64 protein-coding genes (2 of these 64 only partly in view) are annotated in these 57,671 nt (G+C 40.2%); 10 read left to right on the top strand and 54 right to left on the bottom strand.

The genetic code is table 11. The annotated features are described in order from the left end of the window. On the top strand, nt 1–501 hold the 3' portion of the coding sequence (locus E2626_RS10810; protein ID WP_166786795.1) for a DUF1189 domain-containing protein. The gene continues 285 nt to the left of window position 1, outside the view; only the last 501 of its 786 coding nucleotides appear in the window; its start codon lies beyond the left edge, outside the window; its stop codon occupies nt 499–501. A 97-nt stretch (nt 502–598) separates the two neighbouring features. Next, nucleotides 599–1,699 (top strand): flavodoxin-dependent (E)-4-hydroxy-3-methylbut-2-enyl-diphosphate synthase, encoded by a 1,101-nt coding sequence (gene ispG / locus E2626_RS10805; protein ID WP_208528141.1) that lies wholly within the window; start codon nt 599–601, stop codon nt 1,697–1,699. Nucleotides 1,700–1,733: 34 nt separating this feature from the next. Here the strand turns inward: ispG and E2626_RS10800 are convergent, their stop codons facing one another. Further along, nucleotides 1,734–2,081: a DUF4190 domain-containing protein gene (locus tag E2626_RS10800; protein WP_134381759.1), complete on the bottom strand. Its 348-nt coding sequence runs from the start codon at nt 2,079–2,081 to the stop codon at nt 1,734–1,736. Nucleotides 2,082–2,199: 118 nt separating this feature from the next. Here E2626_RS10800 and E2626_RS10795 point away from each other — a divergent pair, with 118 nt between their 5' ends. Further along, a complete protein-coding gene (locus E2626_RS10795) occupies nt 2,200–2,778 on the top strand; it encodes a 5' nucleotidase, NT5C type (protein WP_134381758.1) in 579 nt (192 codons plus the stop codon). 30 nt (nt 2,779–2,808) lie between these two features. Here E2626_RS10795 and E2626_RS10790 read toward each other — a convergent pair whose 3' ends face one another. From E2626_RS10790 to E2626_RS10780, 3 genes are read right to left on the bottom strand one after another with little or no spacing between them, the layout of a single operon-like run. Further along, on the bottom strand, nt 2,809–3,219 hold the full coding sequence (locus E2626_RS10790; RefSeq protein WP_134381757.1) for a Fur family transcriptional regulator: 411 nt from the start codon (nt 3,217–3,219) through the stop codon (nt 2,809–2,811). Between the two features lie 16 nt (nt 3,220–3,235). Then, the gene (locus E2626_RS10785; protein WP_134381756.1) at nt 3,236–4,075 is read right to left on the bottom strand and encodes a metal ABC transporter permease; all 840 of its coding nucleotides are present in this window, start codon (nt 4,073–4,075) and stop codon (nt 3,236–3,238) included. Continuing rightward, nucleotides 4,076–4,846: a metal ABC transporter ATP-binding protein gene (locus E2626_RS10780; RefSeq protein WP_134381755.1), complete on the bottom strand. Its 771-nt coding sequence runs from the start codon at nt 4,844–4,846 to the stop codon at nt 4,076–4,078. Nucleotides 4,847–5,019: 173 nt separating this feature from the next. Here E2626_RS10780 and E2626_RS10775 point away from each other — a divergent pair, with 173 nt between their 5' ends. Then, a complete protein-coding gene (locus tag E2626_RS10775) occupies nt 5,020–5,250 on the top strand; it encodes a hypothetical protein (protein WP_134381754.1) in 231 nt (76 codons plus the stop codon). A 37-nt stretch (nt 5,251–5,287) separates the two neighbouring features. Here E2626_RS10775 and E2626_RS10770 read toward each other — a convergent pair whose 3' ends face one another. Beyond that, nucleotides 5,288–6,184, bottom strand: a complete 897-nt coding sequence (locus E2626_RS10770; RefSeq protein WP_134381753.1) for a deoxyribonuclease IV — start codon at nt 6,182–6,184, stop codon at nt 5,288–5,290. 15 nt (nt 6,185–6,199) lie between these two features. After that, nucleotides 6,200–7,501: a DEAD/DEAH box helicase gene (locus E2626_RS10765; RefSeq protein ID WP_134381752.1), complete on the bottom strand. Its 1,302-nt coding sequence runs from the start codon at nt 7,499–7,501 to the stop codon at nt 6,200–6,202. Between the two features lie 144 nt (nt 7,502–7,645). Between E2626_RS10765 and vrrA the strand changes: the two genes are divergently transcribed. Both vrrA and E2626_RS10755 read left to right on the top strand, forming a co-directional pair. After that, nucleotides 7,646–7,966, top strand: coding sequence for a VrrA/YqfQ family protein (vrrA, locus tag E2626_RS10760; protein WP_134381751.1), 321 nt, complete (start codon nt 7,646–7,648; stop codon nt 7,964–7,966). Nucleotides 7,967–8,036: 70 nt separating this feature from the next. Continuing rightward, nucleotides 8,037–9,011: a 4-hydroxy-3-methylbut-2-enyl diphosphate reductase gene (locus tag E2626_RS10755; protein ID WP_134381750.1), complete on the top strand. Its 975-nt coding sequence runs from the start codon at nt 8,037–8,039 to the stop codon at nt 9,009–9,011. 26 nt (nt 9,012–9,037) lie between these two features. Here the strand turns inward: E2626_RS10755 and E2626_RS10750 are convergent, their stop codons facing one another. The 10 genes from E2626_RS10750 to ccpN form a co-directional block, all read right to left on the bottom strand. Then, nucleotides 9,038–10,156, bottom strand: a complete 1,119-nt coding sequence (locus E2626_RS10750) for a Nif3-like dinuclear metal center hexameric protein (protein ID WP_134381749.1) — start codon at nt 10,154–10,156, stop codon at nt 9,038–9,040. Beyond that, nucleotides 10,153–10,851, bottom strand: a complete 699-nt coding sequence (locus tag E2626_RS10745; protein ID WP_134381748.1) for a tRNA (adenine(22)-N(1))-methyltransferase — start codon at nt 10,849–10,851, stop codon at nt 10,153–10,155. The genes E2626_RS10750 and E2626_RS10745 overlap by 4 nt, the downstream gene beginning before the upstream one ends. Nucleotides 10,852–11,116: 265 nt before the next feature. Beyond that, nucleotides 11,117–11,590, bottom strand: a complete 474-nt coding sequence (gene cccA / locus E2626_RS10740; RefSeq protein WP_134381747.1) for a cytochrome c550 — start codon at nt 11,588–11,590, stop codon at nt 11,117–11,119. A 158-nt stretch (nt 11,591–11,748) separates the two neighbouring features. Beyond that, nucleotides 11,749–12,891 carry an acyl-CoA dehydrogenase family protein gene (locus tag E2626_RS10735; RefSeq protein ID WP_134381746.1) on the bottom strand — a complete coding sequence of 381 codons (1,143 nt, stop codon included), beginning with the start codon at nt 12,889–12,891 and terminating at the stop codon, nt 11,749–11,751. Nucleotides 12,892–12,978: 87 nt separating this feature from the next. After that, on the bottom strand, nt 12,979–13,524 hold the full coding sequence (locus tag E2626_RS10730) for a hypothetical protein (RefSeq protein WP_134381745.1): 546 nt from the start codon (nt 13,522–13,524) through the stop codon (nt 12,979–12,981). A gap of 89 nt (nt 13,525–13,613) precedes the next feature. Then, nucleotides 13,614–14,744: an RNA polymerase sigma factor RpoD gene (gene rpoD / locus E2626_RS10725; RefSeq protein WP_134381744.1), complete on the bottom strand. Its 1,131-nt coding sequence runs from the start codon at nt 14,742–14,744 to the stop codon at nt 13,614–13,616. 22 nt (nt 14,745–14,766) lie between these two features. Continuing rightward, entirely contained in the window at nt 14,767–16,569 is a 1,803-nt protein-coding gene (gene dnaG / locus E2626_RS10720) for a DNA primase (protein WP_134381743.1), read from the bottom strand. Between the two features lie 48 nt (nt 16,570–16,617). Beyond that, a complete protein-coding gene (locus E2626_RS10715) occupies nt 16,618–17,085 on the bottom strand; it encodes a YaiI/YqxD family protein (protein WP_244094296.1) in 468 nt (155 codons plus the stop codon). 216 nt (nt 17,086–17,301) lie between these two features. Then, nucleotides 17,302–18,111: a pyruvate, water dikinase regulatory protein gene (locus E2626_RS10710; protein ID WP_134381742.1), complete on the bottom strand. Its 810-nt coding sequence runs from the start codon at nt 18,109–18,111 to the stop codon at nt 17,302–17,304. A gap of 12 nt (nt 18,112–18,123) precedes the next feature. Then, entirely contained in the window at nt 18,124–18,762 is a 639-nt protein-coding gene (gene ccpN, locus E2626_RS10705; protein ID WP_134381741.1) for a transcriptional regulator CcpN, read from the bottom strand. Between the two features lie 375 nt (nt 18,763–19,137). Between ccpN and E2626_RS10700 the strand changes: the two genes are divergently transcribed. Next, entirely contained in the window at nt 19,138–20,517 is a 1,380-nt protein-coding gene (locus tag E2626_RS10700; protein WP_134381740.1) for a glycine--tRNA ligase, read from the top strand. A gap of 219 nt (nt 20,518–20,736) precedes the next feature. Here the strand turns inward: E2626_RS10700 and recO are convergent, their stop codons facing one another. The 26 genes from recO to gpr form a co-directional block, all read right to left on the bottom strand. Beyond that, complete coding sequence (gene recO, locus E2626_RS10695) at nt 20,737–21,507, bottom strand: DNA repair protein RecO (RefSeq protein ID WP_134381739.1); 771 nt, start codon at nt 21,505–21,507, stop codon at nt 20,737–20,739. Nucleotides 21,508–21,531: 24 nt separating this feature from the next. Next, nucleotides 21,532–22,437: a GTPase Era gene (gene era, locus E2626_RS10690; RefSeq protein WP_134381738.1), complete on the bottom strand. Its 906-nt coding sequence runs from the start codon at nt 22,435–22,437 to the stop codon at nt 21,532–21,534. Further along, nucleotides 22,427–22,828: a cytidine deaminase gene (locus E2626_RS10685; protein WP_134381737.1), complete on the bottom strand. Its 402-nt coding sequence runs from the start codon at nt 22,826–22,828 to the stop codon at nt 22,427–22,429. Before E2626_RS10685 ends, era begins: the two co-directional genes overlap by 11 nt. Before the next feature lie 403 nt (nt 22,829–23,231). After that, the gene (locus tag E2626_RS10680) at nt 23,232–23,594 is read right to left on the bottom strand and encodes a diacylglycerol kinase family protein (RefSeq protein ID WP_134381736.1); all 363 of its coding nucleotides are present in this window, start codon (nt 23,592–23,594) and stop codon (nt 23,232–23,234) included. Nucleotides 23,595–23,596: 2 nt separating this feature from the next. Continuing rightward, on the bottom strand, nt 23,597–24,073 hold the full coding sequence (ybeY, locus tag E2626_RS10675; protein WP_134381735.1) for an rRNA maturation RNase YbeY: 477 nt from the start codon (nt 24,071–24,073) through the stop codon (nt 23,597–23,599). Further along, on the bottom strand, nt 24,070–26,217 hold the full coding sequence (locus E2626_RS10670) for an HD family phosphohydrolase (protein ID WP_134381734.1): 2,148 nt from the start codon (nt 26,215–26,217) through the stop codon (nt 24,070–24,072). Before E2626_RS10670 ends, ybeY begins: the two co-directional genes overlap by 4 nt. A 147-nt stretch (nt 26,218–26,364) precedes the next feature. Beyond that, nucleotides 26,365–27,330 carry a PhoH family protein gene (locus E2626_RS10665; protein ID WP_134381733.1) on the bottom strand — a complete coding sequence of 322 codons (966 nt, stop codon included), beginning with the start codon at nt 27,328–27,330 and terminating at the stop codon, nt 26,365–26,367. Then, nucleotides 27,327–28,559, bottom strand: coding sequence for a sporulation protein YqfD (locus E2626_RS10660; RefSeq protein ID WP_134381732.1), 1,233 nt, complete (start codon nt 28,557–28,559; stop codon nt 27,327–27,329). The genes E2626_RS10665 and E2626_RS10660 overlap by 4 nt, the downstream gene beginning before the upstream one ends. Then, nucleotides 28,495–28,779 carry a YabP/YqfC family sporulation protein gene (locus E2626_RS10655; protein ID WP_166786794.1) on the bottom strand — a complete coding sequence of 95 codons (285 nt, stop codon included), beginning with the start codon at nt 28,777–28,779 and terminating at the stop codon, nt 28,495–28,497. The genes E2626_RS10660 and E2626_RS10655 overlap by 65 nt, the downstream gene beginning before the upstream one ends. A 52-nt stretch (nt 28,780–28,831) precedes the next feature. Beyond that, on the bottom strand, nt 28,832–29,287 hold the full coding sequence (locus E2626_RS10650) for a hypothetical protein (protein ID WP_134381730.1): 456 nt from the start codon (nt 29,285–29,287) through the stop codon (nt 28,832–28,834). Between the two features lie 18 nt (nt 29,288–29,305). After that, nucleotides 29,306–30,304, bottom strand: coding sequence for a flotillin-like protein FloA (gene floA / locus E2626_RS10645; protein WP_134381729.1), 999 nt, complete (start codon nt 30,302–30,304; stop codon nt 29,306–29,308). Between the two features lie 12 nt (nt 30,305–30,316). Further along, on the bottom strand, nt 30,317–31,639 hold the full coding sequence (locus E2626_RS10640; RefSeq protein WP_134381728.1) for an NfeD family protein: 1,323 nt from the start codon (nt 31,637–31,639) through the stop codon (nt 30,317–30,319). A gap of 190 nt (nt 31,640–31,829) precedes the next feature. Then, nucleotides 31,830–32,276: a GatB/YqeY domain-containing protein gene (locus E2626_RS10635; RefSeq protein ID WP_134381727.1), complete on the bottom strand. Its 447-nt coding sequence runs from the start codon at nt 32,274–32,276 to the stop codon at nt 31,830–31,832. Nucleotides 32,277–32,296: 20 nt separating this feature from the next. Then, complete coding sequence (rpsU, locus tag E2626_RS10630) at nt 32,297–32,470, bottom strand: 30S ribosomal protein S21 (RefSeq protein WP_039809800.1); 174 nt, start codon at nt 32,468–32,470, stop codon at nt 32,297–32,299. 255 nt (nt 32,471–32,725) lie between these two features. Next, nucleotides 32,726–33,394, bottom strand: a complete 669-nt coding sequence (gene deoC / locus E2626_RS10625) for a deoxyribose-phosphate aldolase (protein WP_134381726.1) — start codon at nt 33,392–33,394, stop codon at nt 32,726–32,728. A 99-nt stretch (nt 33,395–33,493) separates the two neighbouring features. Then, a complete protein-coding gene (gene mtaB / locus E2626_RS10620) occupies nt 33,494–34,834 on the bottom strand; it encodes a tRNA (N(6)-L-threonylcarbamoyladenosine(37)-C(2))-methylthiotransferase MtaB (protein WP_134381725.1) in 1,341 nt (446 codons plus the stop codon). A gap of 4 nt (nt 34,835–34,838) precedes the next feature. After that, nucleotides 34,839–35,591, bottom strand: coding sequence for a 16S rRNA (uracil(1498)-N(3))-methyltransferase (locus E2626_RS10615; RefSeq protein ID WP_134381724.1), 753 nt, complete (start codon nt 35,589–35,591; stop codon nt 34,839–34,841). Between the two features lie 6 nt (nt 35,592–35,597). Continuing rightward, on the bottom strand, nt 35,598–36,542 hold the full coding sequence (gene prmA / locus E2626_RS10610; protein WP_134381723.1) for a 50S ribosomal protein L11 methyltransferase: 945 nt from the start codon (nt 36,540–36,542) through the stop codon (nt 35,598–35,600). Nucleotides 36,543–36,608: 66 nt separating this feature from the next. Beyond that, nucleotides 36,609–37,727: a molecular chaperone DnaJ gene (gene dnaJ, locus E2626_RS10605; protein ID WP_134381722.1), complete on the bottom strand. Its 1,119-nt coding sequence runs from the start codon at nt 37,725–37,727 to the stop codon at nt 36,609–36,611. A 116-nt stretch (nt 37,728–37,843) separates the two neighbouring features. Next, entirely contained in the window at nt 37,844–39,670 is a 1,827-nt protein-coding gene (dnaK, locus tag E2626_RS10600; protein ID WP_134381721.1) for a molecular chaperone DnaK, read from the bottom strand. A gap of 25 nt (nt 39,671–39,695) precedes the next feature. Further along, on the bottom strand, nt 39,696–40,226 hold the full coding sequence (gene grpE / locus E2626_RS10595) for a nucleotide exchange factor GrpE (protein ID WP_134381720.1): 531 nt from the start codon (nt 40,224–40,226) through the stop codon (nt 39,696–39,698). Nucleotides 40,227–40,333: 107 nt separating this feature from the next. Further along, nucleotides 40,334–41,374: a heat-inducible transcriptional repressor HrcA gene (gene hrcA / locus E2626_RS10590; RefSeq protein ID WP_134381719.1), complete on the bottom strand. Its 1,041-nt coding sequence runs from the start codon at nt 41,372–41,374 to the stop codon at nt 40,334–40,336. Between the two features lie 92 nt (nt 41,375–41,466). Next, nucleotides 41,467–42,600 carry a radical SAM family heme chaperone HemW gene (hemW, locus tag E2626_RS10585; RefSeq protein ID WP_134381718.1) on the bottom strand — a complete coding sequence of 378 codons (1,134 nt, stop codon included), beginning with the start codon at nt 42,598–42,600 and terminating at the stop codon, nt 41,467–41,469. Nucleotides 42,601–42,681: 81 nt separating this feature from the next. Continuing rightward, entirely contained in the window at nt 42,682–44,511 is a 1,830-nt protein-coding gene (lepA, locus tag E2626_RS10580; protein ID WP_134381717.1) for a translation elongation factor 4, read from the bottom strand. An 82-nt stretch (nt 44,512–44,593) separates the two neighbouring features. Continuing rightward, nucleotides 44,594–45,652 carry a stage II sporulation protein P gene (gene spoIIP / locus E2626_RS10575; RefSeq protein WP_134381716.1) on the bottom strand — a complete coding sequence of 353 codons (1,059 nt, stop codon included), beginning with the start codon at nt 45,650–45,652 and terminating at the stop codon, nt 44,594–44,596. 48 nt (nt 45,653–45,700) lie between these two features. After that, nucleotides 45,701–46,729 carry a GPR endopeptidase gene (gene gpr / locus E2626_RS10570; protein WP_134381715.1) on the bottom strand — a complete coding sequence of 343 codons (1,029 nt, stop codon included), beginning with the start codon at nt 46,727–46,729 and terminating at the stop codon, nt 45,701–45,703. A 238-nt stretch (nt 46,730–46,967) separates the two neighbouring features. Between gpr and rpsT the strand changes: the two genes are divergently transcribed. Beyond that, nucleotides 46,968–47,222: a 30S ribosomal protein S20 gene (gene rpsT, locus E2626_RS10565; protein ID WP_134381714.1), complete on the top strand. Its 255-nt coding sequence runs from the start codon at nt 46,968–46,970 to the stop codon at nt 47,220–47,222. A 41-nt stretch (nt 47,223–47,263) separates the two neighbouring features. Here rpsT and holA read toward each other — a convergent pair whose 3' ends face one another. Further along, entirely contained in the window at nt 47,264–48,289 is a 1,026-nt protein-coding gene (gene holA / locus E2626_RS10560) for a DNA polymerase III subunit delta (RefSeq protein ID WP_244094295.1), read from the bottom strand. Nucleotides 48,290–48,568: 279 nt separating this feature from the next. Here holA and E2626_RS10555 point away from each other — a divergent pair, with 279 nt between their 5' ends. Then, complete coding sequence (locus E2626_RS10555) at nt 48,569–48,703, top strand: YqzM family protein (protein WP_134381713.1); 135 nt, start codon at nt 48,569–48,571, stop codon at nt 48,701–48,703. A 25-nt stretch (nt 48,704–48,728) separates the two neighbouring features. Here the strand turns inward: E2626_RS10555 and E2626_RS10550 are convergent, their stop codons facing one another. The 11 genes from E2626_RS10550 to E2626_RS10500 all read right to left on the bottom strand — a co-directional run bounded on the left by E2626_RS10550 (nt 48,729) and on the right by E2626_RS10500 (nt 57,193). Continuing rightward, nucleotides 48,729–50,984: a DNA internalization-related competence protein ComEC/Rec2 gene (locus E2626_RS10550; protein ID WP_134381712.1), complete on the bottom strand. Its 2,256-nt coding sequence runs from the start codon at nt 50,982–50,984 to the stop codon at nt 48,729–48,731. Further along, nucleotides 50,981–51,463 (bottom strand): ComE operon protein 2, encoded by a 483-nt coding sequence (locus E2626_RS10545; protein WP_134381711.1) that lies wholly within the window; start codon nt 51,461–51,463, stop codon nt 50,981–50,983. The genes E2626_RS10550 and E2626_RS10545 overlap by 4 nt, the downstream gene beginning before the upstream one ends. Before the next feature lie 35 nt (nt 51,464–51,498). Then, nucleotides 51,499–52,089, bottom strand: a complete 591-nt coding sequence (locus tag E2626_RS10540; RefSeq protein WP_134381710.1) for a helix-hairpin-helix domain-containing protein — start codon at nt 52,087–52,089, stop codon at nt 51,499–51,501. Between the two features lie 92 nt (nt 52,090–52,181). Continuing rightward, nucleotides 52,182–52,925, bottom strand: a complete 744-nt coding sequence (locus E2626_RS10535) for a class I SAM-dependent DNA methyltransferase (protein WP_134381709.1) — start codon at nt 52,923–52,925, stop codon at nt 52,182–52,184. Continuing rightward, a complete protein-coding gene (rsfS, locus tag E2626_RS10530; RefSeq protein ID WP_134381708.1) occupies nt 52,925–53,281 on the bottom strand; it encodes a ribosome silencing factor in 357 nt (118 codons plus the stop codon). The genes E2626_RS10535 and rsfS overlap by 1 nt, the downstream gene beginning before the upstream one ends. 15 nt (nt 53,282–53,296) lie before the next feature. Next, a complete protein-coding gene (gene yqeK / locus E2626_RS10525; protein ID WP_134381707.1) occupies nt 53,297–53,851 on the bottom strand; it encodes a bis(5'-nucleosyl)-tetraphosphatase (symmetrical) YqeK in 555 nt (184 codons plus the stop codon). Further along, nucleotides 53,841–54,413, bottom strand: coding sequence for a nicotinate-nucleotide adenylyltransferase (locus E2626_RS10520; RefSeq protein ID WP_134381706.1), 573 nt, complete (start codon nt 54,411–54,413; stop codon nt 53,841–53,843). The genes yqeK and E2626_RS10520 overlap by 11 nt, the downstream gene beginning before the upstream one ends. Next, the gene (gene yhbY / locus E2626_RS10515) at nt 54,413–54,715 is read right to left on the bottom strand and encodes a ribosome assembly RNA-binding protein YhbY (RefSeq protein ID WP_134381705.1); all 303 of its coding nucleotides are present in this window, start codon (nt 54,713–54,715) and stop codon (nt 54,413–54,415) included. The genes E2626_RS10520 and yhbY overlap by 1 nt, the downstream gene beginning before the upstream one ends. A gap of 4 nt (nt 54,716–54,719) precedes the next feature. Continuing rightward, nucleotides 54,720–55,547, bottom strand: a complete 828-nt coding sequence (gene aroE, locus E2626_RS10510) for a shikimate dehydrogenase (protein ID WP_134381704.1) — start codon at nt 55,545–55,547, stop codon at nt 54,720–54,722. A 21-nt stretch (nt 55,548–55,568) separates the two neighbouring features. Further along, complete coding sequence (gene yqeH, locus E2626_RS10505) at nt 55,569–56,675, bottom strand: ribosome biogenesis GTPase YqeH (protein ID WP_134381703.1); 1,107 nt, start codon at nt 56,673–56,675, stop codon at nt 55,569–55,571. After that, on the bottom strand, nt 56,672–57,193 hold the full coding sequence (locus tag E2626_RS10500) for a YqeG family HAD IIIA-type phosphatase (RefSeq protein WP_134381702.1): 522 nt from the start codon (nt 57,191–57,193) through the stop codon (nt 56,672–56,674). Before E2626_RS10500 ends, yqeH begins: the two co-directional genes overlap by 4 nt. 450 nt (nt 57,194–57,643) lie before the next feature. Between E2626_RS10500 and sda the strand changes: the two genes are divergently transcribed. Then, nucleotides 57,644–57,671 carry the start of a sporulation histidine kinase inhibitor Sda gene (sda, locus tag E2626_RS10495; protein WP_134381701.1) on the top strand. Its footprint extends 86 nt past the window's final position, so the window shows 28 of its 114 coding nt (coding positions 1–28); its start codon is at nt 57,644–57,646; the stop codon falls past the right edge of the window.

Here is a 57,671-nt window from a genome sequence, read left to right as displayed (position 1 = left end):
GATGGATCGAATGAAATGACTGCTGATGATTTAGTCAATGATGACGCTGCTGTTGCTTTTTTATCTGACCGTTTGGCGGTATCTACAGCAGGAAGTGTCCAGGAATATCAATATAATACATTTGAAGGTATTAATCTGAGCAGTGAGGGAATTGCATCTCTGCTAAGTTCTCTTGAAGGAGCAAAATACATTATTTATTTCTTTATTCTCTCCTTCATTTTCGTCCTGGTTGCCGGCATGTTATTTGTGAAAGCAACCATTTTCGGCTGGATCGGAACAAAGCTTGCAAAATCTGTTAATAGAAAGCTTACTTATCGCCACTCTTTCAGAATTGCTGCTTACAGTTCTGCACTGCCTGCTGTTTTCTTTCTCATTGCAGATCTGGCAGGATCACTCATCCCATTCGCAATGCTTATTAACTGGTTTGTAACAGGGATGATGCTTTATCTTTCAATAAACGAAATTCCAAAGCCTAAAAAGAAGATAAGTGAACAGTCATAGGTGTTCTATTTCTTGTCAACATGAAATAAACACTGTTAGAATAAAATAGTAGAAAAATATGAGCAATCAATAAAGGAGCGAATGACTGGTGGGAGAAATTACACATCGTTCGAATACGCGCCCTGTAAAAGTCGGGGATTTAACTATAGGTGGAAGCAATGAACTTTTTATTCAAAGTATGACGACAACAAAAACACATGATGTTGAAGCGACAGTCGCAGAAATTCTTCGTCTTGAAGAAGCCGGCTGCCAGGTAGTACGTGTAGCCTGTCCTGATGAAAGAGCTGCTGATGCAATTCCGGAAATAAAAAAACGAATCAATATTCCATTAGTAGTGGATATTCACTTCGACTATAAGCTTGCCTTAAAAGCAATTGAAGGCGGCGCTGACAAAATCAGAATTAACCCAGGTAACATCGGCCGCCGAGAAAAAGTAGAAGCTGTTGTGAAAGCTGCTAAAGCGAAAAACATTCCAATTCGTATAGGCGTAAACGCAGGCAGCCTTGAAAGAAAGATCGTCGAGAAATATGGTTATCCTACAGCAGATGGTATGGTTGAAAGTGCACTTCATCATATCAAGATCCTTGAAGATCTGGACTTTCACGATATTATCGTATCCATGAAAGCATCTGATGTAAGCCTTGCGATTGAAGCTTATGAAAAAGCATCAAAAGCTTTTGATTATCCACTTCATTTAGGTATAACTGAATCAGGTACTTTATTTGCAGGAACTGTTAAAAGTGCAGCAGGCCTTGGCGCAATCCTAAGCAAAGGCATTGGTAATACACTGCGCATTTCATTGAGTGCTGATCCTGTCGAAGAAGTGAAAGTTGCAAGAGAATTGCTGAAATCATTTGGTCTTGCTTCAAATGCAGCTACACTGATTTCATGCCCAACATGCGGAAGAATTGAAATTGATTTGATATCAATTGCAAATGAAGTTGAAGAATACATCTCAACAATCAAAGCACCACTCAAGGTTGCAGTTCTTGGATGTGCAGTCAACGGTCCTGGTGAAGCCCGTGAGGCTGATATTGGTATTGCAGGAGCAAGAGGCGAGGGTCTTCTCTTTATGAAGGGAAAAACTGTACGTAAAGTTCCTGAAGAAACAATGGTTGAAGAGTTAAAAATTGAAATTGATAAACTGGCTGAAGAACATTACAAAAAGCAGGCTGAAGAAGCAGCTTTACAAAATTAACCTAAATCTCCCGGCAAACAGCCGGGAGATTTTTTTAAAATAATGGATAGATTAATACTCCGAGGAGCATCGCAATGAGACCGATCGCAATACCAATGCCTCCTGCTTTTGCTTCTTTTGATCTTCTGGCAAGAAACCCCAGAATAATGGCCGCCGCACCAAAAATAACAGGAGCGGTGAAAAAAGCAAGAATCCCAAGGATAATTGAAGCATAAGCAAGCCAAATGCCCTTATTCGTATTTTTAATGACACCGTCTCTCTTCCGTTCAGTATCTGCATACCACGATGGACTCATCTGTGAGAGTTCATTACCTATCTCTTCATCAAACTGTTGCGCTTCAGGAATTTCTTTATTTTTTTCTTCATTTTTCTCATCATTCAATCACATTCCCTCCTCCACGTTCTTCATTTAGCTTGAGCATAGTCCTTAAATCTATGTATGGAAAAAATGTCTTTCTGTGTTAAGGTAATGATAAAGAATGTAAAAGGAGCAAATAAACATGCGTTTAGGAATTGACATAGATGGAACAGTGACTTGCCCTTCATCATTGATACCTCATATCAATCAGGCTTTTGATAAAGAGCTGAAATTGGATGATATTAAAGAGTATGATCTGACGAAAGCATTGCCTGATATTAGCCCGGAAACTTTTGCACGCTGGTTTCAAGCTTCAGAAGCAGAGATTTATGAAAATTCTCCGCTGAACGAGCAGGCGGATCTTGTATTAAAACATTTACAGCATGATCATGAGCTTTTTTATATCAGTGCCCGCGGATCTGAACATCATCATCTGACAAAAAACTGGTTTGATCAGCACAATATTCATTTTGATCAGATTATTCTAACCGGATCACACAATAAACTTCAGGCAGTCCAGAACCACCAAATTGAGCTTTTTCTTGAAGATAAGCATGATAACGCAGTTGACATACACGAGTCAGCAGATATACCTGTTTTACTATTTGATGCCCCATATAACCGAAAACCGCATCCTGAAGGTGTAATCAGAGTTTTTTCATGGCAAGAGGCAAATTTGTGGATCCAAAAGCTCGAAAAAACCCTTAGTTCGCAAACATAAGCGAACTAAGGGTTTTTTTAATTCCATATTTTATTGGCATGCAGGACATGTACCATAAATCTCAAACTTGTGACCTGAAATGTCATACCCGCTCAAATTTTCATCCAGGGCTGACATTGGACAGGTATGGATTTGTCTTGTTTTACCACAATCAAGACAAATAAAATGATGATGATGGTGTCCACTGTTACAGACGAACCTGAAGTGTTTCTCTCCTGATAGTTCTGTTTCTTCAAGAATGTTCAGCGAGACAAATGTCGATAGGTTTCTGTATATCGTATCAAAGCTTAATCCTTTAAACTCCAGACTCATTTCTTCAAGTACTTCTTTTGCTGTCATGTAGCGGTCATGCTTATCGAACAGTTCCAGCATCATCTTTCTCTTACCCGTTTGTTTAAAGCCCTCTTGCTTCAATAATTCAATTGCTTCCTGAAGGTTCACATCTCTCACCCCATTGTTAATTCTTTACAGCGAACCAATTTCGAAAACCTATAGCTCCGAGCAATATGATAATTGACGAGACAACAATTGTACCACCTGGTGCTAAATCTAAATAGAATGCACTGATCAAACCGACGACAACCGCAATTTCACCAAATAAAACAGACAATCCGATTGTTTGTTTAAAACCTCTTGAGAGCCTCATTGCAGCCGCGACAGGAAGCGTCATTAATGATGACACCAGAAGTATACCGACAATCCTCATTGAAGCTGCTATAACCAGTGCCGTCATGACCATAAAAATCAAGTGTAATACTTTAGTCGACAGACCGGATGCTTTACCAAATTCTTCATCAAATGATAACAGAAAAAGTTCTTTATATAAAAGCGATACAACTAACAATACAATGATTGATATTCCAGTAATTAAATACAGATCACTTCTGCCTACAGCGCTGACGCTGCCAAACAAGTAACTGAATAAATCGGTATTAAAACCATCTGCAAGTGATATAAAAATAACACCCACACCAATTCCACCAGATAAAAGGATTGGAATCGCCAGTTCCTGATAGTGTTTGTAAACAGATCTCAGCCTTTCGATTAATAATGATCCCGCAACCGAAAATCCCATTCCAAGCCACAATGGATTTAATCCGTTAAAAGCCACAACTGTTTTGCTCAGAAATAAGCTGGCTGCAATTCCTGATAAAGTAACATGACTGAGTGCATCAGCAATGAGCGAGAGCCTTCTGACCACTATAAAAGCTCCCAGTAAAGGCGCAATAAGCCCAATTAAAATTCCTGCTGCAAATGCGTTTTGTAAAAATTCATAGTTTAATAATGCCTCTATCATTTAGTGCACCCCGTGACTGTGATCGTGATGGATGGTCTGTACATCATGACCATAAAACGCAGATAACTCATGATCTTTAACCTGTTCAAAGTCAGCTGCGCTTCCATGAAAGTGCAGTGTGTTATTTAAGCAGGCTACATGTGTGATCTTATTTGAGACTGTTCCTGTATCGTGTGTAACCAGAACAAGCGTAATTCCCAGTTCAACATTTAAACGTTCCAGCATATCATAAAATGTCTGAACGTTTTTTGCATCTACCCCTACCGTCGGCTCATCCAGAATCAACACTTCCGGGCGGCTAACGATGGCTCTGGCGATGAAAATCCGCTGCTGCTGTCCTCCTGAGAGTTCACCAATATTTCGATATACAAAATCCTGCATGTCAACAGCTTTAATTGCACTCATAATTTCGTCTTTATATTTTCGTTCCACTCTTTTGAACAAACCTGCTTTCTTTGTCAGTCCACTTGCAACGACTTCATAGACAGTAGCAGGGAATCCCGAATTAAAAGCATTCGCTTTCTGTGATACGTAACCGATTTTTTCCCACTCTTTAAATTTTAACAGAGGTTGTCCAAAAATCTTTACTTCCCCATCTCTCGGCTTAAGCAAACCAAGAATTAATTTAAGCATCGTCGATTTCCCTGATCCATTCGGTCCGACGATTGCAAGAAACGAACCTTTTGGAATAGAAAGGTTGATATCAGATAATACCTGTTCCTTGTCGTAGCGATAATTTACACCTTTTAACTCGATAACATGACGGTCCATCCTGTCACCTCTTTCAAATTAGAATGATTCCGTTTTAACAATTAATTAGTATACACCTGTATATTTGTTCTGTAAACGATTTTAACTTTTTCATCCGCTTAAACTTATCGGTGTTTTCAAACGAATTTTGATTGTATGACAATCCATTAAATATTGTTAATGAAGGAGGACATATGAAAAACCAGTCATTTAATATCGATTACTTATTAACGCTTTCACCCGCAAAAATGCAGTTATACCTTTTAGCAATCGGTGTATCAATGTCTCTTACAGAATGCAGCAAAATCCAACAGATATTGAAGGAAAACCGCACTTGTATTCAATCACTGCTGTCAGAAATGGAACAGGTCATTGGAAGGAAGAGAATAAAAGAACTTTTGTTAAAGGCAGCTTCTTTTCTTTAACCATTAAAAAACGGACTGTCCGGAGACAGTCCGTCTTTTATGCATTTTTTTCAATCTCTTCGATCAATTTTTCATTGAACGATCTGCCTTGTAGCATTTGAATTTCATGTTTGTAAGGCGGCTTTTTATTCTTCTTATCTTCTCCTACATAAGGAGTCTCCAGAATTTTCGGGATTTCAGCAAACACTTCATGATGAACGATACGTTCTATTGCTTCGTAACCAATGTGACCGAAACCAATATTTTCATGACGGTCTTTAGATGCACCTTTTGGGTTTTTACTATCATTGACATGAACGACTTTAATCCGGTCAAGACCTACGATTCTATCGAACTCTTCCAGCACTCCGTCAAAGTCTTTGACGATATCATAGCCTGCATCATGAACGTGGCAGGTATCAAAGCATACTGATAGTCTTTCATTGTGTGTAACACCATCAATAATTTTTGCGATTTCATCGAATGAGCGGCCAATTTCAGTACCTTTTCCAGCCATGGTTTCTAATGCTACCTGGACTGTCTGATCCTTAGTCAGCACTTCATTTAACCCTTCGATGATTCTCTCTATTCCTTTATCCACTCCTGCACCGACATGTGCACCGGGATGCAATACAATTTGTTTTGCACCCAAAGCAGCTGTTCTCTCTGTTTCAGACCTGAGAAAGTTAACGCCTAATTCAAACGTCTCAGGCTTTGTCGTGTTCGCAATATTAATAATATAAGGAGCATGTACCACAATGTCTGTCATGCCATGTTCTTTCATATGAGCCATTCCTGCCTCAATATTCAAATCCTCAATCGGCTTTCTGCGCGTGTTTTGAGGTGCTCCTGTATAAATCATAAATGTGGATGATCCGTATGATACAGCTTCTTCACTAGCACCGAGAAGCATTTTTTTGCCACCCATAGATACGTGTGATCCGATCTTCAACATACTGATTGCCCCCAATTAGCTATTATTTCGTCTGTTTTTTCTGCGTTCTTTCTTTTTAACTTGTTCCATCTTGTAATTCATTTTTTTCTTGTAACCCGGTTTTACCTTTTTAGGCTTACGAATCAGAGACTTTGCTTTTTTATCAATTTCATTTTCGCCTTTAGGACGGCTTGATCGTTTATGACGGTCATTCAGCACTACCCATTCACCAGCTTTGACCTCCTGATGACTGAACTTAATGCCTTTCTTTTCAATCTGTGCAATCGCATCTTCATCTGAAGGTTCATAGATCGTAATGGCGGTGCCAGAGTGTCCTGCACGCGCAGTTCTTCCTACCCGGTGAATGAAGAAGTCCAGGTCCTCAGGAAGTTCAAAGTTAATAATATGGCTTACTCCAGGAATATCAATTCCTCGTGCAGCTAAATCAGTTGCAACAATATACTGATATTCAAGGTCTCTGACTTGTTTCATCATTTTATTTCTCTCGCGAGGAGATAGACCGCCATGTATCCGTCCGGTTTTCAACCCTTTACTAAGAAGAAAGTCTGCAACATCATCAGCCTTTGATTTAGTATTCGTAAATACGATGGCCAGATAAGGATTAATTGCGTTAAGCGTGTCCAAAAGAACATGCTCCCTAGATCTGCTCTTCTGTGGCACTAGTACAAACTCAATATTTTCAGCCTGAATCTGTTTAGGTTCAATATGAGCATATTGAGGGTTTTCCATATACTTCTTCAAAAATGGTTTCAGTTTTTCAGGAATTGTCGCTGAGAACACATAAATCTGAAGATCATCTTTCATTCTTGAAGCAATCTGATCCACATCCTCAAGGAAGCCCATTTCAAGCATGAGATCCGCTTCATCAATGACGATTGCCTGTGCAGTGTAGACCTGCAGTGCCTGTTCTTTGGCGAGATCATTAATTCTGCCAGGTGTTCCTACTACAATCTGAGGCTGCTGCTTAAGCTTTTCAATCGTTCTCTGCTTATCAGTACCGCCTACAAAAACTTTACTTGTCAACGACGTATTCTCAGTCAGTAATTTTACTTCCTGGTGAATCTGTTTCGCCAGCTCTCTTGTTGGAGCAGTGATTACAACCTGGACTTCCAGGCGTTCACTATTTACCTCGTTAATTAGTGGAAGTAAATATGAATGAGTTTTTCCGGTGCCTGTCTGAGACTGTCCGATTGCACTTTGTTTTCGTTGAACCATAGGGATCATTTTTTCCTGAATCGGTGTAGGTGAACGAAAACCTAATTTATCAATAGCATCCATAATAAATGTTTGAAAATTATATTGTTTAAATGATGACATATACGTCACTCCTTCTATTCGCATCAAAACTTAATTATAATTCTTTTCTTAGTAAAAAGCTATGTAAATCTGAACTTCATCCTGAAGACCATCTCCAATTTATCAATTACCGCATATGATAACACTGTACAGGAGGTGTATATCATGTATGGTTATCGTCCGTATTACTTCCCTTATCAGGTTGTAAATACTGCACCCAGATCAACTGCAATTTCCCTGGCTTCACTGCAAAAATGGGCCGGAACCGCTCAACAATTTATTAAAACAGCTAATCAGTATATGCCATATGTTCAGCAATACGGTCCAATGGTTAAAAATTTCCCTGCAATGTGGAGGCTTTATAAAGCATTTAATGAGTTAGAAGATGCTAATACAAAAAAGGAGGATACAAAAGATTCAAGTAACATTCCCCCCAAAAAAGAACCTGTAAGAATAACTGAGTCAATTCCTAAGCTTTATATATAGCTTTTAATTGTTCCTTCTCTTCATCTGCTTTATACTGAACGTATAAAGTCTTACGTGCAGGAGGATTCTGATGAAGACACTAAAAATAACACCGCGCGGCTATTGTTATGGCGTAGTTGATGCAATGGTGATCGCAAGAAATGCTGCAATGGATAAATCGCTGCCCCGTCCTATCTATATTCTGGGCATGATCGTTCATAATAAACATGTAACAGACGCATTTGAGGAAGAAGGTATTATTACGCTCGATGGTGAGAATCGGAAAGACATTCTTGAAAAGGTTCATGAGGGAACAGTCATTTTCACTGCACACGGGGTATCCCCTGAGGTACGTGAAATTGCCCGTCAAAAAGGTTTAATCTCGATAGATGCAACATGTCCTGATGTAACCAGAACCCATGATTTGATACGCCAGAAGAAAGCTGAAGGCTATCATATTGTGTACATTGGTAAAAAAGGACATCCTGAGCCTGAAGGTGCTGTTGGTGTTGCTCCGGACGTTGTGCATCTTGTTGAAAAACCGGGAGATGTCGAAAGCCTGAATATTGATAATGATAAAATTATTGTCACAAACCAAACGACAATGAGCCAGTGGGACGTGGCCGATGTCATGGTTAAAGTAAAGGAAAAATATCCACATACTGAAGAACATAAAGAAATCTGCATGGCTACTCAGGTTCGTCAGGAAGCAGTTGCGGAACAGGCAGGTGAAGCTGATCTGTTAATCGTAGTAGGCGACCCTATGAGTAATAACTCAAACCGGCTGGCACAGGTATCCGAAGAAATTGCCGGCACACCTGCACACCGGGTTGCTGATGTGTCAGAAATTAAGCATGAGTGGCTGTTCGGCTGTGAAACTGTGGCTGTCACTGCCGGTGCCTCAACACCAACTCCAATTGTTAAAGAAGTAATGAATTATGTTAACCAGTTTGATCCGGAAGATCCGGAAACATGGTTAGGCGAAAAAAATGTACCACTTGGAAAAATTCTGCCTAAAATAAAAACACCTACCAAGCCTGAAACGATTTTACCTTATTCTAAATAAAAAAGAGCTGCCTCGGCAGCTCTTTTTTATATGAATCTGAAAGGCTCTGTAGATTGTTCAGATGGCAAAAACTCAATATTCAACCCATCAGCTTCCGCTCTCAAACGCAGCTCACAAGCTAAACCTGACTTCATGATTTCTTCTACATGATGGCCTGGGTCAATGATTGAAATGCCGGCTGCTTCAGCATCCTGGGCAGTGTGGAAATCTACATCTCCTGTAATATATACATCCGCTCCGGCAAATTTCGCCGTTTGATAGTATTTACTGCCCATACCGCCTAAAACAGCAGCTTTTTTTATTTTCTTATCCGGATTTCCTGTTACTCTTAATGCTGGTACGTTCAATTGCTTTTTCACATATTCAGAGAATTCTCCAAGGGTAGTCTGTTCATTTAATTTACCAATACGCCCCAAACCGTATGAATCACCCGGAATCGACTCTTCAAACAGATCATACGCAGGTTCTTCGTAAGGGTGTGATGATTTTAAAGCTTTTAAAACCTGCTTTTCTAGAGAAGCTAAATAGATACTTTCAACTTTGACTTCATTCACTTCTTCCACTTTCCCTTTTTCGCCTATGAATGGCTCTGCCTGATCCCCAGGTAGGAATCTTCCTGTTCCGGTTGTAGTAAATGTACAGGCAGAATAGTCACCAATGTCCCCTGCTCCGGCTGCTGTAATGGCTTCACGCACCTCTGAAGCATGACTCTCGGGGACGAACGCGATTAACTTTTTATAAGTATCCTCATACGTTTGTACAAGAACTTTAGTGTCTTTCAGTCCTAGGGCTTTTGCCAGCATATCGTTGACGCCCCCTCTGGCTACATCAAGGTTCGTATGTGCAGCATATACAGTTATATCATTTTTAATACATTTTTCAATGATTTGTCCGGCATTCGTTTCGAGGTTTATTGACTTTAACGGACGAAAAATAAGCGGATGATGAGCAATAATAAAGTTTGCACCTTTTTCAATTGCTTCCTCCACCACTTCATTCGTAACATCAAGCGTTGTCATGACTTTCGAAACTTTTTGATTTAAAGCACCTGTCTGTAAACCGATTGGGTCACCCTCCATCGCAAGTGATTTAGGAGAAAATTGTTCGAGTAATTGCACAACCTGATGACCGTTTGCCTGTTTCATTTAATCGCCTCCTCAATGATTAGTATTTTTTCTCTTAACTGCTTTTTCTTTTCTTTAAGTGAAGGGCTCTGTTCGGCCATTTCCATCTGTTTCATTATTTTTAATAGCTGGACAAGTTCATGCTCCCACTTTTGTTTAAATACATCGGACTTCTCCTTTAACAAAACCGGGCCTAATAAAAGCTCGAGCTGTGACAACTTTTGAATTTCAGTCGTGCGTTCGGCTAGAATCACTTCATAAATTTTACGATCTTCTTCTAAAATTTTTTCATTCGTTATCTGCCAACCATTATCCTGCAGCCACTGCCTGATTGAAATGGCGCTAATATTCGGTTGAAGAATTAATTTTTGAACGCCTTCTAATCGATCTTTCCCTTTTTCAAGGATTTCACTGATCAGAGGACCTCCCATACCAGCGATCGTCACAGTTGTTACTTCACCAGGCTGAATGACAGTTAACCCATTTCCTTTTCTTACGTCAATATGACGAGTCAGTTTATCTTCTTTCACCTGATTAACAGCTGATTGGTATGGACCTTCAACTACTTCACCTGCAATCGCCTGAGATACTTTGTTGGCTTTCACAAGGTAACATGGGAGATAGGCATGATCTGATCCTATATCTGCAACAGTTTCTCCCGGTTCTACATAATCCGCTACAGCTTTCAACCTTTGAGATAATTGATTGCTATTCATTTTTACACGTCCTTTTTAACGGCATCTCACAAAAAAAGTTTATTTCTTTTTTTAAAAGCTTTGCTAAATTTGGCTATTGGTTTTCACTTCAGGCGAATGTTTTTCGCTGGCGGGCAAAGGAGTCACCACCATATACTCCCAACCACCAGCCATAAAAAAACAACAAAAGCTTTAACAAAGCCATTTATAAAAGGTTGACCCCTTCATGTCGAAAAAGGGGCCAACCGTTGACGGCCGCCCCTTGTTATCTTTAAATATAAGCAGATTAAGCTGCATCCTCTTCAGAAGATTCTTCTTCAGATCCTTCTTCAGCGTCTCCGCCTTCTTCTGACTCTTCTTCAGAACCTTCCTCAGCGCCTTCTTCACCGCCGCCTTCAGCTCCAATTTGTGCTACCCATTCAGCCATTTGATCAGCATTTTCCTCATCAACCTGACCGCCAGGCATTCCGCCCTGACCGTTTACCATGATGTCAGCGATTTCATCAGTTGAAAGTCTTTCTCCAACACCTTCAAGTGCCGGTCCGCTAGCACCTTCATAGTTTTCACCGTGACAGCCGATACAAGTGCTCTGGTAATGTGCTTCAGGATCGAAGTCACCGCCTGATGCTTCTTCACCGCCGCCTTCTTCTTCTCCTGCCATCTCTTCTGAGTCATCAAGACCCTGAACCGACATGAAGAAAACGACACCGAAACCTAATACCATAATTAATAAAAATGGAATAATCGGATTCTTATTCAATAGTTTACCCTCCCTTTTAACAAAAAATATGTAATTATCAACCCTATAATTGCAGGTATGAACAATTCATATTTTACTTTACTTTATGGGAATCGGAAAGACCCAATACTCAACTTTTCCCCTTTTGTCGCATTTTAGACACAAACAATAAAAAAAACTTAATAGGCGCCGATTTCTCTTGAAATCACCATTCTTTGAATTTCGGATGTTCCCTCTCCGATTTCAAGCAGTTTGGCGTCACGAAGATATCTTTCTACATGATACTCTTTCATGTATCCGTAGCCTCCGTGAATTTGAATTGCTTCATCACAAACTTCCATGCATATTTCAGATGCATAAAGTTTTGCCATCGAAGCTTCTTTCGTAAATTTTCTCCCCTGATCTTTTAACCAGGCTGCTTTATAAGTCATATTTCTGGCTAACTCTATTTTCATTGCCATATCTGCAAGTTTGAATTGTGTCGCCTGAAAAGATGAAATGCTTTTACCAAACTGCATTCTTTCTTTTGAGTAACTGAGCGCTCGCTCGTATGCAGCCTGTGCAATTCCAACTGCCATTGCTGCAATTCCGATTCTTCCACCGTCTAATGTCATCAGGAATTGTCTGAAGCCTTCGCCCTTCTTCCCAAGCAGATTTTCTGCTGGAACTGATACTTCATCTAAAACAAGTTCTGTTGTATTTGATGAATGCAGACCCATTTTTTCATAATTATCAATTACCTTGAACCCGTCTGCATCTGTCGGCACAATAATTGCACTGATTTCTTTCTTGCCTTCATTATTTCCTGTCACAGCTGTTAATGCCAGGAATTTAGCATAACTTGCATTCGTAATATAGCTCTTATTTCCACTGATCACATAAGATCCGTTTATTTCTTTAGCTGAAGTCTGAGTGCCCCCAGCGTCTGAACCTGCATTTGGCTCTGTTAGCCCAAAAGAACCAAACGATTCCCCTGAGCAGATTCTTGTTAAGTACTTCTCTTTCTGTTCCTGTGTGCCAAACATATTGATTGGCGCACCTCCAAGAGATATGTGAGCCGAATAAGTAATCCCGGTAGATCCGCATGCTCTGCTTAATTCTTCAGTAACAATGGCAAAGCTGGTCGTATCTCCTCCTGCACCTCCGAATTCTTCCGGAAATGGCAGGCCCATCATCCCCAATGATGACAATTCTTTAAAGATCTCTTTTGGAAATTCTTTATTGCGATCACGATCGAGTGCACCGGGTGCAACCCTATCCTGTGAAAATTCCCTAATCGTCCGCTGGATCATTTGCTGTTCTTGAGTCAAATCAAAATTCATGTTAATCCCCCTTGTTTGAATGCGCTTACATTATCATTATAAAAGAAAAGACTGAAAAGTCACAGTCTTAAATTTTTTCCGCAATATTTAAAACAGTAAAATGAGTAATACAATTGTTCCTAAAATGCCTGAGACGGTAAAATAATGCTGTTTAAACAGGACTCCTGCTATTGTCCAGACGACACACTGAAAACCAATGATGATGTAGAGAATTGTTATATCCCCATTGTAGTAGTAACGCCAAACTTCGATGGACAGGAGAAGTATGACAAAGGCGGCAATAATTCTGCTGAATATTTTGACGGCCGGTGACGCACTGGGCCTGAAGCTGACAATCATGATACCTACACTGATTAATATGGATATGATCGCCTGAATCACTAATGCCAGTTCTCCAAAAACGAGTGCAGTAACGGCTAATAAGCTCCCGGCAAGTGTAAATCCTGCAACAAATATATTTTGTTTATGACTGGTTTCTTTACTAACTTTTTTTTCTTCCATTTCTTTTGATTCTTCATACTCTCCGCTCGTATATAAATTTATTAAGAAATCGCAATAAGCTTCCGGGAGAAGTTTATTTTGTTTCCAGTATTTAATCTCATTTATAATAACTTCTTTTCTCTTTTTATCCATTTCCCAACCTCCATGGCCTTATGTAATTGACTATACTGGATTAGAGAAAGAAAAAAAAGGTAAAAAAAAAGCTGGCAGATGCCAGCTTTTTATTCAAGAAAATCTTTCAGACGTTTACTTCTGCTCGGATGACGCAGTTTTCTTAAAGCCTTAGCCTCAATTTGCCTGATACGTTCTCTCGTTACACCGAACACTTTACCGACTTCCTCGAGCGTGCGGGTACGTCCGTCATCAAGACCAAATCGCAGACGCAATACATTTTCTTCACGGTCAGTCAGTGTATCCAGTACATCTTCTAACTGTTCTTTTAATAACTCATAAGCAGCATGATCAGATGGAGACTGTGCCTCGGAATCTTCAATGAAATCTCCGAGATGAGAATCGTCTTCCTCTCCGATTGGTGTTTCAAGGGAAACCGGTTCCTGTGCTATTTTAAGAATTTCTCTTACTTTTTCAGGAGTCAGATCCATTTCTTCTGAAATTTCTTCAGGGGAAGGCTCTCTTCCTAAATCCTGAAGGAGCTGGCGCTGCACACGAATCAGTTTGTTTATCGTTTCCACCATATGAACCGGGATTCGAATCGTTCGCGCCTGGTCAGCAATCGCACGCGTAATTGCCTGTCTGATCCACCAAGTGGCGTAAGTACTGAATTTAAACCCTTTACTGTGGTCAAACTTTTCAACAGCCTTAATCAGACCCATATTACCTTCCTGAATTAAATCCAGAAACAGCATCCCTCTTCCGACGTAACGCTTAGCGATACTGACTACCAGTCGAAGGTTTGCTTCTGCAAGACGTCTTTTCGCTTCTTCATCGCCTTCTTCAATTCTTGTTGCAAGATTAATTTCTTCCTGCGCAGATAGAAGATCCACCCGGCCAATTTCTTTCAGATACATTCTCACCGGGTCATTAATTTTAACACCTGGAGGAACGCTTAAATCGTTCAAGTCGAATTCTTCTTCAGCTTCTTTACCTAATTCTGTCACAGAAGGATCCGCTTCAGCATTTTCTTTCAATACTTCTACGCCCTGCTCACCGATTTGCTCGTAAAATTCTTCTATTTGTTCTGTATCTAATTCAAACCCTGCCAGTTTTTCAGCAATATCTTCATAGGTAATTTCACCATTTTTTTTCGCTGCTTCTAATAATTGTGCTTTTACTGATTCCAGTGTTGCTGTTTCAGGTTCTGTCTGCTTGGAACGTGTTGACTTCTCAGCCATTGGTCCCCCTCCTTCCAACTTCCTAACGATGTTGCCCTTTTAGAGCTTTCCACAATTGGAAAATTTCCATTCCAAGTGCTGTGGCTGTTTTTATATCATTCATTTGTTCGGCCTGCTTTAGCTCGGCTTCTTTTTGTTTGATCAAAATCAATTGTTTATGCTTATTCAATTCATTAATATAATCTGCTAATTCTGCTTTTGTTACTTCGGCATTTAATTCCAGCATTGTTAATTCTGATGCAGCTGAACGCAAATGCCGATCCGGTAAATATTCAATAAAAGCACCGGGCTCCAGTGATCCGCCTTCTTCCACATATGCAAGAAGATACGTATAAATTGCCTGATAATCATCTGAATGAAAAGACATGTCCGCCATTAGATCCCGGACTGAATAAGCTGTTTCATTTCCGGTCATCATATAGGCAAGCAGATATCTCTCCGCTCTCTGATAAGCCTTTAATATAGATGACTTCTTTTGAGGCTGAACAGATTCCGGAATTACCTGAATCTGTTTTTGCACGGGTGAGTAACTTTTCATTTGTTCTTCAAGAGATGAAAAAGAAACACCCGTATCATCTGACAGCTGTTTTAAATAAAGTTCTTTCTCAACCGCACTGCTTAATTCGGAAATTTCCGGCAATACAGCATTAATATAAGATAATCTTCCATCTTCCGACTGAAGACTTTTCCCGGAACGTAAATACCACATCTTGAATGCCATAAGTGACAATGGCTGCTGAATAATGTCCGTTCTGAACTTCTCAGCTCCAAATTTTTGAATGTAGTCATCAGGATCTTCTCCAGAAGGAAGTTTGGCAACTTTTACAGTCATACCGTTTGAAGCCAATTCCCTGGAAGACTTATAAGCAGCTTCAGTACCTGCATGATCTCCATCGTAGCAGATTACAACAGTATCAGTCAGCCTCTTGATCTGCTGGATGTGTTGCTTTGTCAGAGATGTACCCATAGTTGCAACAGCATTCGATACTGTTTCTGATGCAGCAATCACATCTGCAAAACCTTCAAATAAGACAGCAAATTTTTCTTTTCTGATCGCGCCTCTGGCTCTATGAAAATTAAATAGTAAACTGTTTTTTTGAAATAAAGGTGTTTCAGGGCTGTTAAGATATTTTGGTTCATTTTTCTCAGGTGAAATAATCCGTCCTGAAAAGCCAACTGTCCTGCCTTTCGAATCTTCAATCGGGAACATAACGCGATTTTTGAAACGGTCAAAATATGATCCATCATCTCTTTTAATTAAAAGTCCCGCGTCTTCCATTAACGAAAGATCAAAACCTTTTTTTTCGAGCAGTTTCGCAGCAGTCTCCCAACCGGGCAGCGCCCATCCAACCTTATATTGGTTAAGTTGAGATTCGTTAAACCCGCGATTCAAAAGATATTCCAGCGCATCATGACCCTCTTCTGTATTCATAAGCAAATGATGGAACAGTTTTTCAAGAAGACTGATGCCTTCCAATTGCGATCTTTCATTAAGATTTGCATGACTTGGTTCAATCTCTTCAGAGGTGAATTGAAATGGCACATCTGATTTTTCACCAAGCGATGCTACTGCCTCCTGAAAAGACATCCCGTTGTGATCCATTAAAAAAGTAAAGACATTCCCTCCGGCACCGCAGCCAAAACAGTGAAAAATCTGTTTTTCCGGTGACACTGAAAAAGAGGGCGAGTTTTCTCCATGAAAAGGACAAAGACCAAAGTAATTACGTCCCTGCTTTTTTAACTGTACATATTCACTGATCACATCGACGATATCCGTGTTTAACCTTATTTGGTCTACAACTTCTTCCGGTATTCTTTCTGACACTTATTCACCACCAACTTAACCTGTGATACTGTAATGATTCGTCAAAAATCAATTTTTTCCTGCATTTTTAGTCAAAAACTTTGTGAGCAGTTTTGAAAAAGCGTCCAGGTCATGTGAAGAAGCTTTCTTTGGACCCGAATGAAACCTTCCTTTTTTTCTTTCTTCCTGATACAAATATCTGAATGACAGGCTGGTTTCAATCGTATCTTGATTGTACTCTTTTCCCCGGGGTGAAATTGCATAAACCCCTTTTGCCAGAACGAGAGATGCCAGACCGATATCCTGTGTGATGACTAAATCACCAGGATAGACCCTGTTCATAATATAAAGGTCAGCAGCCTCGCTTCCTTCATCAATAAAAGTCCACAACGACTGGTCGGCATCCGCACTGTAATGGTTATAAGTTGCAATAAATCTGATGTTAACGTGTGATGCATATTCGAGGATTAAATCTTTTATTGCTCCAGGACAAGCATCGGCATCTACAAAAATATTAATTTTTTTCATGTTATTCATAAAGGTACCATTCTGCATTTTTACGCAAAAATCCTTTTTTAGCGTATCTTTTTATCACAATTTTTTATTATAGTACATTTGTGAGATTGCCGCCATTATTTTTTATCATTTATACGGTTGAATATTTTTCCTTTGTATAAACTAGTTACCTGAGAAACGCTGGAGTAATTGGAGAGACACTCAAAAACAGATGCCTTTTAGACATCTGTTTCAGCCTCACACATTCATTAAATCGTTTAAGATCACATTTGCAGTTTCTTCAACTGCTTTATTGGTTACATCAATTACAGGGCAATTCATTCTGCTGATCACATTGTCAAAATGCTTCAATTCTTCTTTAATTCTTTCCATTTTCGCGTACGTTGCATCGTCTTTAAGTCCGAGTGCAATTAATCTTTCTTTTCTAATATGATTTAATTTATCAGAACTGATTTTCAGCCCGTAACACTTGTCAGGACTGACCATGAACAATTCCTCCGGAGGATCTATTTCCGGAACAAGAGGAACGTTTGCAACTTTCAGCCTCTTGTGTGCAAGATACTGTGACAGAGGGGTTTTCGAAGTCCTTGAAACACCAACCAATACAATATCCGCTTTTAAAATTCCTCTGGGATCCCTGCCATCATCGTATTTTACAGCAAATTCGATTGCTTCTATTTTTCTGAAATAATCTTCATCAAGGTCATGGACCATTCCCGGTTCATTAATCGGGGACTCTTCACACACTTCCTGCAATGAAGAAACAATCGGCCCCATTACATCGTGAGCAGTCAGTTTATGTTTTTTGACTTGCTCCTCTATGTAAGATCGTATGTGTGGTTTTACAAGCGTGTAGACAATAATCGCCTGATTTTCTTTGGCGAGCAACACGACTTCATCAACATGTCCTTTGTCTTCTATATAAGGAAACCGTTTAATTGTAATTGCCTTTCTTGACTGACGGAACTGACTGACACTTGCTTTAGCAACAAGTTCAGCAGTTTCACCGACCGAGTCCGATACGACATAAACATTGACTTCGTTCATGACTCCACCATCCTATCCTTCATCCTTTGACAAGCTGACAAATGCTTTAGTAATATTTGTTTTTGTTATTCTGCCTGAAACTTCGAATCCTGTATCTGTTTTTTTTACGACGGGCAGAGAATCAATTTGTTTACTGATTAATTTTGAAGCGACAGAAACTAAAAGGTCATCCGGCTTGCAATAAGTAACGTTCGGCATCCTCGTCATAATAACATTGACAGGGAGGCTCGTTAAATCCTGTTGCCCAATGCTTGCTCTGAGAAGATCTTTACGTGATACAACTCCTGCTAAGTGACCCTGCTGGTCAAGCACGAATAATGTACCAACATCTTCTAAAAACATATGGCAGATCGCATCATAAACTGATACATTGTCCTGAACTGCCACCGGCATGGACTGATAATCCTTTACATGCAGCTTTTTCAGGTTTTCAGTCAATAGCTGTGTGCCTGATTTTCCCGAATAAAAATACCCGACTCTGGGTCTTGCATCCAGAAAACCGGCCATTGTTAAAATTGCTAAATCCGGTCGCAATGTGGCTCGTGTCAAGTGAAGCCTGACTGCAATCTGTTCGCCTGTAATTGGACCATCTGCTTTTACGATCTGCAGAATCTGGGTTTGCCTTTTATTCAATTCGATGTTATTCACCACCCAAAACTCAATAGTGTTATACTGTTTCCCAATATTATATACTAAATGAATGCATCATCATAGTAAATGATTTAAACCTGAAACATGTTTTTATTGTTTATTCAAAGAAAGAGTGGTAGGATTGTTAAAAGATAAATGATGTGCGCTATGAAGGAGATATAAGTACCTTGTTGAAAGCGACCGGGAATGGTGAAAGCCCGGGTTAAAGGGAAACGGCACTCCGGAGCAATGCAGCGAATTAAGGCGGGTGCTATCATGCACCAACCAGGGTGGAACCGCGGTCAAAAAGCACCGTCCCTGGACTAGATCAATCTAGTCCAGGGACGGTGCTTTTTATATTGCACAGCAAGATTCACTTAAAAGGAGTGGGATTATATGAGCAAAAATATGGATGATATCGTACACATAGCAAAACACAGAGGTTTTGTATTTCCAGGTTCTGAAATCTATGGAGGTCTTGCAAACACTTGGGATTACGGTCCTCTGGGTATCGAATTGAAGAATAACATCAAAAAAGCCTGGTGGAAAAAATTCATTCAGGAATCTCCGCATAATGTCGGTCTTGATGCATCAATTCTGATGAACCCTAAAACGTGGGAAGCTTCGGGACATATTGGAAACTTTAATGATCCGATGATCGATTGTAAAAGCTGTAAATCAAGACACCGTGCCGATAAGCTGATTGAAGCGGCGATTGAGGCTAAAGGTGAAGAAATTATTGTTGATGGACTTCCTTTCAGCAGAATGTCAGAACTGATTGAAGAATATGATGTTGCCTGTCCTACTTGTGGTGCAAAAGACTTCACTGATATCAGACAGTTTAATTTAATGTTCAAAACGCACCAGGGTGTTACTGAAGGATCAACGAATGAGATCTTCCTCCGCCCTGAAACTGCACAGGGAATTTTCGTTAACTTTAAAAATGTTCAGCGTACAATGAGAAAGCGGGTTCCTTTTGGAATTGGTCAAATTGGTAAAAGTTTCAGAAATGAAATCACACCTGGTAACTTCACATTCCGTACACGGGAATTTGAACAGATGGAGCTTGAGTTTTTCTGTAAGCCGGGCGAAGACCTCGAATGGTTTGGCTACTGGAGAGAATTTTGTAAAAACTGGCTGCTCAATCTTGGTATGAAAGAAGACAGTATGCGACTGCGAGACCACGATGAAGATGAACTTTCTCATTATAGTAACGCGACGACTGATATAGAGTTCAAGTTCCCATTTGGCTGGGGCGAACTTTGGGGCATCGCTGACCGTACAGACTTTGACCTGAAACAGCATATGGAGCATTCAAATGAAGACTTCACTTATCTTGATCAGCAGACAAATGAAAAGTACGTTCCTTACTGCATCGAGCCATCACTTGGAGCTGACCGCGTAACACTTGCTTTTCTGTGTGATGCTTATGAACAGGAAGAACTTGAAAATGACAGCAGAACTGTCCTCAGGTTCCACCCTGCACTAGCGCCTTACAAAGCTGCCGTACTGCCTCTTTCTAAAAAGCTGGGTGGAGAGGCCATCAAAGTATTTGAACAGCTGTCACAGCACTTTATGGTTGATTATGACGAGTCGCAGTCAATTGGTAAGCGCTATAGAAGACAGGATGAAATCGGCACGCCTTATTGCATTACGTTTGATTTCGATTCTCTTGAAGACCAGCAGGTGACTGTACGTAATCGTGATACGATGGAACAGATCCGTATGCCGATTGCTGAAGTTCAGTCGTTCATTGAAGATAAGATTAAATTTTAATCCTCAAAGATTGAATTAAGACCTTGGCGTTTGATCTCCGTTCCAGGCGGACACTTTCCACGCGGGGTGCGCTGAGCCTCCTCGAGCTAAAGCTCTGCGGGGTCTCAGCTGTCACGCTTATCGCGCTGGAGACACCGCCTTCCACTGCGATCAACGCTAATGATCTTACATCAAATTTTATATATAAAAAAAGCGTGCGATTACTTATTCGCACGCTTTTTATTTGTTTTCAGGACCTTCCATCGTTTTCTTCATGTGCTCCATTTGATCGAGAAATGATCTTGATTTTGCATAAACGCCTACATATTCATCATAATACGTTCTGATTACCTTTTTAAGTTCCTGCTTCGTGCTTTCCTGAAGCGAAACTTTACCAAGGCGCTGAAGGTCGATGAAGTAAAAAAGCCTGATCATTCTTACTGCCTTGCTGCTAAGTGGTAACCGGTAATCGTCAAGGTGTGAACAGCGGTGACATAAAAAGCCATTCATTCTGAATGAAAAAGAGAAGTCCCCTTCACCTGATCCGCAATTAACACACTGGTTTAAAACGGGCTGCACACCAAATAACGGTAAAAGCTTCAACTCAAAAATATAGCAGATGACTTCTTCATCGTATCCTTCGTTGATCAGCGCATATGACTGCTGCATCAACTCAAATAAAAAAGGATTCGGTTTTTTGTCTTCCACAGCCTTATCGAGCAGTTCAGCCATATATGAAGCATAGGCAGCTTTATAAAGATCCTCTTTCATTGTCCTGGATGAACTAATCATGTCACCCTGCTGCAGTGAACCCATTCCACTTCCACCATGATAAAGATAAATACCATGTGTAAACATTTGAGAAACAGAAGAAAGGCGGCTGTTTGTTTTCTTAGCGCCTCGCGCCATCAGTGCCACCTTCCCCAGTTCTCTTGTATAGAGTGTCACGACTTTATTCGTTTCACCGTAATCTCTTGCCCGGATGACAATTCCTTCACATTTATGAAGCATTCGTCAGATCTCCTTTAGACAGGCTTAATATTCCTTATCATTAAAACCGAAATCTCTTAAGCTGTTCGCTTTATTGCGCCAGTCTTTTTGTACTTTCACCCATAATTCAAGATATACTTTTGATCCCAGGAGATTTTCGATATCTTCTCTTGCCCGTTGACCAATTTCCTTCAGCATTGCCCCTCTTTTACCAATGACAATGCCTTTTTGGGAGTCCCTCTCCACCACAATTGTAGCCATAATATCAACGACTTCTCTGCCATTTTCTTTTTTAATCTGCTCAATTGAAACTGCAATTGAATGCGGAATTTCTTCACGTGTCATATGCAGTGCTTTCTCACGGATCAATTCAGATATAATAAATCTTTCCGGGTGGTCCGTCACCTGATCAGCCGGATAATATTGAGGTCCTTCCGGCAGATATTCAGAGATTTGATTCAATAATACTTCCACATTATTCCCCTCGAGAGCGGAAATCGGAACAATTTCAGTAAAATTAAATTTTGTTCTATATTGATCAATAATTGGCAGTAAATCATCCGGCTGCACTGTGTCAATTTTGTTCAATACTAAAAAGACAGGAGTTTTTACATCCTTGAGCAGGTCCATAATATATTCATCACCACGACCATACCCCTCATCCACATTAATCATAAATAAGATCAGGTCAACCTCACGAAAAGTATTTGTCGCCATTTTGATCATGAAGTCACCAAGCTTATGCTTTGGTTTATGAATGCCAGGTGTATCGATAAAAATCATCTGACTGTCATTTGTCGTCAGTACCCCTTGAATTTTATTTCTTGTTGTTTGAGGCTTATCGCTCATGATGGCAATTTTTTGACCGATTACACGGTTCAGAAATGTTGATTTTCCTACATTTGGTCTGCCTACAATTGATATAAATCCTGATTTGTGTTTATTCTCCATTTAAATCCTCCGGCATAAATGCACCAGGAAGCAGTTCAGCAACAGTCAGTTCCTGAATATCCCCTGATAAATTTGTTAAGTAGACTGTCATTTCCTGCGGACAAAGTTCTGCGATTACCTGACGGCAGGCTCCGCATGGCGGCACAGGACGTTTCGTATCAGCTACGACTGCGATCGCTTTAAATTTACGGTCGCCTTCTGCAAATGCTTTAAACAATGCTGTACGCTCAGCACAGTTACACATGCTGTAAGCTGCATTTTCAATATTACAGCCGTGATGCACTTTGCCATCTTCAGTCAGCAGTGCAGCACCGACTTTAAATTTAGAATAAGGCACGTAAGCTTTTTCACGTGCTTCTTTAGCTTCTTTAATAAGTTGATTAAAATCCATGGTTAGTACTCCTTTAATAAGTAAATTTTCGGGTTAAAAAAAGGAGAAGACTCACCGAAACGGTTAAGTAATTCTCCTTCTACATCATTATACTATAAATGATCAGTAAGTTAATGAAAAAACTCTGTATTATAAAAAGAAGCCACTGAAAAAGTCTATAAAAGAGGCCGGTTCATTTACGCTTCAGACTTAGGCTTTCCGGACGGCCTGCACAGAGCCTCCTTGTCTTCGACTGCGGGGTCTCTGCTGACAGGCTAATCGTCTCGGAGTCCACGCCTTCCGCTACAATGAACCTAAGTTTCTATAAAGTTAATTTAATGTAAAGAAGAATGGTGTTCAGGAAACAGAGAACATCATCTTTCTTTTGCTTATAATCAAAAACTCTATATTTTTCTGCGGCTTATTATAATAATGAGAGCACCTTTGGTATAAAAATGACTGCCCCTGCAATCGCAGCAGCACAGGAAAATATTAAAACTGAAGCTGCCCCTGCATCTTTTGCCTTTTTCGCAAGCGGATGATCCTCAGGTGAGATCAGATCAACAGTTCTTTCCACCGCTGTATTAATCAATTCGAGTGCCAATACATTTCCGATGGCAATGATAATAACCAGCCACTCAATCAGTGTTATACGAAAAATGAAACCTGCTGAGATTGTTAAAAGAGCAGCCACTGAATGAATTCTAAAGTTCTGTTCCTGATTGAAAACATCCTTTAAACCATGACCGGCATATTTAAAAGAAAGCAAGAATTTCTTCGGTTTCATCATCAGGACCTCGTCAGACCAAATTCCTTCAATAATTCATTCTGTCTTCCAAACATCACTGTCTCATCACTCTCAGTCATATGGTCATACCCTAACAGATGAAGAAAGCCGTGCAGCGCCAGAAAACCAAGTTCTCTTGTGAAGGAATGGCCATACTCATCAGCCTGTTCTTTTGCTTTTTCAACTGAAATAATAATATCACCAAGCATTCTGGGCATGTCTAAGTCATTTGTAATGTGTACTTCTTCATCAGTCATTTCTTCAAGCGCAAATGAAATGACATCTGTCGGCTTATTTTTTCCTCTGTATTCATGGTTGATTTCCTGAATGTGCTCGTTTGTCACAAATGATATTGAACATTCAGCATCAACAACGCCTTCTTCTTTTGCCGCAAATGAAAGAAGGTCGCTAATTAATTTTGTATCTTCCTCTGACAGCAGTGATGTTTCGTCAATATAATCAATGAGTAGTGTTGTCATGCTTCCTTCTTCCTCTCTTCTTTTTTAAATTCGGGATATTCAATTCTCGAATGAAAAATACCGTTCATCGTTTCACATAAGACTTTCTTAATTGTTTCAAGCTGCTTAATGGTAATATCGCATTCATTAAATTGTCCATCCTGCAGCCTGTCCTGAATAATTGATTCAACCAGTTTTTTTATTTTTTCGGGTGTGGGCTCTTTCATAGAACGGACAGCTGCCTCAACACTGTCAGCTATAGAGATAACTGCAGCTTCCCTGGTTTGAGGTCTGGGGCCGGGGTACCTGTATGAATCTTCATCAGGCTCAAGCCCTTTTTCTTTCGCTTTATAATAAAAATATTTCAACAGTGTGGTACCATGATGCTGCTCAGCAATATCAATAAATTCATTTGGCAGCTTGTACTTGCGAAGAAGATCTGCACCTTCTTTTGCATGAGCAATAATAATATCACGCGATGTTTGCGGATCCAAATGATCATGGGGATTATGGCCCGACATCTGATTTTCGATAAAATAGTGTGGTCTCTTTGTTTTACCAATATCATGATAGTAGCATCCTACCCGTGCTAACAGGCCATTCGCTCCGATCGCTTCACAACCAGCCTCTGCAAGGTTCGCTACCATCACACTATGATGATAAGTACCTGGTGCTTCAGTCAGAATCTTCTTTAATAAAGGATGATTCGGGTTGGAAAGTTCCACCAGCTTCATCGTTGATAAAATACCAAAGCCTGATTCAAATAAAGGGAGCAGTCCGATCGTTAATATTGAAGCAAAAACCCCTGAGATCACTGCATACACTGCAAAAATTGTATAATCAATGGCAGATAACTGACCGCTTTCAATCAGCGTAATCGAAAACAGGAAGATCAGATTCGCAACAGATACAAATAATCCTGCCCTCAGTAAGTGAGTTCTTCTCCTGTTATCTGATAAGAACAGAATTCCCGCCAGTCCACTGAATAGGAAATACAATGACACTTCAACATTGATTGCACCAGTCATCATATCGTTAAAAATAATACTCGCACAAAGTGCCTGAATCATTGTAATGATTAACGCCACTCTTGTATTGATCATACTTTTCAGCAACATAGGTGCCATTGCAGCAGGAAACAGGTATGCAACCTGCAGGACTTCAAGCTCTCTGACTAACTCAGCAGCTTTCATCAGTGAAAGTGACAGTATGAGAATGATACTGACTAAAACTAAGTATAGACCTTTAGATTCTTCGTTTATTTTCCAGGATGAAAAATGGAAATGGATGATTAACATGATTAATAATGAAAATAAAGCTAACCCTATAAATGGCTCAGTACTCGTATTACTTGTTGTTAATCCGAGTGCTTCAAGTTGTCTGTATACATCCCGGTCAATCAAATATCCTTTTTGAACAATTACCTGTCCCTCCAGGATTTGGACCGGGTCAACTGCCTCAACTGCCTGAGCGATACGGGCTTCAGTCTGTTCAGGATCTAAAATATTATTTTCAACGACCGCAAATTTTGCTAGATCCATTGATGCACTCTTTAAATCATCACTTAATGTAAACTGGGCAACATATTCAGCAGCACTATTTTTCTTTAAAGCTGCTTCTTCCTGTTTAAATGGCTCCTGCATGACCCGCTCCACCTGATCGATTGTGATCCCCTTTGCATCTTCAAGTCCCTGATCAGTAGCTGCAAGAAGCTGTATGAAAGTCTGGTCGCTGATGAATTCTGTTACGTTTTCTGATACGTCTTCAGATAATGCTTCTTTTAGATTTTCCAGCATTTCGTTCGATACGACCTGGTCTGCGGGAGGTACGTCTTCTTCTGCAGATATGTTAAATTCCTGCGCAAAATCAAAGATCGAACTGATTAATGAAGTCCGGTTATTGGTGATTTCAGGTTTATATTGATAGACTTCTTCAACTTCTGAAGCAGCACGTTCTCTTTCTGCTTCAGATAATCGCTCATCGACGATCGTTTTAGGAGATCGGATTGTTTCCTCCGCTACTGAGAAAAGTCTGGTATTGTATGTATCGGGACTAACATGTGATAAAAGCAGCAGAAAAGAAGCCAGACCTATGATCGTTAATAGAATCCATTTAAAGAACGTATAATTTAGAAGATCCTTCATATTTCGGACCCATTTCTGCATAAAATCCTCTCCCGGAAAACTAGTATGTAAGAATTTAGAATCAACTTTATTTATAGTATAGCAAAAATTGTAACGATACGATAATGAACGCGGATAAACAATATAAAAAAGCCTGCATTCCCATTTGATTGAGAATACAGGCTTTCATTATACGCTGCCTTTTTGATCATAGGCACCAATTATTTTTGCAACGAGCGGGTGTCTGACAACATCGGCCTGATCCAGATAATTAAATCCGATTCCAGGAACACCCTTCAGTATCTTTTGAGCCGCTACTAAACCTGACTCCATTCCTTTAGGAAGGTCAACCTGACTCTGGTCACCTGTGATCACCATTTTAGAGCCGAACCCAAGACGGGTCAGAAACATCTTCATCTGGGCATAAGTTGTGTTCTGAGCTTCATCCAGGATTACAAAAGCGTCATCTAATGTACGCCCTCTCATGTAAGCGAGGGGTGCAATTTCAATCACACCTCTCTCAATGAATCGCTGAGTCTGCTCTGTGCCCAAAACGTCATGAAGTGCATCGTATAATGGTCTTAAATAAGGATCTACTTTTTCCTTCAGGTCCCCCGGAAGAAATCCAAGACTTTCTCCCGCCTCAACAGCAGGTCTGGTTAAAATAATCTTTTTTACCTTGTTGTTTTTCAACGCATGTACAGCCAGCACAACTGCAAGATATGTTTTCCCTGTTCCTGCAGGACCGATTCCGAAAACGAGGTCTTTCTTCCGAATTTCATTAATGTATTGGCGCTGTCCCATCGTTTTAGCACGAATTGGTTTACCTTTTGCATTTTTAGTAATTTCCTCATCATACAATTCATCGAAGTATTCAATCGTTCCGCGATGTGACATCTGAACTGCATAGATGACATCCCTCTGACTGATTTGAACTCCTTTTCTAATTACACCAAGAAGTTGGCTGATCACGCTTCTGGCTTTTTCAATGTCTTCATTCTTGCCTGTAATACGCAAGGATTCTCCGCGTGAGATAATCGATATATTTAAATCTTCTTCAATTGTTTTAAGATGTGTGTCAGAATTCCCAAAAAGCTGTACAGCCTCATTCGGATCTTCCAAACTGATATCTACAGTAATACGTTCTTCAATCATTCGCGTGTCTCCTCAGTAAAAGGTTTAGTTTCTGCTATATTTTCTATAACTTGATAAAATATTGTTAATTTAACTTTACCATTCTCAATATCTTCATGCAAAATTTTCTCCTCAAGAATCTGCCCGTTTCCGTCTGTTACAGAAAGTACATCTTTTGCTGCAATGGTGGTTAACACTTCTTTATATTGATCACTTGTTAATGTCATCTCCTCTTCTGACACCTCTTTATACTCCTGCTTTATGATTTGAAATGGTAACTCATATCCAAATAATGTGAACCGCTTTTCGTCTGTACTTCTGATCTGCCTGTTATACTCATCTCTTTCAAGAGATACAAAAGGTGTAGTAAAAGAGTCAATTTTCAGTGCATATTTGTTGTATGTTTGTCCTGTGAATTTATTTCCTTTCTTTATTTGAGGCATACTTACGTTTACTGTATACCATGTCAAAGCTTTTACAGTACCTTTTGCCGTCACAGCTTTTTCATAACCTTCTCTGCCAATATATCCCGAAACAAGAATCTCTCCCTTAGATACAACTTCATCCCTTTTGACAACGGGCGTGCCGGAACTGACTGATATAGTGTGAACGGTACCTGTTTTTGAAGCAACAAGGTGCGCATTCTTTTCATCTTCCTGATCAGCAAGAAAATCCTTTTCTCTTAGTGATACGATTAATTTAGAACCTTTCAATTCAAAGTCCGTCCAGGAAAGTTGCTCTATTTCTTTATACAAAATGGCTGCACTTTCCTGATTCGATAACAGATCTGAATGACGAATCCCTGTCCTTACTCCATTTTTCGTTAATACTTCAGCTGCTTCACTCCTGATTTCAGGATTAGCACCTGTTATGTCTATTGTCCATATGTATTGAAAAGCATTTAAGAAAATGATGAGAGAAATGAAAAACGCCATGACAGATGAGATGTTTGATTTTAAAGACGTAAGAATTTCACTATTTTTACCTTCCCGGCTCAATGAAATACTGCAGCCGGTATGACGTGCTGCTTTTCTTAGCTTATGAAGTTCTGAATAATGCATAACAAATGTCATATTTCCCGAATCATTCACAATGTCCTTTAAGTGAATACGATCTATCAGCAACCTGCTTAATATGAGACTGCCGTTTTCCCCCTTAATTTCTACTCTTACACGTAACAGCTTTTTAATCATCATGCTGACCATTAAAAAGTATTTCTTTAATGTCTCCGGAAACAGAAGCATATTCATTTGTAAGGCTGCTGACCATTAAATGCTCTCCTGCAATTGTTATCACTCCTGACTTAACGTAAAACTTTATTGACGAGCTGGCATAATGCATTAACCCTTTATGATTTTCTATTTTCACTGTTTTAATTGCCACCCATTCGATCCTGGGCAAATCTGTTATTAGATCTTCAGGCAGGTTCAGCCAATCGGCAGCACGGTTTAACCATTGTTTTTTAACCATGTAAAAAACCCCCTCCATTTAAGAATATGTCTTAAATGAAAGGGGCATAACCTTATATTCGATTACCATGTCTGCGCTTTGACCTTGGAGGTCCAAGAACTTCTGAAAATATAATCCCATTCACTATATCTCTGGGCTGTAATTCTTTATTGATCGTGATATCAGACTCTTTAATTGGATCAGCCTTCTTTTTTAAATGACTCTTTCTGCTTTCCCCAGAGATTTCTGCGGCGGCTAACGGTTCAGGCTGATTGCGCGGCGGTCCCTGATCTCGTTTTAACTGCCGTTGTCTTGGAGCCTCTTCCGACTTATTTTCAAATGTTTTTCTTTGCTTATCATATTCTTCAGCAAGCTCTTTCGCATGTCTGTCAAATGTCTCTTTGAGATTCCTTGGTTTCGACACTGTAGGTTTTTGAGTTGGCGGTTTTTCTGCAGGCTCCTGCTGTTTCTTCTGTTTATTTAGAAGACCGATTACACCTGCAATAATTGCCATTATGATAATTTCCACGGAGTCAGCCTCCTAATGTTAGTTTCTGCTGTCACCCTTGTCATCTTTGTTACCTGTGATCTTACCAATTGAGTCTCTCATATCAGTGTCCGCATCAATGTTTTTAATATTCATATAATCCATCACACCAATGTTACCTTCGCGAAGTGCTTCTGCCATTGCAAGTGGAACTTCAGCCTCAGCCTCCACAACTTTGGCACGCATTTCTTCAACTCTTGCTTTCATTTCCTGTTCTTGGGCAACAGCCATCGCTCGACGCTCTTCTGCTTTCGCCTGTGCAATATTCTTATCTGCTTCAGCCTGTTCAGTTTGAAGTTCTGCACCAATATTTTTGCCGATATCAACGTCAGCAATATCGATCGATAGAATTTCAAATGCTGTACCGGAATCTAATCCTTTGCCCAGCACGGTTTGTGAAATCAGGTCAGGATTTTCAAGAACCTTCTTGTGGTTATCACTTGAACCGATTGTACTTACAATCCCTTCACCTACACGGGCTACAATTGTATCTTCACCTGCACCACCAACAAGTCGTTCAATGTTCGCACGCACTGTAATTCTTGCTTTTGCTTTTACTTCAATTCCGTCCATCGCGACACCGGCGATAAATGGTGTTTCAATCACTTTTGGATTTACACTCATTTGAACTGCCTGAAGCACATCACGGCCAGCAAGATCAATTGCTGCACATCGTTCAAATGCCAGTTCAATGTTTGCACGCTGAGCTGCAATTAAAGCGTTTACTACCCGGTCAACGTTACCACCGGCAAGATAATGACTTTCCAACTGGTTAATGCTAACGTCCACACCGGCTTTATGTGCTTTAATCATTGGGTTAATGACACGACTTGGAATAACCCTTCTCAGTCTCATCCCGATCAGTGTGAAAATACTTACTTTAACACCTGCTGCTAATGCCGAAATCCATAGTGCTACTGGTACAAATGTAAACAGTACACTAAGGGCAATAACTGCAGCTACTACAACAATGATTAACGTAATTGCTTCTGTCCCCATTCCATTCACTCCTTAAAATTTATCTGTTTCTCTAACGACAATGCGGGATCCTTCGACTTTAACGACAATTACTTTTTGATCCTTATTTACGTATCCGCCTTCACTCACAGCATCAATTCGTTCCTCATCAATGATGATTGTTCCTGAAGGGCGCAATGCAGTTCTGGCTATGCCAGTTTTCCCAACCAATTCATGACGATTCACATTTGATACGTAACCGCTTTCGGTACTTGTAGAATCACTTAATATAATTTTCTTTAACAGGTGAAGGTTTTTACCTAAGAATTTCACCATAATCACCATCCCAATTACTGCGACTAAAAGCGCCACAGATAATGCAATACCCATAAATGCGATACTCTCTCCTGCAAGCAGAATACTGATCACGATTGCAACCAGCCCCGCTATTCCGAGTATGCCGCCCGGTACAAAGAACTCTGCGATAATCAATCCGACACCAACCAGGAATAGAATAAGTACTTCCATACCAGCAAGCCCTGCTATCAAGTGTCCGAAGAAAAACAGCAGCAGCGCACCAATTCCCATTGAACCTGCAATACCAAAGCCTGGAGAATACAATTCCAATACCAGTCCCAGACTCGCTACTGAAAGCAGTATTGGGACTACAATTGGATTGGTAATAAATCTTGCAAGGTTCTCAGTAAAAGTAGGTTCAATTGAGATGACTTCAGCATCCTCATAACCGAGAGAAGCTATCAGGTCATCGAGATTATCATGAGTACCTTCAGAATAGCCAAATTCTTCAGCATCTGCCGGTGTGAATGTTAAAAGCTCACCAGCTTCAACCAGACCATCTATTTCAATTGACTGGTCAACCATTGCTTCTGCATAAAGCGGATCACGATCCCTATCGGAGGATTCTGCCGCATTTTTCATTGCCGCAAGCCAGGAGCTTTGCGCTTTTCTGTCAGCATCACTTCCAGCACTTGTAATGACTGCCGAAGCACCCATTTTACCTGAAGGAGACATATAGATCTGATCAGCATATAATGCAATGTATGAACCAGCTGATAGTGCATTTGGATTGATAAAAGCAATTGTCTCGATCGTGCTGTTCACCATAATTTGTCCAATTTCTTCTGCCGCATTCACTGCTCCGCCAGGCGTATTGATATCAAGTATTAAGGCTTCCGCGCCATTCTCTTCCGCTTCTTCTATAGACCTTTCAAGAAAAGAAGCTAAACCTCTTTCAACTTCTTTCTTAACTGGCGCCACGTAAACTTTCTGACCATCCGCATCTGCAGGCTGCACAAACGAAAAAACTGATAGCAAAACAATAAAAGCAGCGAACATTTTCACTCCGATATGTTTCATCTTTCTCCCCCCTTCTATCTGCCCGTGACTGATCAGCAATTAATGACTTACTTACTATACGTATGTATTTCAGAAAGGTTTCATTTTTAACCTTTCTTTTATTTTGAATGTAAAATATAAAAAAATCAAGCCGCGTTACACATTGTGAACGCGGCTTGATTCGTCTGAACCTGAATAAACAAATTCAGTTTTATGATAAGTGCTGAAGTACCATTTTATTAATACGGGCTCCATCAGCTCTGCCTTTGACTTTAGGCATAATGCTGCTCATCACTTTGCCCATATCAGCTTTAGAAGTAGCATTTGTTTCATTGATCGTTTCGACTACAATGATTTCAAGCTCATCTTCAGTTAACTGACGGGGCATATAGGTTTCAATTAAGGCAATTTCATCAAGAAGTTTTTCAGAAAGATCATCTCTGCCTGCAGATTTAAACTCAGCATAAGAATCTTTACGCTGTTTTAGCTCGCGTGAAAGCACGGTAAGTTCTTCATCTTCCGTTAATTCACTGTGACCAAGTTTGTATCCCTCATTTTGCAACGAAGACTTAACCATTCGAATAACAGAAAGACGCTCTTTTTCCTTATTCCTCATTGCTGTTTTCATATCTTCATTCAGACGATCCAACATACTCACTTCAGACACCTGCTCCTATATTAGAATTTGCGCTTTCTTGCAGCTTCAGACTTTTTCTTACGCTTAACGCTTGGCTTTTCATAGAATTCACGTTTTCTGAACTCCTGAAGAGTACCAGCCTTTGATGTAGTCTTTTTAAAGCGGCGAAGAGCATCTTCGAGTGATTCGTTTTTACGAACGACCGTTTTTGACATCTCTAATTCCCTCCCTCCGAACACTACGCTTACATATTCAAGCAAAGAGAATAACAAAAGTGTATTCTTCATTGCATGCAGTAAGATAGGGATACTTACTGACATTCATGGGTATTCCCATGTACTTATACAGTATAAACCAACAATTTGTGCTGGTCAACAGGTTTTCGAAAGAATAAGAAGCCTTTTCAACTCATTTTTGTGAGATGAAAAGACTTCGAGTTTAAGTGACGACTTTTTGACTGAAAATTAATCTTAATAATCGCTGTCTGCAGTTTCACCTTGAATAATTTTAATACCTGCGCTCGCACCAAGACGTGTAGCACCAGCATCGATCATCGCTTGTGCATCTTCAGCTGAACGTACTCCACCTGATGCTTTTACGCCAAGATCAGGACCGACAGTTTTTCTCATAAGCGCGATATCCTCAGGTGTTGCACCTCCACCAGAAAATCCGGTAGATGTCTTAACAAAATCAGATCCTGCTTCAACAGCCAGTTCACATGCTTTTACTTTTTCATCGTCAGTAATAAGAGATGTTTCAATGATTACTTTCGTTAACGCCTTACCTTTAGCAGCAGCTGTTACCGCTTGAATATCCTGCTTAACAGTATCAAAATCTCCGCTTTTAAGTGCACCAATATTAATGACCATGTCTACTTCAGTAGCTCCGTCTGCAATTGCCTGCTTTGTTTCAAATGCTTTTGTTTCAGCAGCAGAAGCTCCTAATGGAAATCCGATTACTGTACAGACTTTCACATCTGTTGTATTCAGCAGTTCGCTTGAAAGTTTAACCCAGTATGGATTTACGCAGACGGACATAAAGCCGTGTTCTGCAGCTTCTTCACATAGTTGAGTAATTTGTTCTTTCGTTGCATCCGGCTTTAAAAGTGTATGGTCGATCATTTTTGCAATTGAAGTCATCGTTAGTTCCCCTTTTCGTTTAGATGTACGTACCTATTTTAACACGGTTACGGAAAAAATCCTATTAAATCGAAAGAAAAACTCTGCAAAAGCAGAGTTTCAGACTGTTAATTCTTCATCTTCAAGTACTCTTACGAATTCTCCTTTGTTGTAAGGATACCCTGATTCCGTAATTTTTACTTTGACAAGTTTGCCAACCATGTCTTCTGTTGCAGGAAATACGACTTTTAAATAATTGTCAGTATATCCAACATACGTTGACCCGGTGGAATCTTCTTTGAATCGTTCTTCAGGAATCACTTCAAGCACTTCATCCTGATAGTTGGATGAGTACTCTTTAGCAAGCTGATCAGATAAAGAAATCAATCTGTGAACGCGTTCGTTCTTAACTTCTTCATCAACCTGGTCATCCATTCGTGCAGCCGGTGTACCGGTACGTTTTGAATACGGAAAAACATGAAGTTCAGAGAATTTCTGCTCACGGATAAAATTATACGTTTCCATGAACTCTTCTTCTGTTTCACCCGGGAACCCGACTATGACATCAGAAGTAACTGCCAGACCAGGAAGAGCTATTTTAAGTCTTTCAAGTCTTTCAGCGAAAAACTCCATCGTATATTTTCTTCTCATTCTTTTCAGCACAGTATTCGAACCTGATTGAAGCGGAATATGAAGATGGTTTACAACCATTTTTGATCGATCAATCACTTCTATTACTTCATCGGTCAGCTGACTGGCTTCAATTGATGAGATGCGGATACGCTTAAGTCCTTTTACCTGAGTTTCTAAATCAGTAAGTAGCATGGCGAGGTTATAATCCTTCATATCTTCACCATATCCGCCCGTATGAATTCCTGTCAGGACGATTTCCTTGTAGCCTGCCGCTACTAGCTGCTGTGCCTGTTTTACAACTTCTTCAGGATCTCTTGAACGCATCAGTCCGCGCGCCCAAGGAATGATACAGAACGTGCAGAAATTATTACAGCCTTCCTGAATCTTAAGTGATGCACGCGTTCTATCAGTGAAAGCAGGCACGTCAAGCTCTTCATAGACACGGTTTTTCATAATATTCGTTACACCATTAATCGGCTGTCGCTCTTGTCTGTATTGCTCGATATAATCAAGCATCTTCGTCCGATCCTGTGTCCCTACAACGATATCTACCCCGGGAATCGCCATAATTTCAGCCGGAGAAGTCTGTGCATAACAGCCAGTTACACAAATGACAGCATCCGGATTTTTACGAATTGCTCTTCTGATTACCTGACGGCTTTTTTTATCACCAGTATTCGTTACTGTACATGTATTAATTACATACACGTCTGACGGCTGCTCATAGTCCACCCTGTCGTAACCGTTAGATTTAAACAGTTGCCAAATCGCTTCTGTTTCATAATGGTTTACTTTACATCCCAAAGTATGAAATGCGACTGTTCCCATTTCTTCACCTCATTAATTCAAAATGATAGGAAATCGCAGCCAATATGTATAATGGTGCGGTTTCAGTTCTTAATATTCTTGGTCCTAAACCACAGCTGACTGCTCCATCTGCAATGAATGTTTCAACTTCAGCTTCAGATAATCCGCCTTCAGGTCCGATTATTACAAGCATTCTGCTTCCGGGTCTAAGTTGATTTAGTAGCTTTGTGAAATTAGATGTTTCCCCTGCTTTTGCATCTTCTTCGTACGCCATCATGATAGCATCATATTCATGAAAAGACGAACGTAATTGATTCAGTTTAACTGGCTCCTCTACAGCTGGAATGACCGAGCGATGAGATTGTTCGGCAGCTTCTTTTGCAATTTTGTTCCAGCGTTCGGCTTTTTTCTTACCTTTCTTTTGATCCCACTTCACGATTGATCGCTCTGCGCTGAATGGTTTCAAACTGTATAGGCCAAGCTCAGTCGATTTCTGAATCACATATTCAAGTTTATCACCTTTGGGCAGGCCGTGCGCAATCGTTACTTTGACTGGAAGTTCGGATTGATGCTCAATTTTATGAACCGGTTTAGCACGCAGATAGGAATCTTCAATATCTGTGATCTCAGATTCAAAAACGTCTTCAGAAGTGAACACTGCGATGAACCTGTCCCCCGCATTCATACGCATGACACGCACAATATGTTTGTAATCTTCTCCATTTATGATAAAAAAGCCGTTTTCATCCACTTTATTTTCGATAAAATATCGCTGCATCTAGTTTCACTCTTCCGGTTTAGTAGCAATGATAGCTACCCAGTCTTCCATTGTCATGACTTCATCAATTTCAAAGCCTGCGCTCCTCAGCGCTTCTTTCACAATGTCTTTTTTCTGCTTAATAATGCCTGAAGTGATAAAAGTGCCGCCTGGTCTGGTCAACGAATACGCATCGTCAGTAAACGTCAGAATGACTTCAGCAAGAATATTCGCTACGATCACATCGGCCTGTTCTGTCGTGCCGCTCAAGAGATTACCCTGTGTAACTGAAACAATATCCTCAACATTGTTGAGCTTAATATTCTCCAATGCTGATTTTACCGCAACTTCATCCAGATCAAGTGCATGTACAGAATCGGCTTCAAGTAAAGCTGATGCAATACTCAATACGCCTGAACCCGTTCCAACGTCAATCACAGTATCCCCTTTTATAACCGTTCGTTCCAAAGCCTGAATACACATTACAGTAGTCGGGTGTGTACCTGTACCGAATGCCATACCCGGATCCAATTCAATAATACATTCGTCACTCGAAACCCTCTCATAGTCTTCCCAGGTAGGAACGATTGTGAATGTAGATGAGATTTTTACAGGGTAATAGTATTTTTTCCAGGCAGTTGCCCAGTCTTCTTCATTTACTTCACTGACTTCAACCTTATTTTCACCTATATCGATGTTAAATGATATGAGGTTACTGATTTCCTGTTTGATCCCGTCCACTGCCTCAGCTAGAAAGCTGTTAACCGGCAAATATGCTTTAACAATTACACCTGAGTCAGGATAATCTTCAGGATTCAGATCATAGATTTCACCGAATTGGTCTTCTCTGTCTTTTAACAGTTCACCCGGATCCTCAATGACAACCCCGCTCGCGCCAGATTCATGCAAAATATTGGAAATCGGTTCTATCGCTTCATTCGTTGTATGAATACTTATTTCTGACCACTTCATCAGACCAGCTCCATTTCACATCAGGCTGCAGGGACAATACAAGTTGTCCCTGCAGTTCAATGTTTATTATTCACCTTTAAATGCACGCTTCACTTTTTCGAAGAAGTTATCATGCTGTTCATCGGGCACTTCACCACTGATCTCCGCAAATTCTCGCAGCAGTGTTTTTTGTCTGTCTGTCAGTTTCTTAGGCGTAATGACTTTTACGCGGATATGCTGGTCTCCCTGACCATATCCGTGGACATTTTTAACACCTTTACCTTTAAGACGGAAAGCTGTTCCAGACTGAGTTCCTGCCGGAAGCTTCCACTTCACTTTACCATGGACTGTTGGCACTTCAAGTTCATCTCCAAGCGCTGCCTGAACAAATGTAATCGGCATGTCGAGGAAAACGTCATCGCCTTCACGTTCAAATATCTCATGCGGTCTTACACGGAATACAACATAGAGATCGCCTGGGGGTCCACCATTTACACCTGGTTCACCCTGACCTGCAACTCTCATCTGCTGACCGTCGTCAACACCGGCAGGAATTTTAACATGGATTTTCTTGCGTTTTTGAACTTTGCCCTGTCCACCGCACGTTGTACATTTATCTTTAACAAGTTTGCCTGACCCTTCACAATGGTGACAGACTCTTCTGTTCACTATGCGTCCAAATGGAGTCTGCTGTTCAACATTTAACTGGCCTGAGCCATTACAGTGGTGACATGTTTCAGGTTTTGTTCCCGGTTTCGCACCGTCTCCCCCACAAGTTTCACACTGTTCTTCTTTAGGAATTTCAATATCAGTTTCTTTACCGAAGACTGCTTCCTCAAATTTAATTGCCATCGTGTATTGCAGGTCATTCCCCTGTCTTGGCGCATTTGGATCACGTCTTCTTCCGCCGCCGCCAAAGAATGAACTGAATATATCTTCAAATCCGCCGAAGCCGTCAAAACCGGCACCGCCGCCAAAGCCCTGATTTGGATCAGTATGGCCAAACTGGTCATAATGCGCTCGCTTCTGATCGTCACTCAGTACTTCGTATGCTTCTTTCACTTCTTTAAACTGTTCCCCGGCATTCTCATCTTTATTAATATCCGGATGATACTTTTTGGAAAGCTTACGATAAGCTTTTTTAATTTCTTCTTTAGAAGCACCCTCAGATAGACCAAGCACTTCATAATAATCCCGTTTACTCATAATTCCACTCCCCGGTCCTTTTGCATAAAGGTTATTTTATCATTTTTTCAAGTGCCCTTGCAATGGCAAAGAAAAAGCCAAAGCACCGTGACTTTGACTTTTTCTATCTTTTGAAATTATTTCTTGTCGTCGTCTACTTCTTCAAAGTCTGCGTCAACAACGTCGTCTTCAGCATTTTCGCCTTCAGATTGCTGCTCAGCTTCCGCTTTCTTAGCAGCTTCTTCGTACATTTTCATTGAAAGTGCCTGTAAAATTTCCTGAAGTGCATCTTTCTTCGTCTTAATTTCTTCAAGCTCATTCTTTTCAATCGCTTCTTTCAGCTCATCACGCGCTGCTTCAGCTTTCTGCTTTTCTTCTTCATCCACATTTTCACCAAGATCAGATAGCGTTTTGTCTGTTTGGAACACTAGCTGGTCAGCTTCATTGCGCAGTTCAGCTTCTTCTTTACGCTGTTTATCTGCATCAGCATTTTCTTCAGCCTCTCTTACCATACGTTCAATATCATCGTCTGAAAGTGAAGTAGAAGATTTAATTGTGATCTTCTGTTCTTTACCAGTACCCAGATCTTTCGCACTTACATTTACGATACCGTTTTTATCGATATCAAATGTAACTTCGATTTGTGGTACGCCGCGTGGTGCCGGCGGGATATCTCCAAGTTGGAAGCGGCCCATTGTTTTGTTATCCGCTGCCATCGGGCGTTCACCCTGAAGTACGTGGATATCAACTGCGTTCTGGTTATCAGCTGCAGTGGAGAATGTCTGTGATTTTGATGTCGGGATTGTCGTATTACGCTCAATCAGAACTGTAGATACGCCACCCATTGTTTCAATACCAAGTGATAGTGGTGTTACATCTAAAAGCACAACATCTTTAACATCACCAGTTAACACACCACCCTGGATTGCTGCACCCATTGCGACAACTTCATCAGGGTTAACGCCTTTAGAAGGCTCTTTACCAGTTTCTTTCTTAATTGCTTCCTGTACAGCAGGGATACGTGTAGATCCCCCTACAAGGATTACTTTATCAATTTCAGAAGCAGACATGCCTGCATCTTTAATCGCCTGACGAGTTGGTCCCATTGTACGTTCAATTAATGAAGAAGCAAGCTCTTCAAACTTTGCACGAGTCAGGTTCATTTCAAGGTGAAGAGGACCTGATTCTCCAGCTGTAATAAATGGAAGTGAAATCTGAGTTGATGTTACACCAGAAAGATCCTTCTTGGCTTTTTCAGCAGCATCTTTTAAACGCTGAAGAGCCATTTTATCTTTTGAAAGATCAATGCTGTTTTCTTTTTTGAATTCTGCTACTAAATGGTCAATTACTACCTGGTCAAAGTCGTCCCCGCCAAGACGGTTATCACCAGCAGTTGAACGTACTTCGAATACGCCGTCTCCAAGCTCAAGGATAGATACGTCAAATGTACCGCCACCAAGGTCATAAACAAGGATAGTCTGATCTTCTTCCATCTTATCAAGACCATATGCAAGTGCTGCTGCAGTCGGCTCGTTGATAATACGTTCTACTTCAAGTCCTGCGATCTTCCCAGCATCTTTTGTTGCCTGACGTTCAGCATCGTTAAAGTAAGCAGGAACTGTAATAACAGCTTTCGTTACTTCCTCGCCAAGATAGCTCTCTGCATAACCTTTTAAGTATTGTAGAATCATTGCAGAAATTTCCTGAGGTGAATACTCTTTACCTTCTGCTTCTACTTTATGGTCTGTACCCATGTGTCTTTTCACAGACATAATTGTGTTAGGGTTTGTAATTGCCTGACGCTTCGCTACTTCCCCTACCTGCTTTTCACCATTTTTGAATGATACAACTGATGGTGACGTACGGTTACCTTCAGGATTAGCAATAACCTTTGCTTCTCCACCTTCAAGTACTGACACACAAGAGTTTGTTGTTCCTAAGTCAATTCCGATAATTTTACTCATTTTAAATTCATCCTCCCAAATACAATTATTCGTTTACTTTAACCATTGAAGGACGAATCACGCGGTCCTTCAGTTTATAACCTTTTTGTAATTCTTCAACGACTGTGTTTGATTCAGCACCTTCTTCTGACACCTGAATGACTGCCTGATGAAGATTTGGGTCAAACTGCTGACCTACTGATTCAATGATTTCCACACCTTCAGCCTTCAAAGCTTCCAGCAGACTTGAATGAACCATCTCCATGCCTTTTAACAGCGACGCTGATTCATCGTTCGTCGTTTCTATGTTAAGCGCGCGTTCAAAATTATCCAGTGCAGGCAGAATCCCTGTCACGATATTTTGAGCACGATACTTTTGTGAAATTTCATTTTCATTTTGAATACGGCGTTTGTAATTATTGAAGTCCGCATGAAGCCTTAAATATTTGTTTTCAGCTTCTTCTGCTTTTTGCTGCCAGTTTTCTTCAGCAACTGTTTCCTGCTCAACTGACTCTTCGACCGTATCCTGCTTGATCTCTTCTGTAGCTTCCTGCTGTAAGTCTTTTTCTGACACGATCTTTCACCTCCTTGAAATGCATTCCCTTTTAAAACAGCCCTAAACGCTTTAATTTTGCTTTCACAGTAAAAAATGCACTGCCGGGGGTTACGCCCCAAAGCAGGCATCTATTTATCATCAGCATCGTAAAAGCTTGATAATGCTTTGGATAAATCCAGACTGATTACGTTTAACAGACTGATTACTCTTGAGTACTCCATTCTGGTCGGTCCCAGGATAGCGAGCGAGCCGCTTTGACCTCCAATGACAGGAAATGAAGCAGTAATGAGAGAAATATCTTTGAGTGCTTCATTATTATTCTCTTTACCGATTCGTATCTGAATGCCGGAACCACTGTTTTCTTTAATAAGAGGATAAAGATAATCTTCCTTATCAATCACATCCATCAGCATTCTCAGCTTATCGATATCATTGAATTCAGGCTGATTCATCATATTCATCTTACCGCCAAAGAACAGTTTATCGTGAACCGGAACGTTCATGATCTGCGCAAATGCTTCAATCATCAAATCATAATTCGCGATATGACGCTTTAAGAACAATGCGACTTCTCTGTACATCTTGTCATGCAGTTCCACCAGTGGAGTACCGGTTAATTTATCATTTAAAATCTTGACCATCCGCTCAATATCTTCCGGATTCAAACCAGGAGGGATTGTAAATCTCTTGTTTTCAACGTGACCAGTGTCAGTCACAATGATTGCTATTGCACTATCCTGATTCAGTGGAATAATTTGAACGCTTTTCACTTTGTTTTCATGATGGTCAGGTCCCAGTACAATGGATGTATAGTTGGTCATTTGTGATAAAATCTCAGCTGATCGCTGGACAACATTTTCAATTTCTAAAATCCTGTCAGCAAAAATCGACTGAATCTGGGACATATCTTTTTTCTTAAGTGCCTGAGGCGAGAGCAGATGATCCACATAAAAACGATATCCTTTTTCTGATGGAATGCGACCCGAAGATGTGTGGGTTTTTTCTAACAACCCCATTTCTTCAAGGTCATACATTTCGTTCCGGATTGTTGCAGAACTGTATGGGATATCATCTTTTTTAGACAGACTTCTCGAGCCTACCGGCTGGGCAGAGCGAATAAAATCATCAATAATCACTTGAAGTATAAGTAATTGCCGACCTGTTAACATCTTTTATCACCCCTGTTAGCACTCGCTAATCTTGAGTGCTAAATCTATTTTCTAAGTTATCAAATGATGATTTTACTGTCAACGAGTATGCACTATTTTAATCCAAGAAATGATTGAAAAACTTCATTTCCAAGAAATCTGCCTTCCTTAGTCAGCCTGACATGTCCATTTTTCTCTTCAAGCAGGTTTTTATTGATCATTTCTTTTAGTGGTTCTTCAAATATATTCTTCATGTTAATACCGAATTTCTTTTCAAATACCTGTAATGAAACCCCATTTGTTTTTCTTAATCCAAGAAACATTTCCTCTTCCATTTTTTCATTCAGCGTTACTTCAGAACGGTGAAATACAGGCAGCTTTTCTTCTTCTAGAGACTGAATGTATTTGGAAACCGGACCAATATTCGAATAGCGAACACCATTTACATAACCGTGAGCCCCCGCCCCAAAACCATAATACGATTCGTTTTCCCAATAAGTCAGGTTGTGAATGCTTTCATATCCAGTTTTGGAGAAATTACTGATTTCGTATTGTTCAAGTCCTTTTGCTGCCATTTTGTTCATAAGTGAATCGTACATGGCTGCTTCAGTATCCTCACCCGGTAAAGGAAGACGACCTTTTCTCATCAGATTATAGAAAACAGTTTTCGGTTCCACGATCAGTGAGTAACCTGAGTAGTGTGGTAATTCCAATTCAAGCGCGCGATCCACCGTATCTTCAAAGTCACTCAGTGTCTGTTCAGGTAATGCATAGATCAAATCAATACTAATATTTTCAAAACCTTCATCCTGAGCCTGAGTAAGTGAACGGTAAACATCCTCAGATCTATGGTTACGGCCAATTTTTTCAAGAAGTCTGTCATTGAAAGATTGAACACCAAAACTGAGTCTGTTAACACCATGGGACTTCAATACGCTGATCTTATCTTTACTCAGATCACCAGGGTTTGCTTCAAAGGTATATTCAGTTGAGTCCGTAATATTGAAAACAGACTGGATGCCTTCACAAAGCTTTTCCAGCTGCGCTGCGTTTAATGCAGTTGGTGTCCCTCCACCTACGAATATGCTCTTCATGGGTTCATTACTTTTATGGACTGATTGCATTTCTTTAATCAGCATATCCAGATAAGTGTCAACCGGCTGATTTTTCATAAATACCTTATTAAAATCACAGTAGTGACAAATATGATGACAAAACGGAATGTGTATATATACTGCTGATGTCATATTTCCCCTCATTCCTTTAACACAGAAAAAGGGACGTTTTCTGCTATTGGCAGAACCCGTTCCCCTATCAAACGTGTAAAATTATTTTTCATCCTCATCCATCTGCAGGACAGCCATAAAGGCTTCTTGAGGAACTTCGACAGATCCGACCATCTTCATACGTTTCTTACCAGCTTTTTGCTTTTCAAGCAATTTTCTTTTACGTGAGATATCTCCGCCGTAACATTTAGCCAGAACATTTTTACGAATTGCTTTAATAGATGACCGCGCCACTACCTTATTCCCGATCGTTGCCTGAACCGGCACTTCGAACTGTTGACGGGGAATTAGTTTCTTCAGCTTTTCTACAATCAGCTTGCCGCGTTCATACGCAAAATCATTGTGTACGATAAAGCTAAGCGCATCTACTTTTTCTGAGTTCAATAAAATGTCCATTTTCACAAGTTTCGATTCGCGATAGCCGATTAATTCATAATCGAATGAAGCGTATCCTTTTGTACTGGATTTAAGTTGGTCAAAGAAATCGTAAACAATTTCAGCGAGCGGGATTTCATATACGACATTCACTCGTGATTCATCCATATATTCCATGTCAATGAAATTACCCCGTTTTGACTGGGACAGTTCCATTACCGGACCAACATAATCATTTGGAACCATGATTGTTGCTTTAACATATGGTTCTTCCACATGATTAACTGATTGTGCATCCGGCATCGCTGAAGGGTTGTCCACTTTTACATGTTCACCGTCTGTAAGGTAGACATCATAAATTACACTTGGCGCGGTTGTAATAAGATCAATATTAAATTCGCGTTCAATACGTTCCTGAATGATTTCCATATGAAGTAATCCAAGAAATCCACAGCGGAATCCAAAACCGAGCGCCTGCGAAGTTTCCGGTTCGTACTGAAGCGCAGAATCATTCAGTTCTAGCTTTTCAAGCGCATCACGAAGGTCAACGTATTTTGCAGTATCAATTGGATAAAGACCGCAATATACCATTGGATTAAGCTTGCGGTAACCTGGAAGCGCCTCTTCAGTCGGTTTGACCGCGCTCGTAATCGTATCACCAACGCGTGTATCACTCACATTTTTTATCGCTGCTGTCAGATAACCAACATCACCGACTGTCAGTTCATCCTGAGCTGTAGCTTTCGGTGTGAAGACACCAATTTCATTTACTTCGAACTCTTTCCCTGTAGCCATCATTCGCACTTTGTCTCCAGGCTTTACTCTGCCTTCTACAATTCTGATATAAGCAACAACGCCTCTATATGGATCATATAAAGAGTCGAAGATCAGTGCTTTTAAAGGCGCATCAGGGTCTCCTGTTGGAGCAGGTACTTTTTCTACGATCTGCTCAAGAATATCCTCAATACCAATTCCTGCTTTTGCAGAAGCAAGCACTGCCTCCGAAGCATCCAGACCAATTACGTCTTCAACTTCCTGACGTACGCGTTCCGGATCTGCAGCAGGCAGATCGATCTTATTTATAACCGGCAGTATTTCAAGATCATTATCAAGGGCAAGATACACGTTAGCAAGCGTTTGAGCTTCTATTCCCTGTGCAGCATCCACTACTAGGATCGCACCTTCACAAGCTGCAAGACTCCGTGAAACCTCATAGGTAAAATCGACGTGCCCCGGCGTATCAATCAGGTGAAAAGTATATTCCTCTCCGTTTTTAGCCTGATATTTCAATTGTACTGCATTTAATTTGATTGTAATCCCACGTTCTCTCTCAAGATCCATAGAATCAAGAAGTTGAGCTTTCATTTCACGCGAAGTCAATGCTTTAGTCTGTTCAAGAATTCTGTCAGCTAAAGTTGATTTCCCATGATCAATATGGGCAATAATTGAAAAGTTTCTAATGTTTTTTTGTCTATTTCCACGCTGTTCCTGATTCATTCAATGTCCACTCCTGTTTTTTCGACGCAATTGTACTAGCGTAAAGTATATCAGTTAAACAGGCGTGTTTCAATTGCATCCTTTATGGCGCACTGACTGGTTCAGACTCCAGCATGTATTCACTCATCGCTTGTGTGAAGATTTCAGTTGTCGCTTCCAGTTCCTCGAACTTATTATCAACGCCTCCAAGCTCAAGTAATACCGACCTTGGTGATAAATCCTGATTAAATTTCCCGTTTGTGTGTTCTCCTTTTTTTACATACACACCTCTTGAGATCCCCGGGACCTTCTGGTTAAGGCGTTTATGGAGCTCTTCAGCGATTTTTGTGTTATCTGCACTTCCTTCGTGCTCTCCTCCTACAACAAACGCGACTTTAGCATATACGTTTCCTTCATGATTTAAAGTTGTGGCTTCCCTTCTGAGTGAATCTCTGTGTACATCTATAAAATAATCCAATGTATCATTAGAGCTCATCGCTTCCTGGACAACATTTCTTGACGCATCGTATGCCTGCCAGTAATCTGTTCCACTGTCTTTTAACTGAGCGACAATATCGGTCGTATCTACTTTGACAGGTATACCTTTTTGATTAAAAGACTGTTTAAAATACTGACCGGTTTGTGTAATATTCACTTTTGAATGATGCGCCAGATTGGGATTTTTTGTTTCAGGTAAATAGGGTAAAAAAGATTCTCTTGAGTGAGTAAAGTATATAAATACACGGGGATCATCAGATTCTTCCGTTTCAACAGTGCTTTGATTTAATTCTACGGCCTCACCTTCTTCATCGCTGAAAAACCATTCGGAAGGTGGTACGGATTCCGAAGGTGCCGGAAACTCATTCGCAGCCACTTCACCGGTGAAACCCTCCATTGCGAGCCAGTTTACCGGATTAAATACTGTATTTGATAAAGTGTCCCAAACCTCTTTTAATTCATCCTGGGGAGTCAGATAGGCATATTCAGTCTGGAGCATTAAATATGTAATGCTTTGCGGCAGCTCATCCGGCAAATTAAATGAAAAGGATGAAATTTCCTGTTTCACATTCGGCAGATAAAGCCCCGCAGTCATAACAGAAATTAGCAGGAGAAATGTTTTTAGAAATAGATTAATTGAATACATTGTCTGCGTTTTTTTCACCAGGCCACCTCCTGATTGAAATCTTTTTGCAGTATATGCATCAATGATTTATTCAGAACGTTCTTCAGGGTGGTGAAGTGCGTGATCAAGTGCAGACGCAAGCATATCTGATGCCTGTTTAATATAAAGATCCGTCTCCTTCGGTGTAACAATTAAATTCTGACCAATAGGAGACAGAATTTCTCTGAATAACTTTTGCTTCTCATCTTCATCAAGCTCACCGATTAAACCGAGATATGCACTTTTTTCATGAGGCTCAGCTTCATTTTCATCTAACTCTTCAAGGGAAGGCTTCGTCATAAGAAGTGAAGATGGCTTCTTATCCTTTTTACTTTTCATCTTCAACGTTTTTTCAAAATAATCGAGCGTATCCTGTGTAATCGAAGCAGCATCTACAACGGTTGGTATACCGATTGCAATGACTGGCACGCCAAAAAGTTCGCTGTTTATTTCCTGACGATTGTTCCCTACACCGGCCCCAGGGTTAATTCCGGCTGAGGAAATCTGAACGGTTGTATGAAGGCGAGAAGCCGATCTGGCAGCAAGCGCATCAATGACGATCACAGCGGCAGGTTTGAGCTGTTCAATGACCCCTTTTAGCGTTGCAGCAGTTTCCATGCCTGTCAGTCCCATCACACCGGGTGCAAGCGCAGCAGTTCTCCGGAAACCTCCTTCTACTGCCTGTGGCTCAAATTCAAATAAATGATTGGTCACAAAAACCTTCCTGCACACATCGGGACCGAGTGCATCAGGTGTAATCTGCCAATTCCCTAATCCTGCAATAAGAATTGGACCCTCTTCGCTGATATTCATCTTTTCAAGAAATGATCTGATCACATATGAAAGTGCAGTTGAAGCTTTTTCAATCCATTCTTCATTTTGTGTACGAAGCTGAGGTGCTTCAAATGTCCAGTAATCACCTTCCTTTTTACCAGTAAAAGCTGCGGCAGCTTTATTTACATTTATTTTTTTTAAGGTAAATTCATTAATTTCTTCTTCTTCAACAATAAGCTCATGATCCTGCTCATAAGACAGTGCTTCATAAGCTTCAAGCGCCAGGTCTGTACGAAAAGCCATATCTTTCTCCCCTTTTCACATTTTTATATATCATGGTTCTAACTCTCCTTTTCTATCCTTTAGTTAAATAATTATTTTCCTTGCTATTGCATTCTTGTGGTCCGTTTGATAAAATATCCCTTGTTCTAATGTAATTGAATCTAACCGGTTTTTGATAAGAAACCGTATGCCTTTAATGGCGTGAATCATGTAAATCGAGTTTTTAATAGTCCTCGATTCAGTTCGGGAGGTGACATAAATGCCAAACATTAAATCTGCTATCAAACGCACAAAGACAAATGCTGTCCGCCACGAAGCGAACATTCAGCAAAAATCATCTATGCGTACAGCGATCAAGCGTTTCGAAACTGCTGTTCAGAATGATTCTGACAACAAAACAGAATTGCTATCAAGCGCTGTAAAACAGCTTGACAAAGCTGCACAAAAAGGGCTTATTCACAAAAACAACGCAGACCGTCAAAAGTCTCGTCTAACGAAAAAGCTTAACGCGTAATTTTAAAAAACCGCTGCTCAATTTGAGCAGCGGTTTTTTTATCAACTGACGAGTTTTGGAAGTTTGGTTAAGAAAATTTCTATAATCATGTCTTTTCTTCCTGATGAAGATTTTAAGGAAAGATCGCATTCAGCCATTTCGAGCATAATGGTTTTTAAATGTTCATTTTGCAACTTAGCTGCATGCTGACCTGCCAGCTTCACTCTGAAGGGATGAACTTTTAATCTTGATGCGATTTGCTGCTGACTGAAGCCTTTCCCGCTCATGTTCTTCACTTGATAAATCAGTCTGAATTGGCCGCTTAATAACGCGAGCAACTTAAGCGGTTCTTCTTTTTGTCTGAGCAGATCATGATAAAGTTCTATCGCCTGTGCAGTACGTCCATTTAACGTATACTCAATCAGATCAAACACATTATGTTCAACCGATTTCGGTGTAAGCAGTACGACATCCTCATATTTAATCATATCTGAACCCTCTGCATATAAAGCGAGCTTGTCAATTTCTCCGGCCAGCATGAAGAGATTCGTGCCTGCAAGGACCGTCAGTTTTTCAACAGCCTTATCTTCAATTTGAAGTCTGTGATCAGCCACCTTGCTTTTAATCCACCCTTTAATATCATTGACAGTTAATTTCTTCGCTTCAATCACAGTCGCATTTTTTTTTGTTAATTTGGTAATTTTCTTCCGCTCATCCAATTTTTCAGCAGGCACATGAATCACCATTACAGTGTACGGAGCAGGCGACTGCAGATAAGCTTCTAATACATCTGTTACCTGTTTTCCTTCTTTTTTCTTTTCAGCTGTAAAAAACATCGCGCCATCAACGAAAACTAATCTTCTTTCACCCATAAAAGGAAATGATTCTGCATCTTCTACTGCTGCCTCCAGGCTTGCTTCATCCGCGAGGTCATGAAGAGAAAAGTTAAAGTCCATTTCGTCTTCGGGTACGACATGCTGTATAAGAAGCTGTTTCGTTTCGTGAAGCAGATACTCTTCCTCACCGTACAATAAATAAACGGGAGAAAACTGTTGTTTTTTTATTGCATTCCACTCTTTAATGATCAATTGAATCCGCCTCGCTTTAGTATGTATCTCCACTATTGTATAGGAAAACTTAACACCTATACAACAGTGGAAAGGGCAGGGGTAAGCTGCCTTATATAAACACTGACCAAACGGGCCCGGGATACCGTCTGAGCAGTAGTTTACGCTTGTGAATGTAGTATTTGTATCAATTTATGAATTATTTGTGATATGCTGATATTTGTAAGGAATTTTATATGGTAACTATGGATTTTTCTAAAATGATGCACTATACTAAAATTGTATATAGGAGGGGTAACCATGAACGAATTCGAACAGAATGTACAATCGAAACGAAACGACCTGATTGATTCCGGCGTAGCATTTATTGTATCATTTGGATTTTTCGCAGCACTATTCGCAGTTGGAACAATTATCTCAGTCGTGGGATCCTAACTTTTGAAGAGCCTTTATGGCTCTTTTATTTTTTTATATTATATGGTGAAGCAAGTTCGAAAGTGCCTTTTTCTCCAATAAATGAGTACCTGATCGCACCATGATATGAAGTCGAATATACAGTACTTCTCATTATCTTCAGCCTCTCTACTACATCAGGATGCGGGTGTCCGTAATGATTGTTTTTCCCTGCAGAAATTACGGCCGTTTCAGGTTTAACAATTTTCAGAAAAGCTTCGGTTGTTGAAGATTTACTGCCATGGTGTGCGACCTTCAATACATCAATATCCTCCCACTCTTCCATCAGCATCATCTCGGTTTCCTCTTCAATATCGCCGGTGAACAGCCAGTTCTTCCCTCCTATACCTGCAGTCAGAATAAGCGAACCATTATTACCTTCAGCATGATCTCCAGGCACAATCAAACGGAAATCATTGTTTCCAACTGTCCAGTCAAAGGATGTTGTGATTTCTTTTACGGGAACAGTGTAGTGTTGAAAAACACTGAGTAAATCCTTCATTTCTTCTTTTTCCGTGGAACCTGCACTTGTCCAAACTTCTTTAATATTCACCTCTTTTAACAGCGCTTCTGTCCCTCCAATATGGTCCCAGTCATGGTGAGTTAATATGAGCAGGTCAATTGTTGAGATGCCCATACTTTTTATATAAGGCAGTACGATATTTTCTCCAACCGAATCTCGATCTTCAGCCTGGCCGAAATTTACCTGTCCACCTGTATCAATTAAATAATTACCCTGATTATAAGCAAGCTGAATGAGAATACTGTCACCCTGACCTACATTAATGAAAGTCACACTGCCTTCTTTATTTAAATAAGGCAAACTGGCCAAAAAGAGGGTGATCATGAGCAGACAACAACCCGCATAATGATATTTGTGTCTCTCAAAAAGACTCATCATGAGAAAAATGATTAAGATTAACATACATACAGTTACAATTGAGGGCTTACCAGTGATCAGAATTGAAAATTTCTGATTGGAAATAAATGCAGAAAGAGATTCTGTCGATTTGATTATAAAATATGGAATCATTGAAATGCCTGAAGCTACATCCATCGATAGGAATGAGATTAAATAAATGACGATCAAAGCTGGAAGAATAATAAGCGTAAATAGAGGAACATATACAAGATTTACAACAAACGAGGATAATGAGAACTCATAAAAGTGCCACATAATAATTGGAAGTGCGCCAGCCTGCGCAACTGAAGTGACCAGCAGCAGACTAACCAACTTATGAGGGGATCGCAGGACTTTCCCTGCAGAGATTGCCAGAGCAAAACTGACGGCATAGCTTAGTTGAAAACCTGCATTCACAAGTTCTGACGGGAATAAAAACAGATGAATGATAAACACTGTATTTAAAATATGGAGTAAAGGTAAACGCACAAAAATATATTGTAATCCTAATCCTAACAGCACCATGCCCACCGCTCTTAAAACGGGTGGTGCCGCACCAGCCATTACAGCATAAAAAGGCAATATAAAAAACAGCGTGAGCCTGATTGTCTCTCTTGTTAACCCTGTTCTCAATAAAACCAGCCATAAAAACAGGGTGATCATGCCAACATGCATCCCTGATATCGCTAACAGGTGTATGACACCAAGCCTTTGGTACATTCTGACCTGATCATCATCCATGTTACTGCGATCACCAAATAATAAAGCACCTGCTATGCCATGAATATCGGAATGAAAAATCTGTTCAATTCTTTTTATCCCCTGATACCTGATTTCTCTAAGCGATTGCAGAAATGATGTGTTTACGATTTTACAGTTACTAAATCCGGTTGTCTTAAAAGTCCAGTGAATATCCTGATAGTATAAATACTGACGGTAATCGAAGGCATTAAAGTTTTCTGCTTCGGAAGGCTTTATCAACTCACCTTCCCATTCGCAAATAGAACGCAGAGGAATTTTTTCAATCAAATATAAATGCTGTTCAGGCACAATGAGGATCATTTTTTCATGTTCATGTAAGCCTACTGCTCGTTTATTTTTCTTTCCTTGAAAAGGAGTCTGAATCTTAAGTGAAAGTTTATCTATATGAGAGGGAATTGAAGTTTGCAGTGAATGCAGGTGGTTTTCTGTATGCAGAAAAAATAGCGTGGAAATAAAGATGATCACCATCATACTTTTTATATCAGAAGATCTCAGCAAGAAGAGAAAGAGGAGAATGGCTATAAGGGGAATCAGTTGCGGATGATAGGCACCTGCAGCACCAGCTAATGCTGCAGGACCACTATATAATATCAATTTCAAGACTTATATCCTTGCTCTGACGCAGGAGACAAGAGCGGTTCAAGCGCTTTCGGGTCAAACGGGACATGTTCTGTTTCAACACCTGACTGCTCCAGCAACTCTATTGCATATGGGTGATTCTTATAATCGTTTGCATAATATATTTTTACAATACCGGCCTGAATAATCGCTTTTGTACATTGAAGACAAGGGAAATGAGTGACATACATACTGGCCCCTTCAGTAGCAGCTCCAAACTTAGCGCATTGAAGTATCGCATTCATTTCAGCATGGATCGTCCTCACACAGTGATGATCAATCACATAACAGCCTTCATCAATGCAATGTGTACCACCTTTAATTGACCCGTTATAGCCACCTGCAATAATACGCTGTTCTCTGACTATTGTTGCCCCTACCGTCAGCCTTGTACAGGTGCTTCTGAGAGCCAGCAAATGACTTTGTGCCATAAAGTACTGATTCCATGAGATTCTGTTCATATAATGCCCTCCTGACAGCTCCTGCTGTTATTTCGTTAATAAGTACTGATTGACTCTTTCAGTTTATCAAATGTTTTTTCACCTATACCAGAAATATTCATAATTTCTTCGATTGATGTAAAATAACCATTTTCTTCTCTGTAATTTACAATTGCTGCCGCTTTAGATGGTCCGATCCCCGGAATGGATTCAAGTTCTGCTGGTGAAGCATTGTTAATATTTATTTTACCAGTGTCTGCATGTTCCTCTAAGGGCTGACCTGATGTTTCCGGAGGGATCATAATGACCATTTCATCCTGTAGCTTTTGTGCCTTATTGACAGCTGTCATATCAGCTCCTGATAATTCACCGCCAGCTTTTGCCACGAGATCAATGACTCTGTCTCCCTCTTCCATTTCATAAACACCTTCATTCAGAATTTCCCCTTTTATATCTACAAAAATCGACTGGGACTTATTTTCTATCAGTGTGGTTGAGTCGGTCGTTTGAGCAGGATTTTCAGTAAGTGGATTTGAGACCGGTATAGAGCTTTTAGTGGAGTGGTTAAAAAAGAAGAAGCTGGAGAGTAAAACGAGCGGGATTATAAAAAGAAGGTATTTCTGGTAATTCTTTACCCAAAGTTTCACATTAAAGTCCTCCTTGATCTTGCAGAAGACTGTCAGAAGATTACATTCATTATATTATGACTATTCAGAAAGTCAATAAAAAACACGAAGAGTTATCTCTTCGTGCAGGTAAAAAATATTCGTTCGCTTGTTTCCACTGGTTGATTTTCTGAAAAATCAGCAGTGACTGCTTCTACATGAAAACCCGCTTCAGTCAGCCAAGTCTGATACTGTCCGATTGAAAATGTGCGCTGTTTATGAAATTCATCAAACCTTGCGTACAAATTTCTTTCCTCTTTGATAAAGAAAGTCAATTCATGTTCAGCACTGTTTTCATGTTCACCCTCAAACGAATTCCATATATATGCTGCTTCACCATCATCATAAGAGTATGTCTGACCAGCAAACAGTTCATTTACTTTGTAAACGGAATGAACGTCGAACAATAAAAGCCCTTCAGACGTTAGCATATCGTACATTTTTTGAAACGTTTGCTGAACAGCTTCTTCAGTCTCAAGGTAATTTAAAGAATCACAGAAAATGGTGATAAGATCAAAATGCCCAAGTTCTTCAGCTTCAGACATGTCCATTTGAAAAAACCTGATAGATTGTCCAGCTTCCATTGCTTTCTGCTGAGCCATTGACAGCATGGATTCCGAAAGGTCAATCCCGACGGTTTCAAAACCGGCTGAAGAGGCTTTAACAGTCCACTCACCGGTACCACAGCCTACATCAAGTAATCTCATGCCCTCTACATTGAAAGCTTTTTTCTGACGTAGCAGAAAGCTCATCCATTCGTCATATGGTACGTCACTCATGAGTCTGTCGTACACATATGCAAACTGTTCGTAAGCCATTAGCTGATTGTGCTCGTCATATCTTCAATCTGAGCGTCTCCCCAAAGCTTTTCGAGTTTATAATAGTCTCGTTCGTCACGGTGGAAAACGTGCACAATCACGCTATCAAGGTCTACAAGCACCCATCTTGCTTCGTCATAGCCTTCCATGCGTTTAACAGAGAGCCCTTCTTCCTCAGCACGGTCTTTTACCTCTTTCGCAATCGCCTGTACCTGCTTGTCTGAATTACCATGGCAAATAATAAAGTAATCTGCAATCAGTGAAATTCCATTCATATTTAACGCGACAATATCTTCTGCTCTTTTATCGTCAGCTGCATTATATGCAAGTGATAATATTTCGTTTGCTTTTATCATACTTATTTCTCCTTTTTATTGCGTATATTCGTTGTAACTTGCTAATGTGTCAGGAAACACAGGCTGATTTTTATTAATTAAAAATAACATTGATTGCTTCAGTGCAGTCTTCATGCCTTCATTTAAATCGTTATAGGCAACAGCTCTGACATTTTCCACACCGCTGAAGGTTCTGCCCGGTTCAATATAATCCGCAATGTAAATGACTTTTTCAAGCTTACTCATTCCCGTACGTCCTGTCGTATGGTATTTAATCGCGTTAAGAATGTCTTCATTCACAATCCCAAGCTTCTCTTTTGCAAAAATTGCGCCAACCGGTGCATGCCATAATTCATGATGAAATTTTAAAAGTTCAGGGTTGAGGCTGTGTGACTTAATCACATCTTTCATTTCTTCTTTATCATGAAATTTCGCCATATCATGAAGTGCAGCCGCGAGACCGGCATCTTCTTCACTCACTCCGTGTTCTCTGGCCAGCGCCAGCGCAGTCTCAATCACTCCGAGTGTGTGCCTATATCTCTTTTCAGGCAGAATATCTTTTACGATCTTTTTAGCCTGCTCAAGATTCATAGAGTCCCTCCTCTAAAATATATCGGTACGCTGCTTCCGGAATTAAAAAACTGCAATTTTTCTTTTCAACCAACCGTTTTCGTAATAGCGTTGAAGATAGATCAACGACAGGACCCTTTAACATTAAAACCCCTTCTGATTCAGTGGTTTGATAACCGGGACGCTCAAAACCTACGAATGTAACCAGTTTCTTTAACTCCTGAATACAATACCATGTGGAGAGAGATGCTATCATATCTCCGCCGATCATGAAGAAGAAATCAGAGTCCGGTTCATTGTGTTTAAAGTCTTTCATTGTATCGTAAGTATAGGATTTTCCTTCTCTTAACACTTCGGAAGGGTCAAGTTTAAAATAGGGTATTCCTGCTATACTCTTCTCAATCATCCTGCATCTTTCATCAGCAGTTGTCTGACCCGAAATTTCTTTATGGGGCGGCGCGGCATTTGGAAGGAAGCGCACTTCATCAAGCTCCAGAGCATGGTAGGCTTCATTTGCCATAATCAGGTGCGCGATATGGATAGGATCAAATGTTCCGCCTATGATTCCAATCCGCTTTTTCATTATTTTTTTGCTTTCGGCAGCTCGATTTTTTTATTTTCACGGGATTCTTTATATAAAACAATCGTGTGACCAATCACTTGGACAAGTTCTGCCTTTGCGCCTTTAGAAAGTAATTTTGCTACTTCATCTTTATCCTGCTCACAGTTTTGCAGAATACTGATTTTAATTAATTCCCTTACTTCTAATGCTTCTGTAATTTGTTTGATCATATTATCATTTACGCCGCCCTTACCTACTTGAAAAATCGGCGATAGATTGTGTGCTTCTGCACGAAGAAAACGCTTTTGTTTACCTGTTAACATGTTTTCACTCCTGATTCATTAGTTCTGTCATTTTTTTAATCATTTCAGCTGCGTCCGACTGAATGCCTGTCCACATTTCGAATGCCAGCGCACCCTGATACACAAACATCCCGATTCCATTCAACGATTCTGCACCAGCCTGTTCTGCCTGCTTCAGAAATGATGTTTTTTGTGGGTTATAAATAATATCTGCTGCGAGAGATCCATGTTTCATTTTTGCTGAATCAATCGGTCTCTCTTGAACTTTCGGGAACATTCCTGCAGAGGTCGTGTTGATGACAATATCATACTCATTTAATCGTTGTTCCGCATCCGACAATTGAAGGGCTTGACCATTCACTCTATGATCCTTTATCAATAAGTCAGCTTTTTCTATTGTACGGTTCGTTACGCTGATCCGGTCACACCCAAAGCTTTTTAACGCGCCAATCATTCCTTTAGCAGCTCCGCCGGCTCCGATGATTAGCATATTTGCTTTTTTAATTTCTTCAGTATCCCGTTTAGTTAATAACGATTTCAGAAAACCATTACCATCAGTATTATATCCGTAACTTTTACCATCATTGATCAATACTGTATTCACAGCCCCTAATGATTTCGCAGCTGCGTCCACCTCATCAAGGTACTGAATAATCGATTCTTTATGGGGGATCGTAACATTAAAGCCAGTAAATCCACTTTTTATCAGCTCATATACATTGTTTTCAAGATGCTCAGGAGGAACCTCAATTGCTTCGTATTCCCCATCAACACCAGCCTGGTCGAGCCAGAAATTATGCATATAAGGTGATTTTGAGTGTTTGATAGGATAACCAATCACAGCAAGCTTCATGTATAGCTTCCCCCTCCATCGTTAAATCAATGATTTTCTAATAATTACACTTACACCTTCAGGAACGTATGCTGCTACTATTGTCGCAGGCTCATTAATCGTGATCCACCCAAGACCTGAAAATACGATGTCCATCTTACCTTCTTTCACCGTAAATTCATGGCGTTTCAATGGAGGAAAAGATTCAAGATCCTCTTTTCTAGGTGGTGACAGCATTTCACCTGCATGACGTTCGTACAAATCATCAGCCTTTTCCAGCTTCGTTCTGTGGATGTCAATTTCATTTGAAAAATAGCATGTAAACGATTTTCTTCCTCCACTGATGTAATCAAAGCGGGCAAGCCCTGCAATGAAAAGTGTCTGTTGTTCGTTTAGCTGAAACACTTTAGGCTTTAATTCTTTTTTCGGCAACACTTTTTTCAAGTCTTTCTTATTGATCACGTGAGCCATCTGATCACGGTTGATTATTCCTGGTGTATCGATAATCGCTTTACCGTCATCCAGCGGGATTTCGATCATATCTAGTGTAGTCCCCGGAAATTGTGATGTAGTAATAATATCCTGTTCACCTGTTACTTCTTTAATAATACGATTAATCAGCGTCGATTTTCCTACATTCGTACATCCGACAACGTAAACATCTCTTCCTTCACGCTCACGGTCTATCGCACGAAGAACATCATCAATATGGCTGCCTTTATCTGCGCTGCAAAGCAACACATCCACCGGCTTCAGACCCATTTGGCTGGCCTCATATTTCATCCAATTGATCAGCTTATTCTTTTTAACTGATTTAGGTAATACGTCAGCTTTGTTCCCAATTAACAGGACAGGGTTCTTACCTACAAAGCGGTGCAGTCCCGTCAGGAAGCTTCCATTAAAATCTGAAATATCTACAACTTTAACGATGAGTGCATCAGCCTCACCCAAACCATTCAGAATCTTAAGGAAATCATCATCTGTCAATGCTACATCCTGAACCTCATTATAATGTTTCAGCTTAAAACAGCGCTGACAGACGATCTGTTCTTTTTCAAGACTAGATGGCGGTGCATAGCCCAGCCCCTCTTTATCGGTAGTCTGTATGTCAACTCCACAGCCGATACAGCTCATTTTTTCCTCACTCACTTTTTATCCTCCCACTGGATCATGTTTTTTCTTTTAAAGAAATTTAACAGTCTTTTTTCAATTAGACGATTGAATTTAGTAAAAAATCCATCTGTCTTAGCAACTGGCACAACTAGTATTGTATACAACTTGTTCAAATTGCCACCGAGTACATCTGTCATTAATTGATCGCCGATCACGACTGTTTCATCTTTTTTTACATTCATATCCCGTATAGCACGTCTGAATGCGCGTCCCATCGGTTTTCTTGCATGATAAATAAATGGAACACCGATTGGATCAGAAAAAGCACCTACTCTTAACTGATTGTTATTTGAAACAATCGTTACGAGAATACCTTCCCTCTGCATATCTTCAAGCCATTCAATCAGCTTTGGTGTTGCATTTTTCCGATCCCATTCCACTAATGTATTATCAAGATCTGTAATCACGGCTTTAATTCCCTGCTCTTTAAGTTTTGCAGGCGTTATTTCAAATACGCTGTCTACGTATTCATTAGGCAAAAATAGTTTTATCATTGTTCTCCACCTCTTTACTTCAAGTCTATATCATACATCATCTGTCTGTTTAGTTCAAAATGAATCTTATTCTGTAGATCTTTTTCAATCACCTGATGAGTTCTGCTTCAGACGGACAGCGGCAACCTTTCCTTCCATTCCACACTGTACGACCTCATTTGACCATTGCTCCGGGAAGTGCGATTACGCTGTCATCACCAGATGTGCACAATCTAAACACCATTTCACTTTCTCCTTCGTTATCACAGAAATCGTTCGACAAATATCGTCTTTTCAAAAATCTGTGGATAAGTTTTGATATGACCCATTGACTGTCCTTGTTAACTATTTAACCGTTATTCACAACTTTTACACAGGTTATACACGGGTGCTTGTGGATAAGAGAACGCTTGTTCTTAAGTTGTTCATCTGATACGATTTTTATAGGAAAACTTGAAAGGAGTATTGATTATGGATGTTTTATCTCTTGACGCGCTGA

Origin of the sequence: Jeotgalibacillus salarius (assembly GCF_004405125.1) — a bacterium.
GTDB classification, from domain to species: domain Bacteria; phylum Bacillota; class Bacilli; order Bacillales; family Jeotgalibacillaceae; genus Jeotgalibacillus; species Jeotgalibacillus salarius.
This window is presented reverse-complemented; position numbering and strand designations above follow the sequence as displayed.

Coding starts and splice junctions, on each gene's coding strand:
- E2626_RS10795 (WP_134381758.1), top strand. CDS start 2,200: ATGCGTTTAGGAATTGACATAGATGGAACAGTGACTTGCCCTTCATCA.
- E2626_RS10785 (WP_134381756.1), bottom strand. CDS start 4,075: ATGATAGAGGCATTATTAAACTATGAATTTTTACAAAACGCATTTGCA.
- E2626_RS10780 (WP_134381755.1), bottom strand. CDS start 4,846: ATGGACCGTCATGTTATCGAGTTAAAAGGTGTAAATTATCGCTACGAC.
- E2626_RS10775 (WP_134381754.1), top strand. CDS start 5,020: ATGAAAAACCAGTCATTTAATATCGATTACTTATTAACGCTTTCACCC.
- E2626_RS10770 (WP_134381753.1), bottom strand. CDS start 6,184: ATGTTGAAGATCGGATCACACGTATCTATGGGTGGCAAAAAAATGCTT.
- E2626_RS10765 (WP_134381752.1), bottom strand. CDS start 7,501: ATGTCATCATTTAAACAATATAATTTTCAAACATTTATTATGGATGCT.
- vrrA (WP_134381751.1), top strand. CDS start 7,646: ATGTATGGTTATCGTCCGTATTACTTCCCTTATCAGGTTGTAAATACT.
- E2626_RS10755 (WP_134381750.1), top strand. CDS start 8,037: ATGAAGACACTAAAAATAACACCGCGCGGCTATTGTTATGGCGTAGTT.
- E2626_RS10750 (WP_134381749.1), bottom strand. CDS start 10,156: ATGAAACAGGCAAACGGTCATCAGGTTGTGCAATTACTCGAACAATTT.
- E2626_RS10745 (WP_134381748.1), bottom strand. CDS start 10,851: ATGAATAGCAATCAATTATCTCAAAGGTTGAAAGCTGTAGCGGATTAT.
- E2626_RS10735 (WP_134381746.1), bottom strand. CDS start 12,891: ATGAATTTTGATTTGACTCAAGAACAGCAAATGATCCAGCGGACGATT.
- E2626_RS10730 (WP_134381745.1), bottom strand. CDS start 13,524: ATGGATAAAAAGAGAAAAGAAGTTATTATAAATGAGATTAAATACTGG.
- rpoD (WP_134381744.1), bottom strand. CDS start 14,744: ATGGCTGAGAAGTCAACACGTTCCAAGCAGACAGAACCTGAAACAGCA.
- E2626_RS10715 (WP_244094296.1), bottom strand. CDS start 17,085: ATGAATAACATGAAAAAAATTAATATTTTTGTAGATGCCGATGCTTGT.
- E2626_RS10710 (WP_134381742.1), bottom strand. CDS start 18,111: ATGAACGAAGTCAATGTTTATGTCGTATCGGACTCGGTCGGTGAAACT.
- E2626_RS10700 (WP_134381740.1), top strand. CDS start 19,138: ATGAGCAAAAATATGGATGATATCGTACACATAGCAAAACACAGAGGT.
- recO (WP_134381739.1), bottom strand. CDS start 21,507: ATGCTTCATAAATGTGAAGGAATTGTCATCCGGGCAAGAGATTACGGT.
- era (WP_134381738.1), bottom strand. CDS start 22,437: ATGGAGAATAAACACAAATCAGGATTTATATCAATTGTAGGCAGACCA.
- E2626_RS10685 (WP_134381737.1), bottom strand. CDS start 22,828: ATGGATTTTAATCAACTTATTAAAGAAGCTAAAGAAGCACGTGAAAAA.
- E2626_RS10680 (WP_134381736.1), bottom strand. CDS start 23,594: ATGAAACCGAAGAAATTCTTGCTTTCTTTTAAATATGCCGGTCATGGT.
- ybeY (WP_134381735.1), bottom strand. CDS start 24,073: ATGACAACACTACTCATTGATTATATTGACGAAACATCACTGCTGTCA.
- E2626_RS10670 (WP_134381734.1), bottom strand. CDS start 26,217: ATGCAGAAATGGGTCCGAAATATGAAGGATCTTCTAAATTATACGTTC.
- E2626_RS10665 (WP_134381733.1), bottom strand. CDS start 27,330: ATGATTGAAGAACGTATTACTGTAGATATCAGTTTGGAAGATCCGAAT.
- E2626_RS10660 (WP_134381732.1), bottom strand. CDS start 28,559: ATGAATATGCTTCTGTTTCCGGAGACATTAAAGAAATACTTTTTAATG.
- E2626_RS10655 (WP_166786794.1), bottom strand. CDS start 28,779: ATGGTTAAAAAACAATGGTTAAACCGTGCTGCCGATTGGCTGAACCTG.
- floA (WP_134381729.1), bottom strand. CDS start 30,304: ATGGGGACAGAAGCAATTACGTTAATCATTGTTGTAGTAGCTGCAGTT.
- E2626_RS10640 (WP_134381728.1), bottom strand. CDS start 31,639: ATGAAACATATCGGAGTGAAAATGTTCGCTGCTTTTATTGTTTTGCTA.
- rpsU (WP_039809800.1), bottom strand. CDS start 32,470: ATGTCAAAAACGGTCGTTCGTAAAAACGAATCACTCGAAGATGCTCTT.
- deoC (WP_134381726.1), bottom strand. CDS start 33,394: ATGACTTCAATTGCAAAAATGATCGACCATACACTTTTAAAGCCGGAT.
- mtaB (WP_134381725.1), bottom strand. CDS start 34,834: ATGGGAACAGTCGCATTTCATACTTTGGGATGTAAAGTAAACCATTAT.
- E2626_RS10615 (WP_134381724.1), bottom strand. CDS start 35,591: ATGCAGCGATATTTTATCGAAAATAAAGTGGATGAAAACGGCTTTTTT.
- prmA (WP_134381723.1), bottom strand. CDS start 36,542: ATGAAGTGGTCAGAAATAAGTATTCATACAACGAATGAAGCGATAGAA.
- dnaJ (WP_134381722.1), bottom strand. CDS start 37,727: ATGAGTAAACGGGATTATTATGAAGTGCTTGGTCTATCTGAGGGTGCT.
- dnaK (WP_134381721.1), bottom strand. CDS start 39,670: ATGAGTAAAATTATCGGAATTGACTTAGGAACAACAAACTCTTGTGTG.
- hrcA (WP_134381719.1), bottom strand. CDS start 41,374: ATGTTAACAGGTCGGCAATTACTTATACTTCAAGTGATTATTGATGAT.
- hemW (WP_134381718.1), bottom strand. CDS start 42,600: ATGACATCAGCAGTATATATACACATTCCGTTTTGTCATCATATTTGT.
- lepA (WP_134381717.1), bottom strand. CDS start 44,511: ATGAATCAGGAACAGCGTGGAAATAGACAAAAAAACATTAGAAACTTT.
- gpr (WP_134381715.1), bottom strand. CDS start 46,729: ATGGCTTTTCGTACAGACCTGGCGCTTGAAGCTTATGAAGCACTGTCT.
- rpsT (WP_134381714.1), top strand. CDS start 46,968: ATGCCAAACATTAAATCTGCTATCAAACGCACAAAGACAAATGCTGTC.
- E2626_RS10555 (WP_134381713.1), top strand. CDS start 48,569: ATGAACGAATTCGAACAGAATGTACAATCGAAACGAAACGACCTGATT.
- E2626_RS10545 (WP_134381711.1), bottom strand. CDS start 51,463: ATGAACAGAATCTCATGGAATCAGTACTTTATGGCACAAAGTCATTTG.
- E2626_RS10535 (WP_134381709.1), bottom strand. CDS start 52,925: ATGGCTTACGAACAGTTTGCATATGTGTACGACAGACTCATGAGTGAC.
- rsfS (WP_134381708.1), bottom strand. CDS start 53,281: ATGATAAAAGCAAACGAAATATTATCACTTGCATATAATGCAGCTGAC.
- yqeK (WP_134381707.1), bottom strand. CDS start 53,851: ATGAATCTTGAGCAGGCTAAAAAGATCGTAAAAGATATTCTGCCTGAA.
- E2626_RS10520 (WP_134381706.1), bottom strand. CDS start 54,413: ATGAAAAAGCGGATTGGAATCATAGGCGGAACATTTGATCCTATCCAT.
- yhbY (WP_134381705.1), bottom strand. CDS start 54,715: ATGTTAACAGGTAAACAAAAGCGTTTTCTTCGTGCAGAAGCACACAAT.
- aroE (WP_134381704.1), bottom strand. CDS start 55,547: ATGAAGCTTGCTGTGATTGGTTATCCTATCAAACACTCAAAATCACCT.
- E2626_RS10500 (WP_134381702.1), bottom strand. CDS start 57,193: ATGATAAAACTATTTTTGCCTAATGAATACGTAGACAGCGTATTTGAA.